This is a genomic window from Burkholderia sp. BCC1985 (assembly GCF_905339915.1).
GTDB lineage: Bacteria > Pseudomonadota > Gammaproteobacteria > Burkholderiales > Burkholderiaceae > Burkholderia.
This window is the reverse complement of sequence record NZ_CAJPGY010000016.1, coordinates 112,786-168,663: the sequence shown is the minus strand read 5'-3', so window position 1 is coordinate 168,663 and position 55,878 is coordinate 112,786. Positions and strand designations below refer to the sequence as shown.

Below are 55,878 nucleotides of genomic sequence, written 5' to 3'. Positions count from 1 at the left end.
TATGAGTAACGCACCCATGTCCGAATTCGAGCGGGCGAGAGTCGCGCTCGGCTATGTTCCGCCCGACGACCGCGACACGTGGCGTCAGGTGGGAATGGCGCTCAAGGCCGAGTTTGGCGAGGAGGGCTTCGCCCTCTGGAACGAATGGAGCCAAGGCGCGCAGAACTACAACGGCAAGGACGCGCGGGATGTGTGGAAGTCGTTCAAGGGCGGCAAGATCACCATCAACACGCTGTTTCACCTCGCCAAGCTTGGCGGCTTCGATCCGCGCGCGCATCGGGCGAAGCCGGTCGATCCAGCGGAGCGCGAGCGGCAGAAGGCCGAGCGCGCGGCCCGCGAAGCGGCCGAGCTGGCCGAACTGAACGAGAAGCAGCAAGCCGCATCGGTGCTCGCTGAGTCGATCTGGTCGGCGGCCGAGCCCGCGTCGGCCGATCACCCGTACCTCGTTCGCAAGCGCATCCCGGTCGACGCGCTGCGCGTCTATCGCGGCGGCTTGTGCATCGGCACGGCCGCATGCGACGGCGCCCTCGTCATCCCGGCCCGTGACGCGGACGGCAAGCTGTGGACGCTGGAGTTCGTCCTGACGGACGGCCAGAAACGCTATCTGCCGAACGGCCGCAAGGCGGGCTGCTTCTCGTTGATCGGCGGCCCGCTATCTTCCGCGCCGTCCACGCTGCTGATTGGCGAGGGTTACGCCACGTGCGCGACGCTCGCGGCCGCGACGGGCTATCCGGCCGCCGTCGCGTTCGACGCCGGCAACCTGCACGCGGTTGCGACAGCCCTGCGCGGCCAGTATCCGGACGCTCGCATCGTCGTGTGCGCCGACGACGACCACACGACGAAGGGCAATCCGGGCGTGACGAAGGCCCGCGCGGCGGCCGAGGCCGTCGCCGGCATCGTCGCGGTGCCCGACTTCGGTCCGAATCGCCCGGCGAACGGGACCGACTTCAACGACCTGGCTGCGCACGTCGGCCCGGATGCGGTGGCCGCCGCCGTGCGTGCTGCGCTCACGCCGGCCGGCTCGGCTGACGTCGGCAAGGGCAAGGCCGCTCCAGCCGCCGCGAAGCCCGCCAAGCGCCCGAAAACGGCCCGCGCGCAGGACGGCAAATCGCGGTTCGTGGTCGACGACAAGGGCGTGTGGTTTCACGGCTTCAACAATCAAGGCGATCCGCTGCCGCCGCATTGGGTCAGCACGCGTATCGACGTGATTGCGGAGACCCGGAACGAGATGAACAGCGAGTGGGGCTACCTGCTCGAATTCACGGATCGCGACGGCATCCTGAAACGATGGGCGGTGCCGGCCGGCTTGTTTGCCGGTGACGGCACGGAGCTGCGCCGCATGCTGCTCGATATGGGCGTGAAGCTCGGCGTCACGCAGATCGCCCGCACGCAGATCGCCAACTATGTGCAGATGGCGCAACCGGACGAGCGCGTGCGCTGCGTGCCGCGCGTCGGCTGGCATCACGGTGCGTTCGTGCTGCCCGATCGCGTCATCGGCACTGGCAAAGAGGCGCTGATCTATCAGGCCGATACGCCAATCCAGAGTCAGTTTAAGGAGCGCGGGACGCTGGACGACTGGCAACGCGAGGTCGCGGCCTACTGCGTCGGCAACAGCCGGCTACTGTTCTGCGTCGCTACCGCCTTCGCTGGTCCGCTGCTGCACTTCTCCGGGCTCCAGTCGGGCGGGTTTCACCTGCTCGGCACGACGTCCAAGGGCAAGTCGACGGGCGGCGTCATCGCCGCGTCCGTGTTTGGCTCGCCGGACTACGTGCGGAGCTGGAAGGCGACCGACAACGCGCTCGAAGCCGTCGCCACGCAGCATAGCGACGCGCTGCTGATCCTCGACGAAATCGGGCAGGTCGAGCCGCGTTTGGTTGGCGATGTGATCTACATGCTTGCAAACGAGTCGGGCAAGGCCCGTGCGTCGCGTAGCGGCTCGGCCAAGCCGGTACTCACGTGGCGGCTGCTGTTCCTGTCGAACGGCGAAAAGAGCGTGTCCGCGCTGATGGCCGAGGGCAACAAGCCGATGAAAGGCGGTATCGAGGTGCGCTTGCCTGCGATCCCGGCGGAAGTTGGCGAAATGGGCGTCGTGGAGAATCTTCACGGCTTCCCGACGCCGGCCGCGTTGATCGAGCATCTAGAGCGGCACGCCGGCATGCACTACGGCACGGCCGGCCCCGCGTTCATCGAGTGGGCGTCGTCGCAGGCCGGCGAGCTGGCGGAGCATCTGCGCATGCGCGTCGACGAGCTGGTCGGGCAATGGGTGCCGGACGGTTCGCATTCGCAGGTCGCGCGCGTCGCTAAGCGGTTCTGCCTCGTTGCGGTGGCTGGCGAGCTGGCGACGGCGCACGGGCTGACCGGCTGGCCGCAGGGCGAAGCGGTCGAGGCCGCGCGTCGCTGCTTCGAGGGCTGGCTCGAACTGCGCGGTGGCACCGGCAACTCGGACGAGGCGGAAGCCGTGCGGCAGGTTCAGCATTTCCTCGCGGCACACGGCGACAACCGTTTCGTGTGGATGAACCGGGCGCAGGACGACCATCGTCCGAACGTACCGCATCGAGCGGGTTTCAAGCAGCACGTGAAGCGCGACGAGCGCCGCACGCCCATCGCCTCCGATCGCGAGTATTACGCTGAGTTCGGCGGCAAGATGAGCGCCGACGATGCCGAAAGCGTCGAGACGGAGTACCTGATCGAAGCGGCCGTGTTCCGCAAGGACGTGTGCGCCGGCTTCGACCATAAGATCGTCGCCAAGGCACTGATGAAGCGGGGCGTGCTGATGCCGCGTAGCGACGGCTACCCGTACCGGCAGGAGTACATTCCCGGTCACGGCAAGTTCATGGTCTACCGTGTGCTGCCGTCGATCTTCACACTCGAACTGTGAAAGACGCCGCCGCCGTCCGGTAGGGCGGTGGCGGGCATTCCTTTGCGCGGCATTTTTGGCCCGTGCGTCAAAGTCACTTTGGGCGATTCGTGCCAGACGGAACCGGGCCGGCGTTGGCCGCGAATCTTGCCGTAGCCGTAACAATCCGGGCTCGTTTATCTCCAGTATCTCCAGCGCTCTCCAAATCGTTTGGAGACATGCAAAGCCTTACCCCATAAGCCTTTGCGGCCGATTCAGGCCATTATCTCCAAATCTCCAACTCGTTTTGCACTGAGCGGACAGGTGTCGACCGACTGTATCGACCGCGAAGCTTGACGGGGCTTGGCCCTCCGGGATTCGAGAGGCGTCGAAACCGTGTTTTCGAGGGGGGTGTTCGCGATGCACGCCGATCGGGCATTGTTACGTTGGCCGCAAGTGTCGGGGGGAGCAAGGGACCCTGTAGCGGGGTCAATATGCGGGGGCTCACACCCGCGTCTTTTCTCTACTGACGACGGAAACAAGGGGGGCACATAATAATAAAGGGCCAAATCATTCGCTCGCCCGATGCGTAGATTGTTTCCGTATTACTGGTGGGGGACGCTCGGAAGGGGGGCATAGCCGTGCAAGGAAGGTCTCGACGAAACGCCGCCTGTCCGCTGGCCGGGCGGATTGAGCTTGGCACAATGTCCCGCGACGCTGAGCACCTGCGGCGTAACAGAGGATCATCGGGAGCTTCGGGGATGCGATGAAGCCGTTCGCACTTGGCCGTAGGCGGTCTTTGGACAGGCGCAAACATATCGTTGACAATCCCGACGTCTACATCGGCGGTATGCCCCTTAAACTTCTTCTCAAACCATGCACGCCACCTCACACAACATCGCAAGCCTGTTTCTCGCCTTCGCAGTTCTGGCCGTTGCAATACTTCGATGGATTCGCTGGCGCGACGCGAAGACTCAGGGGCTGAGTCCAGCGCAGTTTGCAGTAGCGAACGGGGCTACATCGCAGAAACTGCGATCGACGGGGAAGCAGATGCGCTGGATTGCTTGGCTATTGATCGCCTTTCCCTTTGTGCTTGGCGTACTGATGGCAGCTCACCATAAAGGTACCGGCAGTTTGTTGGCAGCTGAGATAGGTGCCTTTGTGTTCAGCTTTGGGATTCTTGGACTGGTCTTTTTGTGGGTCGCAAGGAAAAACGATGAGCTTGCCCGCCAGATAGAAATGCTTCCGTGAGAGCCGGTGTTTGAAGCGGGGGTGTTGGTACGCTAACGGGCTGACGCTATACGGATGACCTCTGCCCCCGCCTTGAGGTGGTCGAGGTGATCACCCCATACCTGCATCATTCGCCTGCGCTCCGGCAGATATTCGGCGTGGACGTAGGCGGCTGTCACCTGATTGCGTTCGGCGTGTGCCATCTGGCGCTCTACAACGTCCCGCCCGAAGCCGAGTTCACGCAGAGCTGTCGCCGCCAGCCCGCGAAACCCGTGCCCCGTCATCCGCGACTTGTAGCCCATGCGATAGAGCGCATAGAGCATCGTGTTGTTTGAAATGTGGCTCCGGCCTTGCACGCTGTAGAACACGAATCGATGCTGGCCGTTGAGCGCGCGGAGCTGGGCGAGTACGTCAAGTGCCTGCCGCGATAGAGGCACGATGTGCGGGTCGCGCATCTTCATGCGTTCCGGTGGCACGCGCCATTCTGCGGCGGCCTCGTCAAACTCCGACCACTCCGCACGGATCATTTCCGTTGTCCGCACGAAGGTCAGTGCCATCAGGCGGAGCGCGAGCCGCGTGACTAGGTCGCCTTGGTAAGCGTCGATGTCGCGCATGAGCTGCGGAATCTCCGTCGCCTTGACTCGGGCCATGTGCTGCACGCCCGGCCCCTTCTTCAAGACCGTCTGCGCGTCGATGTCGGCCGCCGGATTCCTGGGGCATCGCCCGGTCATGATCCCGTACTGGAAGACCGCGCGAGAGCGCTGGAGGATCCGCTTCGCCGTCTCGCGCACGCCGCGTGCCTCGACCTCGCGAACAATGCTGAGCATCTGCGGCGAATCGATCTCCGCGATCGGGCGAGGGCCGATCTTCGGGAACACGTCGACCTCAAGCGAATTCAGCACCTTCTCCGCGTAGCCGTCGCTCCAGCCCGGACGCTGAGAGTCGAACCACTCGCGGGCTACCGCTTCGAACGAGTTGGCCGCCGCGATCTCGGCGGCCCGTCTGGCTTCCTTCTTCGCCTCGCCCGGATCGATGCCGGCCACGATCTGCTCGCGGGCCTCGTCGCGCTTCTTCCGTGCCGTCGCGAGCGTGACGGCCGGATAAACGCCGAGGGCGAGCGTTTTCTGCTTGCCAAGGAAGCGGTAGGACAAGCGCCAGTACTTCGCGCCGTTCGGTTGGACGAGCAAGAACATCCCGTTGCCGTCCGAGAGTTTGTATGGTGCCGCGCTGGCCTTCGCGTTCCGCACCTGTATGTCAGTGAGAGGCATTGTTGGTATCTGTGTTGTTGGTATCCGCTGATACCAACAAAAATACCAACACTTTCTCCGGCTGTCACTGAGCAACCTTGGGTAACGATGGGCGCGAGAAGGCCGCCAGACGGGCTTGAGCGGGGAGTTTCTTGTGAATCTTGGGGGAGGTTTGGGGCTTGGCTGGTCCCCCCGACAGGAATCGAACCTGTATCTAGCGCTTAGGAGGCGCTTGTTCTATCCATTGAACTACGGGGAGAGCCATGTCCGCGATTTCGCGTGCGGAAGACGCGACCGGGACGGCGATGTGGACAGCGCGCAGAGTATAGCAAACGCGACGCGCATCGGCGGACGGAATGCGTGCCGATACGTGCCGCGCGCGCCCGGTCGTGTCCGAAAAAGCCGAATCAGAAATCGACGACGACGAAATCTTCCTTGCCCACGTCGCACAGCGGGCAGCGCCAGTCGGCGGGAATGTCGGCGAAACGGGTGCCGGCGGGGATGCCCTCGTCGGGCAGGCCTTCCGCTTCGTTGTAGACCCACCCGCAAATCAGGCAGACCCAGCTCTGGTATTCGGTTACTTCGCTCATGTGGCGCTCGGGATGATGAAAGTCGGTGACGCCGTCCGCGGCGTGGCCGGCGGACGAAAGGCGCAATGGTACCGGAATTTCGCCGAACGCCTCCGCAACGTCGTTTTAAACGTACGCATCGCGAACAACGGCCGTCATCGCGCGGGCCGGGCACGCAGTGTATGCTTCGTGAGCCTTTCAAATCTGAAGGAGAAAAACGATGCTCAACAAGAAGAAATGGATCGCGGGTGTGGTTTGTGTCGCGGCGCTGGCCGCGTCGACGCTCGCGCGTGCCGAGGCGCGCGTGTACTTCGCCGAGCCGAAGGATGGTGCGACGGTGTCGAGCCCCGTGCACGTGAAGTTCGGCCTTGAAGGGATGGAACTCAAGCCGGCCGGCGACATGACGCCGGACACGGGCCATCATCACCTGCTGGTCGATGGCAAGCCGGTGCCGAAGGGCGACGTGATCCCTGCCACCGACCATTCGCTGCACTTCGGCAAGGGCCAGACCGAAACCGACCTGAAGCTGCCGCCCGGCCAGCACACGCTGACGCTGCAGCTCGGCGAAGGCGCGCACCGTTCGTACGGTCCCGAGCTGAGCTCGACGATCACGGTCAACGTGAAGTAATCGCGCGTTCCGCCTGCGGGCGCCCGGCCGGGAAACGGCGGCCGGATGCCCGCCGCCGGCCCCCCGTGACGTCGAAGCACGCGATGCCGGCCCCGTCCGCCGAGCGCGCGCCGTCATGCCACCGCAGCAAAAACGCAGCGCTGACGCAACGCTTAAGCAGCACAAAATGATTCGCCCTCCGGCCTAGTCCATCCGGCCATCCCGGCGCAGGCGTCCGCCACCGGTACAATGGGCGCTTCCGATTTCTCTCTTCGCCGTCTCCCCATGTCGCTTTATTCCATTACCGGCGCGCAACTCGCGTTCGGTCACGTCGCGTTGCTCGATCACGCGGACTTCTCGCTGGAGGCCGGCGAGCGCGTCGGCCTGATCGGTCGCAACGGCGCGGGCAAGTCGTCGCTGCTGAAGATCGTCGCCGGGCTCGCGAAGCCCGATGACGGGCTGATTACGCGCCAGCAGGAGCTCGTGACCGTCTATGTGCCGCAGGAGCCCGAATTCGAACCCGGCGCGACCGTGTTCGACGCCGTGGCATCGGGGCTCACGCACACGCGCGAAGTGCTCGAAGAATACGATTCGATCGCGCATCGCCTCGCGGAAACACCGGAAGGCGCCGAACACGACGCGCTGCTCGCGCGGATGAACGCGCTGCAGTCGTCGCTCGATGCGCACGACGCATGGAACTGGCGCACGCGCGTATCGATGACGCTCGCGCAGATCGGCCTGACCGACGGCGACGCGCAGGTCGACGCATTGTCGGGCGGGATGCAGAAGCGCGTCGCGCTGGCGCGCGCGCTGGTGCTGCAGCCCGACGTGCTGCTGCTCGACGAACCGACCAACCACCTCGACTTCGACGGCATCCGCTGGCTGGAAGAACTGCTGGTCGCGCAGCGTGCGGGCCTGTTGTTCATCACGCACGATCGCGCGTTCCTCGACCGCGTCGCGACCCGCATCGTCGAGCTCGATCGCGGCCGGCTGCTGTCGTATCCGGGCAATTTCTCCGCGTACCAGACGCGCAAGGCGCAGCAGCTCGAAGTCGAGCGCGTGGAAAACGAGAAGTTCGACAAGCTGCTCGCGCAGGAAGAAGTGTGGATCCGCAAGGGCGTCGAGGCGCGCCGCACGCGCAGCGTCGGCCGCATCGCGCGGCTGGTGCAGATGCGCAACGAGCGCGCGGAGCGCCGCAATTCGCAGGGCAACGTGAAGCTCGACGTCGCGCAGGGCGAGAAGTCGGGCAAGATCGTCGCAGAACTGACGGACGTGACGAAGCGCTACGGCGATCGCACGGTCGTCGACACCTTCTCGACGACCGTGATGCGCGGCGACAAGATCGGCTTCGTCGGCCCGAACGGCGCCGGCAAGACCACGCTGCTCAAGCTGATCCTCGGCGAACTGAAGCCCGACGCGGGCACGGTCCGGACCGGCACGAACCTGCAGGTCGCGTATTTCGACCAGATGCGCGCGCAGCTCGACCAGGAAAAGAGCCTGGCCGACACCATCAGCCCCGGTAGCGAATGGGTCGAGATCGGCGGCGTGCGCAAGCACGTAATGAGCTATCTCGGCGACTTCCTGTTCGCGCCGGAGCGTGCGCGCTCGCCGGTGAAGTCGCTGTCGGGCGGCGAGCGCAACCGGTTGCTGCTCGCGCGCCTGTTCGCGCGTCCGGCCAACGTGCTGGTGCTCGACGAACCGACCAACGACCTCGACATCCCGACGCTCGAACTGCTCGAAGAGCTGCTGGCCGACTACGACGGCACGGTGCTGCTCGTCAGCCACGATCGCGCGTTCCTCGACAACGTCGTGACATCGGTGATCGCGGCCGAAGGCGACGGCAAGTGGCGCGAATACGTCGGCGGGTTCACCGACTGGCAGATCCAGAGCGAGCGTTCGCAGCAGCTCGCGCAGCAGGAAGCGGCGAAGCGCGCGGTGAAGGAAGCGGCGCCGGTCAAGGAAGACGCGGCGAAAGGCGCGGCCGGCCGCAACGCGCAGCGCACGGTGAAGCTGTCGTTCAACGAGCAGCGCGAACTCGATGCGCTGCCCGAGAAGATCGCGGCGCTCGAGGAAGAACAGAAGACGATCAACGCGCAACTCGAAGATGGCTCGATCTTCGCGAAGGATCCGCAGGAAGGCACGCGCCTGACCGAGCGGTTCGCGGCGATCGACGACGAGCTCCTCGCCGCGCTCGAGCGGTGGGAGACGCTCGAGGCAAAGCGCAAGCCGGTCTGACGCACCGCGCGTGGCGGCCTGGCGCGTCGGAGCGCCGGCCGGGCGGCCGGCAGCGCCGTGCGACGATCTTGCGACGGCGCGCCACGCGGAACCAGTAAAATACCGCGCGTCCCGGGTCGCTCGGCGCACGCCGCGCGCCCGCTTTCGGAGCAGTCCAAGCACACCGTTGTTTCGATTCGCTTTTTTACGGAACTCAACGTTTTGTCCACGACGTTATCCACACGAGGTGTGGACAACGTCCCGATGAATGACGAAATTCAGCGCCTATGTCAACGAAGAAGCCCAGCGCGGCCTATAGCGAAGCATCGATCAAGGTGCTCAAGGGCCTCGAGCCGGTCAAGCAGCGGCCCGGCATGTACACCCGTACCGAAAATCCGCTGCACATCATCCAGGAAGTCATCGACAACGCGTCCGATGAGGCGCTCGGCGGCTACGGCAAGCAGATCACGGTCACGCTGCACGCCGACCAGTCGGTGTCGGTCGAGGACGACGGCCGCGGCATCCCGTTCGGGATGCATCCCGAAGAGGGCGTGCCGGTCGTCGAGATCGTGTTCACGCGCCTGCACGCAGGCGGCAAGTTCGACAAGGCTGCCGGCGGCGCGTACACGTTCTCGGGCGGCCTGCACGGTGTCGGCGTGTCGGTGACGAACGCGCTCGCGACGCGTCTCGACGTGACGGTCTGGCGCGACGGCAAGATCGCCGAACTCGGCTTCGCCGACGGCGACGTCGTGAAGCCGCTCGCGACGCAAGGCGCGGGCCGCGGCGAGAAGAAATCCGGCACGCGCGTGCAGGTGTGGCCGAATCCGAAGTATTTCGATTCGCCGAACCTGCCGCTCGGCGAGCTGCAGCGTCTGCTGCGCTCGAAGGCCGTGCTGCTGCCGGGCGTCGAGGTCGTGCTCGTCAACGAGAAGACCGGCGAGCGCCAGGCATGGAAATACGAGGACGGCCTGCGCGGCTATCTGCTCGACGAGATGAACGGCAGCGAGCTGCTGATCCCGCTGTTCGAAGGCGAGCGTTTCGCCGATGCGCGTTCGACCGACGACACCTTCGCCGAGGGCGAGGGCGCGTCGTGGGTCGTCGCATGGAGCGAGGAAGGTTCGCTCGTGCGCGAGTCGTACGTGAACCTGATTCCGACGCCGGCCGGCGGCACGCACGAGTCGGGCCTGCGCGACGGCCTCTACCAGGCGGTGAAGAGCTTCGTCGAACTGCACAACCTGCAGCCGAAGGGCGTGAAGCTGCTCGCGGAAGACGTGTTCGCGCGCGTGTCGTTCGTGCTGTCCGCGAAGGTGCTCGATCCGCAGTTCCAGGGGCAGATCAAGGAACGCCTGAACAGCCGCGACGCGGTGAAGCTCGTGTCGTCGTTCTCGCGTCCGGCGCTCGAACTGTGGCTGAACCAGCACGTCGAGCACGGCAAGAAGCTCGCCGAACTCGTGATCAAGCAGGCCCAGGCGCGCACGCGCGCGGGCCAGAAGGTCGAGAAGCGCAAGAGCTCGGGCGTCGCGGTGCTGCCGGGCAAGCTGACCGATTGCGAGACCGAAGACATCGCGCGTAACGAACTGTTCCTCGTCGAGGGCGACTCAGCGGGCGGTTCGGCGAAGATGGGCCGCGACAAGGAGTACCAGGCGATCCTGCCGCTGCGCGGCAAGGTGCTGAATACGTGGGAAACCGAGCGCGATCGCCTGTTCGCGAACAACGAGGTGCACGACATCTCGGTCGCGATCGGCGTCGATCCGCACAGCCCGGACGACACCGTCGACCTGTCGAACCTGCGCTACGGCAAGATCTGCATCCTGTCGGACGCGGACGTCGACGGCTCGCACATCCAGGTGCTGCTGCTCACGCTGTTCTTCAAGCATTTCCCGCAGCTGATCGAGCGCGGTCACGTGCACGTCGCGCGGCCGCCGCTGTTCCGCGTCGATGCGCCCGCGCGCGGCAAGAAGCCCGCGCAGAAGCTCTATGCGCTCGACGACGGCGAACTCGAGGCAACGCTCGACAAGCTGCGCAAGGACGGCGTGCGCGAAACGCAGTGGAGCATCAGCCGCTTCAAGGGTCTCGGCGAAATGAGCGCGGAGCAGCTGTGGGACACGACGATGAATCCCGACACGCGCCGCCTGATGCCGGTGAAGCTCGGCGAACTCGACTACGAGGCGACGGTTGCGCGCATGACGATGCTGATGGGCAAGGGCGAGGCAGCCGCGCGACGCGGCTGGCTCGAGGAAAAGGGCAACGACGTCGAAGCGGACATCTAAACCCGCGCGGCCGGGCATGACGCCCGGCCCGGCCTCACGCCACTTACGAATACGGAATACAGATGGACGACAATACTTCCGATCTCTTCGCCGGGTCCGACGCACCGGAAGCCGATGCGCTGACGCTCGGCAACTACGCGGAGCAGGCGTACCTCAGCTACGCGGTCAGCGTCGTGAAGAGCCGCGCGCTGCCCGACGTGTGCGACGGCCAGAAGCCGGTGCAGCGCCGGATCCTGTTCGCGATGAACGAAATGGGCCTCGGCCCCGACGCGAAGCCGGTGAAGTCGGCGCGCGTGGTCGGCGACGTGCTCGGTAAATATCACCCGCACGGCGACCAGTCGGCGTACGACGCGCTCGTGCGTCTCGCGCAGGATTTCTCGCTGCGCTATCCGCTGATCGACGGACAGGGCAACTTCGGCTCGCGCGACGGCGACGGCGCGGCGGCGATGCGCTACACCGAAGCGCGGCTCACGCCGATCTCGAAGCTGCTGCTCGACGAGATCGACCAGGGCACGGTCGACTTCATGCCGAACTACGACGGCTCGTTCGAGGAGCCGAAGACGCTGCCGAGCCGCATGCCGTTCGTGCTGCTGAACGGCGCGTCGGGCATCGCGGTCGGCCTGGCCACCGAAATCCCGTCGCACAACCTGCGTGAAGTCGCGGCGGCGGCGGTCGCGTTGATCCGCAATCCGAAGCTTTCGCACGCGGAGCTGATGAACCTGATTCCCGGCCCGGATTTCCCGGGCGGCGGCCAGATCATCTCGAGCGACACCGAGATCGCGGCGGCCTATGAAACCGGCCGCGGCAGCCTGAAGGTGCGCGCGCGCTGGAAGATCGAGGATCTCGCGCGCGGCCAGTGGCAACTCGTCGTCACCGAGCTGCCGCCGAACACGTCGGGCCAGAAGGTGCTCGAGGAAATCGAGGAACTGACCAACCCGAAGCTCAAGCTCGGCAAGAAGACGCTCACGCCCGAGCAGCTCAACACCAAGAAGGCGATGCTCGACCTGCTCGACGCGGTGCGCGACGAGTCGGGCAAGGAAGCGGCGGTGCGGCTCGTGTTCGAGCCGAAGTCGCGCACGATCGACCAGACGGAATTCGTGAACACGCTGCTCGCGTACACGAGCCTCGAATCGAACGCGACGCTGAACCTCGTGATGATCGGCGCCGACGGCCGGCCGGGCCAGAAGGGGCTGCTGACGATCCTCGACGAGTGGGTGAAGTTCCGCCAGCTGACGATGACGCGCCGCTGCCGCCATCGTCTCGCGAAGGTCGACGACCGCATCCACATCCTCGAAGGGCGGATGATCGTCTTCCTGAACATCGACGAGGTGATCCGCATCATCCGCGAGTCGGACGAGCCGAAGGCCGCGCTGATGAGCGCGTTCGGCCTCTCCGACCGCCAGGCGGAAGACATCCTCGAAATCCGCCTGCGTCAGCTCGCGCGGCTGGAGAAGATCAAGATCGAGAAGGAGCTCGAGGCGCTGCGCGACGAGAAGGCGAAGCTCGAGGAACTGCTCGCGAACGAAAGCGCGATGAAGCGGCTGATGATCAAGGAGATCGAGGCCGACGCGAAGCAGTACGGCGACGATCGCCGCACGCTGATCCAGCAGGAAAAGCGCGCGACGTTCGAGGCGAAGGTCGTCGACGAGCCGGTGACGGTCGTCGTGTCGCAGAAGGGCTGGGTGCGTGCGCTGAAGGGCCACGGGCTCGACCCGGCCGGCTTCACGTTCAAGGCCGGCGATCACCTGTATGCGGCGTTCCAGTGCCGCACGCCCGATCGCCTGATCGCATGGGGCAGCAGCGGCCGCGTGTACTCGGTCGACGTGTCGGTGCTGCCGGGCGGGCGCGGCGACGGCGTGCCGGTCACGTCGCTGATCGAGCTCGAATCGGGCTCGCATCTGATGCACTACTACGCGGCGCCGGCCGATCAGCAACTGCTGCTCGCGTCGAGCAACGGCTTCGGCTTCCTCGCGAAGGTCGGCGACATGGTGAGCCGCGTGAAGGCCGGCAAGTCGTTCATGACGATCGATGCAGGCGCGGTGCCGCTCGCGCCGATGCCGGTACTGCCGAACGCGACGCAGGTCGCGTGTCTGTCGAGCGGCGGCCGTCTGCTGGTGTTCGGGATGGACGAGATGAAGACGCTGTCGGGCGGCGGCCGCGGCGTGATCCTGATGGCGCTCGACGACAAGGAAACGCTCGTGCAGGCGCTCGCGATCGACCCGGCCGGTGTCGTGCTGATCGGCACCGGGCGCGGCGGCAAGGCGCAGGACGAAACGCTGTCGTACGCGGGGCTTGCGCCGCACGTCGGCAAGCGCGCACGCAAGGGCCGCGCGCCGGAAACGAAGCTCAAGGTCGTCAACGAGCTGCGTCCGCTGCTCGGCTGACGCCGCATCCGGGTGCCGGTTCGACCGGCAACGAAGGCCGCACCTCCGCTTCGGCGGGCGTGCGGCCTGTTTCTTTTGGGGCGACGCATGCAGGAAAGCGAGCGTGGCGCCGTCACGCGGAACTTGCAAATATTGTGAAATACCGCCAGGGGTCTGAACCGACCGGCGGTCCGCCGGTCGAACGTCGCTCGAGACCGCGCGTGACGCGGCTGTTCGTTGCACTCAACTCATAACAGGATTGCCGCCATGTCCCACGCCGTTGCCGTCGCGCTGTTTCTTCATCTGCTGGCCGTCGCCGTGTGGGTGGGCGGGATGGTCTTCGCGCACTTCTGCCTGCGCCCGGCGCTGTCCGACCTGACGCCACAGCTGCGGCTGCCGCTGATCGAGGGCGTGTTCGGCCGCTTCTTCAACTGGGTGTCGGGCTCGGTGATCGTGATCCTGCTGTCCGGCGGTTTCCTGCTCACGGCCTTCGGCGGCGCGCACGCGACGTGGACGCTGCATGCGATGGCGGGGCTCGGCGTCGTGATGATGCTGATCTTCGGCCATATCCGCTTCGCGCTGTTCCCGCGCATCCGCCGCGCGGTGCAGGCGCAGAACTGGCCGGACGGTGCGCGCGCGGTGAACACGGTGCGCCTGCTGGTCGTCGTCAACCTCGTGCTCGGCGTCGTGACGATCGGCGCGGCCGTGCTGTCGCGCGGCTTCTGATCGCCTCGCCGGCCTCTGATTGCGCGGCGCCGTTCGGCGCTCGCCGCCGGCGCGGTGCCGCGCGCCGCTACGCGGCCAGCATCGCGTCGAGCAGCCACGCGCCGGCCGGGCCGAGCGGCCGGTTGCGCGACCACACGGCATCGACCCGCACGCGGCGCGGCCAGCCGCGCGCGCGCAGCTCGCACAGCCGATCGCGCGCGAAGTGCTCGACCATCCAGCGCGGCAGCTCGGCCCAGCCGAACCCCAGCACCGCCATCTCCAGCAGCATCAGGTAGCTCGGCGCGAGCCAGCGCTGCGTGCCGACGACGATCCGGTCGGCGGCGCCGCGATCCTCCGGTTTCACATACGTATTGAGGCGCAGCTCGCGCGCGTCGCGCAGCGCCGCATGCGGCACGTCGGCGTCGCCATAGGCCGCCAGCGCGTGCGTGCGCCCGACGAACAGGCCGATCTCCGATTCTTCCGCCACCGTCGCCGCGCCGATATCCGGCGGATAGACCGCGCGCGCGGCCATCAGCCCGAGCTGTGCGCGGCCCTGCTGGATCAGGTCGAGTACGTCCTCGTGCTCGGCAATCTGGCATTCGAGCTCGAGCGCCGGAAAGCGCCGCTCGAGCGCCATCAAGGTTTCCTCGTAACGCTTCGACTGGTACGTGTCGGACACGACGAGCGTCAGCCGCGCTTCCTCACCCTGCGCGAGCCGCGCGGCGGTGCGGTCGATTGCCGCGCCGGCCTCCAGCGCGCGCTGCACCTGCGGGAGCAGCGCGCGGCCGGCATCGGTCAGCGTCGGCGCGCGCGTCGAGCGGTCGAACAGCTGCACGCCGAGATCGATCTCGAGGTTCGCGATCGCTTCGGACACCGTCGACTGGCGCTTGCCGAGCTTGCGTGCGGCGGCCGTGAACGAGCCGAGCAGCGCGGCTTCGGCGAAGGCGAGCAGGGCTTCGGGGGCATGGCGCATGCGGCGGGCCTCACGGCTTTATATCGGTAAAACCGATGATATCAAACTGGATTCACGCGGTTTCGCCGATCAAAATGGCCGGCATGGATTGTACGAACGCATCGGAGGGAACCATGAAACAGATCAACAAAACAGTGACGGAACGTCTCGTTCATGCGCTGACGTTCGAGCTGGTCGCGATCGCGCTTTGCGCGCCGATCGGTGCGTGGCTGCTCGACATGCCGGTGTCGCACGTCGGCGTGCTGACGGTGATGGTGTCGCTGATCGCGATGGCCTGGAACATGACGTTCAACACGCTGTTCGACCGCTTCGAGCGGCGGGCGGGCCTCACGCGCACGCTCGGCATGCGGATCGCGCATGCGGTCATGTTCGAGCTCGGCCTCGTCGCGATGGTGGTGCCGGTCGCCGCGTGGTGGCTGAACGTGAGCCTCGTCGAGGCGCTGCTGCTCGACCTCGGCATCGTGCTGTTCTTCCTGCCTTACACGTTCTGCTTCAACCTCGCGTACGACGCGCTGCGCGCACGCTGGGCCGCACGCCGCGTCGCGGTACCGGCGGGCTGAGCGGCAAGCGTCCGGCGGCGGGGGCGGCGACCGGGGCCGGCCGTCAGTGCGCGACGGCCCACAGCCACACGCCGCATGCGATCGCGACCGCACCGTAGACGGCATACACGGGCACCTTGAAGCGCGTGAAGCACAGCGTCGCGAAGGCGCCCGTGAGCCAATAGACGGGATCGGCCGGTTCGCGATGCAGGATCTTCACGACGGCGACGACGAGAAAGCCCGTCGTCGCCGCGCGCAGCAGGCGCATCCCGTGCTCGAAGCGCGAATGGCGCTTGAGCCGGAACAGATGGTTCTGCGCGAACACGACGAGACATCCCGACGGAATGAACAGCGCGGCGGTCGCGAGCAGCGCACCGCTCCAGCCGTCGGTCAGGTAGCCGAGAAACGGCACGACGTTCAGCAGCGGGCCGGGCGCCACCGGCGAAAGCGCGAACGCGAGCGTGAAGTCGCGATCGGAGATGCCGGTGGCCGGCGACACGAACAGCGTCTTGAGCACGGGCAGCGCGGAGAATCCGCCGCCGAACAGCGTCATGCCGGCGCCGGCGAGCCGCGGCCACAGCAGCGTCTCCTGGTAGTCGCCGGGCAGCGGCAGTGCGAATACCGCGACGAGTACGGCCAGCAGCACGAGCAGGTTGCGGTCGCGTTTCGACAGCGTGACGTCGACCGTGGCGTGTTGCGGCGGCCCGGTGAGCCAGCCTGCTGCAAACGCAGCAAAAAGAATCCCGACGAAAGCGGCCGGACTATGCGCGAAAGCGAGCAGAATCGTCGACAGCGCGGCGATCACCTGTTCGAGCCGCGTGCGCGCGAGCGCGCGCCACTGCTTGACCCACGTGACGCCGATCAGCGCGGCAAGCACCATCCCGAAGTGATTGATCAGCACCGGCGCGGCCAGCGAGCGCACGACCGGCGTGCGGTAGAAGATCGCAAACAGCGTCATCAGCACGGAGAACGGAAGGACGCTCGCGATGCCGGCGACCCACGCGCCCGCGCGGCCGTGCAGCGTCTGGCCGACCTGCACGGCGACATTACAGCCGACGGGGCCTGGCACGAGCCATGCAAGGGCGACGAGATCGGCGAATACGTGCGGCTCGATGCGCTGCCACCGCTCGACGTAGTGGCGTTCGAGCTGCGCCATCATCGAAAGCCCACCCCACGACAGCGCGGAAATGCCGGCGACGACCTTGAACAAGGCCCACAGGGATGCCTGTGCCTGTTCGACACGTTCGGCCGCTTCGACTTCGACGGTGGTCATGATGGTGTTGCGGTTGGCGCCGGGCCTGGTCTCGCGCATAGGGACGTGCCGGCGGCCCGCCGACACGATGGCCCTCCCGATTGTCCGCCGCGAGTCATGACACTGCCATGCGCGAAAACGCTAGTAAATGAACTAAACAACCGCATCGGAAGCCGAAATGATCGATGTGCCGCGCAACATGGGCCGTGCGGGTTGCAGGTTGCGGGTTCAGGCGCCGGTGCTGCCGGTCGCGCGGTGCGCGAGGACGTTCGGCCGGTTGCCGCGCACGCCGAAGCGTGCGATCAGCGCGGGGATCGCGTCGGCCGGCACGGGGCGCGAGAACAGGAAGCCCTGCGCCTCGATCTCGCCGAGCGCGGACAGCCATGCGATCTGCTCCTCGGTTTCGGTGCCTTCGACGACGACCGTCAGGCCGAGCGAGCGCGCGAGATGCACGATCGACGACACCATCACGCACACGCTGCGATCGTTCGGGATCGCCTGCACGAACGAGCGGTCGACCTTCAACGTATCGACGGAGAAGCGGTGCAGGTACGACAGCGACGAGTAGCCGGTGCCGAAGTCGTCGAGCGCGATCCGGATGCCGAGCTTCTTCAACGCGACGATCTTCTCGGACACGAGCTCCGGATATTCCATCATCGCGGTCTCGGTGATCTCGAGCTCGAGCCGGTTCGCGTCGATGCCGGTGTCCTGCAGCGCCTGCGAAATCGTCTCGATCAGGTCGCCGCGCCAGAACTGTACCGGCGAGATGTTGACCGCGAGCGTCAGCGTGTCGTGGCCGTCGTCGCGCCAGCGCGCGATCTGCTCGCACGCGGTGCGGATCACGAAGTCGCCGATCGGCACGATCAGGCCCGTCGATTCGGCGATCGAAATGAATTCGTTCGCGGAGATGACCCCGTGCTCGGGGTGATCCCAGCGCGCGAGCGCCTCGAAGCCGGTGATCGTGCGGTGCGTCAGGTCGATCTTCGGTTGGTACGCGAGGAACAGCTGCCCCTCGGCGAGCGCGACGCGCAGTTGCTGTTCCCAGCGCATCAGGTGATCCGCGCGATGCGACAGGTGCGGCGCGTAGAACTGGTAGCAGTTCTTGCCCGCATCCTTCGCGCTGTACATCGCGAGGTCGGCCTTCTTCAGCAGGTCGATTTCGCTTTCGTTCGCGACGGTGTGCAGCGCGATGCCGATGCTCGCATGCAGCACGAACGAACTGCCGCGCACGTCGAACGGCTCGCCGAACATCCGGATGATCGCTTCCGCGAGCCGCACCGCGCGCCGTTCGACGTCGTCGCCCTTCATCACGACGACGAACTCGTCGCCGCCGATCCGTGCGAGCGAGCCTTCGTCGCCGACGGCATCCGACAGGCGCGACGCGGTCATCTGCAGCACGATGTCGCCGGCGTTGTGGCCGAGCGTGTCGTTGACGGTCTTGAAGTTGTCGAGGTCGATGAACAGCAGGCCGAGCCGCGACAGGCTGGCCGGCATCGACACGTCGTTGCGCAGCCCGCGCAGGGTCGCGTAACGGTTCGCAAGGCCGGTGAGCAGGTCGTATTCGGCGAGCTGGGTCATCTCGCGCTCGCGGCCGAGCAGCTTGCCGATCAGCCCCGTCGCGACGCCGAAGAACGCGAGCATCGCGAGCGTGATGAAGCTCGTCATCAGCAGGTAGACGTTGCGCGTATGGTAGTAGTCCGCGTATTCCTCGGTCTGCGACAGCCCGACCATCACCGCGAGCGGGTAGCCGTCGAGGTGGCGGTACGACACGATGCGCGTGACGCCGTCGATCGGGTCGATGATCGTGCCCGTGACGCGCTCGGCGATCGGATAGACGCCCGATGCGGAGAACGCCCCCGGTGCGTTGTTGAGCGAGCCGGTGCGCCGCGCGAGCACGGCACCCGTATCCGACACGACGGAGATCACGCCTTCCTTGCCGATCGCCGCGTTGTTGTAGAAGTCGTTCGTGAAGTAGCTCGGGTCTTCCGACACCACGACGATGCCGGCGAAGCTGCCGTCCGGGTTGTTCAGGCGTCGCGTCATCTGCAGCGTCCAGTGGCTCGACACGCGGCCGAGCACGGGCTTGCTGATGTACAGGCGATCGTCGTTGTGCGCGAGGTGGACCTTGAAGTGCTCGCGGTCGGACAGGTTGATCGGCTTCGGGTGGAGTTCGGCCGTGTTCGCGAACAGGATGCCCTTCGCGTTGACGAGCGAAACCTGGATCAGCGTGTCGCTCGGCACGACGCCTTTTTCGACGGTGCTCGCGAGGTTGAAGCGCGCGGGCGATTTCTCGAATTCGAACTTGACGAAGCGGGTGATCTGGTCGACCTGGTGGATCGCCTTGACCGTGTGCTGTTCGAGCGCGGACGACAGGATCGCCGCGGAAGCCGCCGCTTCCTTGTACGCGCTGTCCTTTTCGACCGACAGCCGCGCGATGATCACGGCCCACAGCAGCGCGAGCGCGAGCATCCCGAGCAGCGGGATCGCGAACAGCGCGCGCCGGCGCGACTTGCGTGGCGCGCGTAGCGGCCGGTTCGGCGGCGGGTGGTTTGACCGGGCGGAGCTCATCGAAGAGGGCGGCGTCCTGCTCGCGTGCGCCATCCCGCGTCGGGATGGCCGGCTATGGTTGGGGTCGCACCGGCGTCTGTTCGTACGCGGGATGCGCAACCATGGACAGACCCGCCGAAGCGACGGATTAGGCCCGATATTACTGGCTGGAACGTTTTTGCGATAGCCGGGGGAATCGTAGGGCGCCGGCCGGGCCGGCGCCATCGCACATCGCGAAATGTTACACGGGGGACCGGAAGGTGCCGTCGACGACCGTGACGACGTGGCCGCCGATCCACGTGGTGCCGTCTTCGGCATAGCTGACGAAGATGCGGCCGTCGCGGCCGATCGCCGTGCCCTGGCGGGCCGTATACGACTGGCCGGGGCGGCGTTCCTGCCGCGTCAGCAGCCCGGCCAGCGCGGCGTTTGCGCTGCCGGTGACCGGGTCCTCGCCGAAGCCGAAGTCGCCGCCCGTCATCAGGCAGCGGATTTCGAAGGTCGCGGGACCGCCTTCGGCATGCGGCGCGTAGACCGCGAGGCCGTCCGTGCCGTAGCGGCGCGTGAGCGCCTCCAGCGCGGCCGGATCGGGCGCCAGGCCGATGCACGCGTCGGCCGACTTCAGCCGCACGACCAGCCACGGCGCGCCGTTGTCGATCGCGCACGGCTCGGCTTCCAGGTCGATCGCGTCGCTGCGCAACGCGGCCACCAGTGCCGGGTAGTCCGAACGGTCGAGCGGCGTGAACCGTGCCGGCGGCGCGGCAAATGCCCAGCCATCGGCCTGTTCGCGCAGTTCGACCAGGCCGACCCCGCATTGCTGGACCAGCCGGCCCGGCGTGCGCGGCCGCGCGCCGCTTTCCAGGAACGCATGTGCGGTGCCGAGCGTCGGGTGGCCGGCGAACGGCAGCTCGCCCGCCGTCGTGAAGATCCGCACGCGATAGTCGGCGTCCGGATCGGTCGGCGTGCAGACGAACGTGGTTTCCGACAGGTTCGTCCAGCGGGCGATCGCGAGCATGGCGTCGTCGCCGAGCGAGTCGGCGTCGAACACCACGGCAAGCGGGTTGCCCTTGAACGGCACCGACGTGAACACGTCGACCTGCTTGAAGCGGACGAGACGACCGGTCACCTCGATGCCCCCGTTACGCGACTTCGGCGATCAGTTCGATCTCGACGCACGCGCCGAGCGGAATCTGCGCGACGCCGAACGCCGAACGCGCGTGCTTGCCGGCGTCGCCGAACACCTCGGCGATCAGTTCCGACGCACCGTTCGTCACGACGTGCTGTTCGGTGAAGTCGAGCGTCGAGTTGACGAGGCTCATCAGCTTCACGATGCGCGTGACCTTGTTCAGGTCGCCCGTGTGCGCGTGCAGCGTCGCGAGCAGGTCGATCGCGATCGCGCGCGCAGCCGCCTTGCCGTCTTCCGTCTGCAGGTCGGCGCCGAGCTTGCCGGCCCAGACCTTGCCGTCCTTCTTCGCGATGTGGCCCGACAGGTAGACCGTGTTGCCGCTTTGCGCGCTCATCACGTAGGCGGCGGCCGGTGCGCCGGCGGTCGGGAGCTCGATGCCGAGCGACTTCAGCTTGTCGTAGACGTTAGCCATGGATTCGATTCCTCGTGGATCGTAGAGAGTCGTGACAGGGAAAAAGCGGATCAGAGACGCTCGCGCAGCAGCTTGCCGAGGCGCGCGACGCCTTCCTCGATCTTCTCCGGCGGCACCGTCACGAACGACAGGCGCAGCGTGTTCTGCTGCGGGTCGTTCGCGAAGAACGGCGCGCCCGGCACGAAGGCGACGTGGTTGGCGACCGCGGCCTCGAGCAGCTTCATGCTGTCGATCTGCGCGGGCAGGTTCACCCAGATGAACATGCCGCCGTCCGGGCGGTTCCACGTGACGCCTTCCGGCATGTGGCGAGCGAGCGACGCGAGCATCGCCTCGCATTGCGCGCCGTACAGCTGGCGGATCGTCGGGATGTGCTCGTCGAGGAAGCCGTCCTTGATCACTTCGTGTGCGATGCGCTGCGTGAGCGTCGGCGTGTGCAGGTCGGTGGCCTGCTTGGCCTGCACGAGCTTGAAGTGGAGTTCCTCGGGGGCAATGATGTAGCCGATCCGCAGGCCCGGCGCGAGCACCTTCGAGAACGTGCCGAGGTGCACGACGTGATCCGGCGCCATCGACAGCATCGTCGGCAGCGGCTCGCCCTGGTAGTTCAGTGCGCCGTACGGGTCGTCTTCCAGCACCGGGAACGGGCTCGACTGCGCGAACGCGGCGAGCGCGCGGCGGCGCTCGACGGGCAGGCGGCGGCCGGTCGGGTTCTGGAAGTTCGGCTGCGCGTACAGGAGGCGTGCGCCTTGCGTGAGTTCGGGCGTGAGGCCTTCGGGCAGCAGGCCCTGCTCGTCGGTCGGCACCTGCACGTAGCGCGGCTCGTACAGCGAGAACGACTGCAGCGCGCCGAGGTAGGTCGGGGTTTCGACGAGGATCGGGCTGTCCGGATCGATCAGCGCCTTGCCGAGCAGGTCGAGCGCCTGCTGCGAGCCGGTCGTGATCAGCACCTGCGACACGCGCACGCTGTAGCGCTCGGCGATCCATTCGCGCAGCGGCAGGTAGCCTTCGGTCGCGCTGTACTGGAGTGCGGCGGCGGGCGCATCGCGCAGCACGCGGTCGGCCGCGGCGCGCATGCGCTCGGCCGGGAACGTCGCGGGAGCGGGCAGGCCGCCTGCGAACGAGATGACCTCGGGGCGTTCCGTGACCTTCAGGATCTCGCGGATCGCAGAGCTCGTCAGCTTGCGGGCGCGTTCGGAAAGCTGCCAGTGCGGCGGATGCAGGTCGCTCGGATTCATAGTCTCCTCGTTCGGATATCGTGGTCAGTCAAGAAAGGTCGGTCAGGCAGATTGCGTCGACGCAGCCGGGTGGGCGTGCGGGAGCGCGATCGGGCCGTCGCGGCCGGGTGGGCAAAACCGTTCAGGCAAAACGGACATTATGGCGCACCTCATCAACCGGCGCGAGCGGGACGCGGGGCCGTGGCCACCGCCGAGCGCCGGCCGAGCATCACGGTCGCGATCACGGCGGCCGCGAACAGCCACGTCGACGGCGTCACCGTTTCGCCGAACAGCAGCGCGGAAAAGGCGATCGTGAAGAAGATCTGCAGCAGTTGCACCTGGCCGACGCGCGCGATGCCGCCCATGGCGAGCCCCGCGTACCACGCGAAAAAGCCGATGAATTGCGAAAAGAGGGTCACGTAGCCGAACGCGAGCCACGTGCGCAGCGCGAGCGGGGCAGGGTGCGCGGCGTGCTGCGTCCATGCAAGCCAGCCGACCGGCAGCACGAGGAACGGCGCGGACACGACGAGCGCCCAGCAGATCACCTGCCAGCCGCCGATCTGGCGCGCGAGGCGCGCGCCTTCCGCATAACCGAGCGCGCCGATGCCGACCGCGACGAGCATCAGCGCGTCGCCGGCCTGCACCGTCCCGCCGCCGTCGCGCAGCGCGAACGCGATCACCAGCGCGCTGCCGGCCAGCGCACTGGCCCAGAACGCCTTCGACGGCCGTTCATGCGACAGCCACGCCGCGTACAGCGCGACGAACAGCGGCTGCAGGCCGTTGACGACCGCGCCGTGCGACGCCGGCACGGTCTTCATCGCCCACGCGGAGAACACCGGATACGCGATGATCACGCCGGCCGACACGACCGCGAGGCTTTTCAGCTGCGCGCGGGTCGGCAGCCGCTCGCGGCGCCACCACAGCAGCAGGCCGGCCGGCACCGACGCGGCGAGCGCGCGGCCGAGCCCGTTCAGCAGCGGGTTGAGTTCGGAGACGACGATACGCGTCATCGGCAGCGTGAGGCTGAAGATCATCACGCCGATGAGGCCGAGCAGCATGCCCCGGGTTTCGCGCGAATTCATGGACTGGGTGTCTCCGTATTGCAGGGTTCGGGTAATCGAAAGGGCGCCAGGGCGGTCAGCGCAGCGTGCGTGCGCCCTGCGGCGTGTCGAATTCGGCGACGAGCGCCGGCGGGCCGTCGCCGGTGTCGAGGTCGAGCAGATGGCCGGCGCCGAGCCAGTCGAGCTGCTCGCGGACGGCGTCCGCACGCGGGTGGACGCCCTTGAGCGCCTTCAGCGCGACGCCGTTGTCCGGCAGCGATTCGGCCGGATGGCGCGGGCTGTCCCACTGGATCAGCGACGGCACGAGGCCGTCGCCGGCGCCTTGCCATGCGGGGAACGCGCCGTCGTCGGGCACCGTGAGGCCCCAGCTCAGGTCGCCGCGCCGCATCGCGACGACCGGTGCGATGCGCGTCGGGTACTGGTTTTGCCACAGCGCGAGCCGGCGCGGGCGGTCGACGCGCGCGACCCAGTGCGCGAGGAACGGGCCCTGCGCGAGCCGTGCGTGCATCGCCGGATCGTCGAGCGCGAAGAGCCGCGCGCGCGGCGGCGTGGCGTCGTCGCCTGTCACGGGCGCGTCGGGATCGATCGCGATCACTTCGAGGTACAGCCCGCCCCACGCGCCGAACAGCGCGTTGTGGGTGCGCATCAGCGGATGGCGGCCGCCGCCGGCCGGTTCGATGCCGAGCGCGTCGGCGACGTGGCGCACGCCTTCGTCGAGCGTACGCGCGGCGATCACGAGATGGTCGAGGGTCAGGGAGCGGGCTGGCATCAACGTCGGTCGGGAAGCGAAAGTGTCATGGTGGGCGGGCGACGCGCGGGACGGTTGGGCGGCCGGCCGGTGCCCGGCCGCGAATGCAGGCCGGACGGGGCTGCGCCGCATACGGCAGGGCCGGAACGGCGGCCGCACGATCGCCATTCCGGTCAACTGTAATCGTCGGCACCGGCACAGTAACGGTACAATCGGCGCGATAGCCTTCGGTACAGTTGGAGCCGCCGCCCATGTCCACCGTCCCACTCGCCCAGATTCCCGCGCCGCACGATACGGCCACGCTCACGCTCGTCGACCAGCTCGTCCAGTGGGCGCGGCGCCGCATCGACGAACGCGTGTTCCGGCCCGGCATGCGGATGCCGTCGATCCGCAAGCTCGCGCTCGACAAGAGCGTGTCGCGCTTCACCGTGGTGGAAGCGTACGAACGGCTCGTCGCGCAGGGCTACCTCGACTCGCGGCGCGGCTCGGGTTTTTACGTGCGCGAGCGCACGGCCACCGGCCCGCTGCCGGCCGACAACGTGGTGCGCGTGGCCGAGGCCGCGCCGGTGCACAACACGATCGACGTGGTCTGGCTGCTGCGCAACATGCTGCATACCGCCAGCCCGGAAAAAGGGCCGGGTCTCGGCTACCTGCCGGGCCGCTGGCTCGACGGCGAGCTGATCACCGGTGCGCTGCGCGCGCTCGGGCGCCAGTCCGGCGCGCAGATGCTCGGTTTCGGCACTGCGCAGGGTTTCCTGCCGCTGCGCCAGCAGCTGCAGACGCGGCTCGCGGAAGTCGAGATCGGCGCGAAGCCCGAGCAGCTCGTGCTGGTGTCGGGCATCACGCAGGCGATCGACCTGATCTCGCGGATCTACGTGCGTCCCGGCGATGCGGTGATCGTCGGCGATCCCGCGTGGTTCCAGATGTTCGGCCGCTTCGCGTCGCAGGGCGCGCAACTGGTCGGGATGCCCTATACGCCCGACGGCCCCGATCTCGACGCGCTGGAAACGCTCGTGCAGATGTGGCGGCCGAAGATGCTCGTGATCAATTCGGTGCTGCAGAACCCGACCGGCACGTCGCTGTCGGCCGCGCAGGCGTTCCGGATCCTGAAGCTCGCGGAGGCGTACGATTTCCTCGTCGTCGAGGACGACGTGTACGGCGACCTGTGCCCGCCGAGCTATTCGGCCACGCGGCTCGCGAGCCTCGACCAGTTGAAGCGCGTGATCTACCTGGGCAGCTATTCGAAGACGCTCGCGGCGAATTTGCGGGTCGGCTATGTCGCCTGCGCGCCGGAGATCGCGAAGGCGGTCACCGACCAGAAGATGCTGGTCGGGATGACGACGCCGGAGCTCAACGAGCGCGTGTTGTACAAGATACTGACCGAAGGGCACTACCGGCGCCACGTCGAGCGGCTGCGCGCGCGGCTCGACGGCGTGCGCGACAAGACCGCGCGGATGCTCGAGCGTACCGGGCTGCGGCTCTTCACGATGCCGGCGGCCGGGATGTTCCTGTGGGCCGACACGGGCGTCGATTCGGATGCGCTCGCGGCCGCCGCGCACGAGGAAGGCTTCCTGCTGACGCCGGGGAGCCTGTTCTCGCCGCAGCAGTCGTCGTCGACATGGACGCGCTTCAATGTCGCGAACTGCGGCGATCCGGCGCTGCCGGGGTTTCTCGCGCGCTATATCGAATCGGCGGCGCGGCGCGCGTCGTGACGGCGGGCGGCACGCCGCCCTTGAAATCCGCTCGCCCGTCCCCAGATACCCGCGCAAACCGCCTGCGCCAGGCGGTCGTCCTTGACGGGCCCGCCGGCATCGCGCGCCGGCGCACCCGCGCTACACCATTCAAGTTCAAGTAAGAGGAAACAGCATCCATGGCACACGAAACGATGAGCTTTCAGGCAGAGGTCAAGCAACTCCTCCACCTGATGATTCATTCGCTCTACAGCAACAAGGAAATCTTCCTGCGCGAACTGGTGTCGAACGCGTCCGACGCGGCCGACAAGCTGCGTTTCGAAGGGCTCGCGGACAACGCGCTGTACGAGAACGATCCGAACCTGCGCATCCGCATCGGCTTCGACAAGGCGGCACGCACGATCACGATCGAGGACAACGGCATCGGCATGAGCCGCGACGAGGCGATCGCGAACCTCGGCACGATCGCGCGTTCGGGCACCAAGGAATTCTTCACGAAGCTGTCCGGCGACCAGCAGAAGGATGCGGCGCTGATCGGCCAGTTCGGCGTCGGCTTCTACTCGGGCTTCATCGTCGCGGACAAGATCACCGTCGAGACGCGCCGTGCGGGCCTGCCCGCGAACGAAGCCGTGCGCTGGGAAAGCGCGGGCGAGGGCGATTTCACGATCGACGCGATCGAGCGCGCGCAGCGCGGCACGAAGATCACGCTGCACCTGCGCGAAGGCGAGGACGAGCTGCTGTCGTCGCACCGCCTGAAGTCGATCATCCAGAAGTATTCCGATCACATCGCGCTGCCGATCCTGATGCAGAAGGAAGAGTGGGATCAGGAAAAGGGCGAGATGGTCCTGAAGGACGAGGACGAGACGGTCAACCAGGCGAGCGCGCTGTGGACGCGCTCGAAGAGCGACGTCACCGACGAACAGTACACGCAGTTCTACCAGCACATCGCGCACGACCACCAGGATCCGCTCACGTGGACCCACAACCGCGTCGAGGGCCGCAGCGAATACACGCAGCTGCTGTTCGTGCCGGCGCACGCGCCGTTCGACCTGTGGAACCGCGACTACCGCGGCGGCCTGAAGCTGTACGTGAAGCGCGTGTTCATCATGGACGACGCCGAGCAGCTGCTGCCGCAATACCTGCGCTTCGTGAAGGGCGTCGTCGATTCGGCCGACCTGCCGCTCAACGTATCGCGTGAAATCCTGCAGGAAAGCCGTGACGTGAAGGCGATCCGCGAAGGCGTGACCAAGCGCGCGCTGTCGATGCTCGAGGAGCTCGCGAACGCGGAAGAGGATGCCGGCAAGGAGAAGTACAAGACGTTCTGGAGCGCGTTCGGCCAGGTGCTGAAGGAAGGCCTTGGCGAGGATCACGCGAACCGCGAGCGCATCGCGAAGCTGCTGCGCTTCGCGTCGACGCACGGCGACACCGACGCGCAGGACGTGTCGCTTGCCGACTACGTGTCGCGCATGAAGCCCGAGCAGAGCAAGATCTACTACGTGACCGCCGATACGTGGCAGGCCGCGAAGAACAGCCCGCACCTGGAGGTGTTCCGCAAGAAGGGTGTCGAGGTGCTGCTGCTGACCGATCGCGTCGACGAATGGATGCTGTCGTTCCTGCACGAATTCGACGGCAAGCCGCTCGCGAGCGTGGCGCGCGGCGATCTCGACCTCGGCGAGCTGAACGACGCGGAAAAGAAGGCGCAGGAGCAGGCGGGCGAGGCAATCAAGCCGGTCGTCGAGAAGATGAAGGAAGCGCTCGGCGACAAGGTGAAGGAAGTGCGCGTCACGTTCCGCCTGACCGATTCGCCGTCGTGCCTCGTCGCCGACGACAACGACATGAGCGGCTATCTGCAGCGGATGCTGAAGGCGGCCGGCCAGAACGCGCCGGCGATGCAGCCGATCCTCGAGATCAATCCGGAGCATGCGCTGGTGAAGCAGCTGAACGCCGATAGCGCCAACTTCGGCGACTGGTGCCATCTGCTGTTCGACCAGGCGTTGCTGGCCGAAGGCGGGATGCTCGACGATCCGGCGAGCTTCGTGAAGCGGACCAACGCGCTGCTGCTGTCGCGCAGCGCGTGAACGCGCGGATGCGATTCGACGGCGCACGGGCGGGCTGGCGCGACACGCCCCGGCCCGGCTGCACGCTCGACCAGCGCGACTGGCTCACGCGCGGCGGTTCGCTGACCGCGCATCTCGCGCGGCTCGGCAGCGTGAGCGTGCGCGTGACGCGCGAGGCCGTCGACTGTCCGTGGTTCGACGAGCCGGACGCGCTCGACAGTGCGCCGCGCGCGCCGATGTGGGTGCGCGAGGTGATCCTGTCGGTCGACGGCACGCCGTACGTCGCCGCGCACAGCATCGCGCCGCTCGCGGCCAGCAAGGGCGTGTGGCAGGCGATGCGGCGGCTGCGCACGCGGCCGCTCGCGGAGCTGCTGTACAGCGATCCGCAGGTCGAGCGCTCCGCGCTCGTCAGCCGGCGCGTGATCGCCGGTCATCCGCTGTATGCGCTCGCGAGCCATGCGCTCGGCGCGGGCGTGCGCGCGCCGCATGCGTTCGCCGCGCGGCGCTCGGTGTTCCAGCGGCGCGGCAAGCCGCTGATGGTCACCGAATGCATGCTGCCCGCGCTGTGGCGCCATCTCGATGCGCACGGCGACGGGCCGCGCTCCGTCGGACCGCGCGGAGCAGCGTGATGCTGCAAGGCTTTCCGCCGGTCGTCGGGCCGCATACGCATACGATGATTCTCGGCAGCTTTCCGGGCGAGGCGTCGCTCGATGCCGCGCAGTACTACGCGCATCCGCGCAACCAGTTCTGGCGGTTGCTCGGTGCGGTGCTCGGCGAACCCGGTCTGCACGAACTCGTGTATGACGCGCGGCTCGAACGCGTGCTTGCGCACGGCATCGGCATCTGGGACGTGCTCGATGCATGCCATCGCAAAGGCAGTCTCGATTCGGCGATCCGGAATGCGAAGCCGAACGACTTTGCTTCGTTGCGCGAGCATGCGCCGTTGCTGAAGACAGTCTGCTTCAACGGCAAGACCGCAGGGCGGTTTGCCGATGTGATCGGCGCGGCGGGTTATGAAACGCTCGTGTTGCCTTCGTCGAGTCCGGCGAATGCGACGTTGTCGTTCGAACAGAAACTGGTGCTCTGGCGCGCACTTCGCACCTGAGGTGTGCCGGATTCCGGGTATCCGGTGAAGCGGTATCAGGTGGGCGGCGGCAGGTGCCTGGCGCCCCCGGCCGCGGCAATGCGACCTTGTGCTGCGACGAGTTGGTCGTCGGTGGTCGCCACCAGCCACAGACGTGCGTGCTCCTCGATCCGGCGGTTGTGGTCCTTCAACGGACCCATCGCGGCAGCGGCCTTCCAGACCACCGGGCCGATTCGGCTACTCCTGCCCGACGGCGCGCCTACCAGCAGGCAGTAAGGTCCAAGCGGAAGCGATACGAACGGAAGTGCCGGACTGGCGCTCACGCGCCAGTCGATGAACGGTGTGTCGCTGATCAGCAGCGGCGTGGGCAAGCCGTAGAGCACACTGAAATCGTACAGCGCCAGCTGCTCTCGCATGGCGACGTAAATTCGACGGATGTCGTCGACAACCGCCGCGCGGATCTCGTCGTCGAACATGGGTTCCTGCGCGTAGCGGGCAAATGCCTGTCGAGCCTCCCGTTGATACGCGCTGAACAGGCCGATCTCCACGCAGTCCTGCACCGCGCGCTGAACCTCCGCTACAGAACCGGCTTCCCCTGGCGTGCCTAGTTGCGCAGCCCGCAAAAAGCGGGCAAGTCCTTCCTCGTGGATCGCAGGACCCTCCGCGGATGCGTCGTCGTCAGGGTTCTTGCCCAGCGGCACGTAGATATATTTCTCGGCAGCGAAATGCGATTTCTTGCCTGCATCGAACTTGATTTCACCGTCGACGCAGTCGAGATAGCGCGTCCCGATTCGGCCGTGCTCCCAAACCCAATTCTTCAGGAACGGACGGAGTGGATGCAGTCTGTCGTGATCGGCCATCGCAACCTCCAGGTTTCCGTGTATGAGCCATTCCGGCAACTCGCCGCACCCTCCGCGCCGTCGCAGGGGCCCGCACTACAACGCGAGCGTGCCCAGCTCCTCATAAGTACGATGCAGCCAGACCTTGACGCGCTGCCGCTCCAGCAAGCCGAGCCCCGTGGCGGCGCGGTCGGGATGATTGACCGCCGCCCAGAAGCTCGCGCTTTGACGATCGATCTTCTGCATCGTCGTGTCGGGCAGGCGGCGCAGCGTAATCACGCTGGCGCCGAGGGCCTCGGCCCGCTCGCGTTCGCCGGACGCCTCCAGAATCTCGAAGCGATCGCCGCGGACTTCATTCAGTACCAGCACCAGCCTGATGCGTCCACCGAATTCGTCGAGCCAATGCCGCAGCAGATCGACCGAATCGCGTCCGGTGTCCATCACGTGCCACCACGTCAACGTGAGGCCGTGTTCTTCGGCAAAATCCAGCACGTCCGAATCGTCGAGCCATCTTGCGAGCGACTGCCGCGTCTGGGCCGCGAGGTCGACCAGTATGCGCCGCTGCGGATCTTCGAGCGCCGATTCCATGACCGGATCGAGGCTGTCATGCTGGTCGAGCACGGCAGGCGCGGCAAAATCGGCATAGAACCGCAGTAGCGCGCCGTGCGATCGGTCGGTATCGAAGCCCATGAAGGGCACGCTCCGATCGATGAAATACTGGGCCAGCACACGGGCGGCGAGCGATTTGCCGACGCCGCCTTTTTCCCCGCCGATGAAGTGGATGTGACTCATGATGACGAAATCCCGTGTGATGGAGCAGGTATGGCCGGAACGGATGTTGGCAGGCTTCGATGACGTTACGGCGTAACAGGTCACGTCGAAAGAAAATGCAGGTGCGACAGCAGCATGCTGTCTGTTCGACGCCGATGTCAAACTGAACAAAATGGCAGCGCGAGCATGCGCCTTCGCTGAAGCGTGAACCTAGAAGCGCTCGACGCGCACCTCGACCGAGTCCTTGGGCACGGTCAGCCGCGTGCGGTCGAGCAGGGCATCCGCGGGCGCGGTGGCGTCCGGGTTCAACGGCCTCACTTTGTTGAACACCACGGAAAAACGCTCCGGCGTGACGGTGGCTGACGCATAGCCCTGTGCGTCGTGGTCGGCGTGGCGCAGATCGGGGTTGTTCGTCGTCAGGAAGGTGTCGAGTTTGGCCGGGGTGGAGGCCAGCGATGCAAACGGCGTGCCGCTCCATGCGGCTTTCAGGTAGGAATAGAAGGACGCGCTGCTGATGCCTGCGCAGACGAAGTCGACGGCCACGGGCGTGCCTTTTGCAGGGTCGGGGTCGTCCCGCACGACGCCGCACTGAAACGCATGCAGGTCCCCGCTGATCGCGACGACGTTGCGGATTCCCTGCTCGTTCAGGTATGAGAGCAGCTCGCGTTTGTGCGCCGGATAGCCGTCCCATGCGTCGCAATCGATCACGAGGCGTGCCGCCGGTGTCTGCGGCGCGCCGGGCATCACGGCCCACAGGCGATTCAACATCACCTCGTTGCCCCACACCTTCCAGGTCGCGGGCGAACCCTTCATCGTGGCCTTCCACCATTGCGTCTGCTCCGGGCCGAGCATCGACGGCGCGCGACCAAGCTGCGCGGTAGCCTGCGCCTCCAGGCGCTGCAGCACACCCTGGTTGACGAAGTAGCGCGAGCCGGCTGCGTCGTCGCCGTTGACCGGGTCGTGCCCGCGTGCACGCGCGACAGACGCCTCGCTGACGACATGGTCGTCGCGATACAGCCGCTCGTCCGTCATCACGAGATGCATCAGCGTGCCGAAGCGAAATTCGCGATAGATACGAATGTTGGTGTACGACGGATTGTCCGGTTCGAAGCGCACGTCGCTCCAGTCCACCGGCATGTACTCCGCCCACGCGCGACTGGCGTTGCGGCGGCGCTGCGTCTCCTGCCTTTCCTCGTTGGTGTAGACCTGGTGATCCTGCCAGCAGTCGTCGGAAAACTCGTGGTCGTCCCATATCGCGATCATCGGCAGGCGCTGGTGCAGCGTCTGCAAGCGCGGGTCGGTACGATAGGTGCGATAGAGCGTCCGATAGTCTTCGAGCGTATCGGCATACACGCGGCCATCGGCGAGCGGCTTTCCGTCAGGCAGGCGCAGCGGCGGGTGCGCCGCCTCGACGGCGCCGGGTTTCGAGGTCCCAACCGTCTCATAGATGTAATCGCCCACATGCACGACGAAATCGAGATCGCTTTCGGCTGCCAGCAGGCTCATGGCTTGCCAGTGATTGATGCTCCAGTCCTGGCAGGTGAGCCATGCGAAGCGAACGCGGTGGTTGGCCTCGTCGGCATCGGGAGCCGTGCGCGCGACGCCGGTGGCACTCACGTCGCCGCCGGCGACGAACCGGTAGTGGTACGTGAGATTCGGTGCGAGCTGCGTTACCTTCGCGCGCACGGTGAAGTCATAGGTGGCGCGTGCTCCCAACGGTACGCTGGCGACGAGCGTCGAGAAATCCGGCCGCGTCGATACTTCGAGTCGTAACGGGATCGTGTGCGCGACGCCTTTCGCGCGGTGCCGCGCGTTCTCGGCGACGGGCACGCAGCGCGTCCAGAACACGACGGAGCGATCGCGCGGATCACCGCTGGCGACGCCTTGCGGGAACCGATACCGGCCCTTGCGCGCGGTGCCGGCAGATCGGGCCGACAGCGGAGCGACGAGCGTACCGGTGGCTGCCGCAACCGTGAAAAAGGTCGACGACTTGAGGAAATGGCGGCGATCCATCGATCCTCCCGATCGACATACCAAGGATGCCAGGAGAGGAGCGTCGCGACGCAGCAGTACGCGATCGCGTCGCTCGCCCTGCAATCCGGAACATCGGCACGACGTTGCCGTCAGGCGGCGAATACGACTTCGATATGCCCTTCGACTTCGGACTGACGGTCAGGCCCGACGACGATCTGCACGTCGCGTCCGAGCTTCGCCAGACATTCCAGCATCTTCGTTTCGCTCACGCCGCGAAACTGCCCGCGCAGCATGTTCGACAGCTTCGGCTGCGTCATGCCGAGCAGCCGGGCCGCCTGCTGCTGCGTCCATTTGCGCGCCTTGATGATCTCCGCGATCTTGGCGGCGAGTTGAGCCTTCACGCGCATTTCGTCGGCATCGCGCATGCCCAGATCAGCGTAGACGTTCCCGCTGCCCGGTTCGATTTCGATCATCGTCTTGCTCCTTGTGCGTGTGCTTCGGCTGCTTTCAGGCGTGCGTGGACGAGATCGCCGTCCGGCTTCGGCGTCGCGATGCCGCACGATGATTTTTTCTGGAAGCAGTGCAGCACGTAGACGCTGCTCCCGAGCTTCACCGTGTGGACGGCGCGGTACGTGCCGTTGTCTTCCGATTCCACGATCTCGAGCACGCCGGCCGATCCGAACCCTCGCAACGGTTTCGCCTGCTCGTGCTTGCGTCCGGTCTGCGCCAGATACAGCGCATAACCGAACGTGTCCTGCACGGCTTCGGGCATCGCTTTGAGGTCCTTGCGCGCCGAGCCGAGCCAATACAGCGGTTTGATGTACGGATCCATCGATGAATTTATCCCTATTTGGGTATATTTTCAAGGTGCGCGCAGGAACCCGGTGCGACCGTTCGCATGCGGTGTGAGGGCGGGGCAGGCTGGAGGTGAACGCCGACGGGCGATGCCGGCTCGGCACCGCGGTGCGTGTTGACGAAGGCGAGCGCGCGCGTGATCTTCCGGCCGATGGCCGTTCCTTCACATCGTTGCGTCGCGGGGAGACCGGGGCAATTCAGCCGTTCGACAGAGGGCGATCGCTTTGGGTCGATGACGGCGGGAAGCGGGTTGTTCGTTGCCGAAGAACGGCGATCGTACGTGCGTGCGTGTCGCGCCGGACGATCAATCGTCCTTGCCCCATCGCCACCCGGGCTTCTCGCCCTTGAGCCAGCAAACGGCAGTCAGCAGCGCGACCAGTACCACGATGCAGGCACCGTATGCGATCGGCGATTGGTGCGGCGGCACCAGCCACGCGCTCGCGATGATCCCGATCGCGAACAGCAGCAGCACGACCCAACCTTGCCATGCGACAGGCAAACCCCATCCCCAGCCGTAGCGCTTCGCGGGAAACCAGATCTTCTTGCCGTTCGAGGTCATGCGTCCTCCTTCGATCAATGAACGCGGCGTAGCGCCAACGGCGCGGTGAAGTCGTGCATCACCAGGCGTTCGGTACGGTTCCCGCTGCCACCAATGCTATCCTCTCGTCCGCTCATCCAGCGTCACCCAGCGAGATTCAATCATGACCCGACTGATCAAGCGCGCGTCCGCCGAGGCGCGCGCGTTCAAAAAACGCAAGCCGTCCGCCTACAACGGCTCCGAACAGCTCCAGCCGCCGCGCGTGAAGCGCCGCCCGGAGATCGACGAACACGACGACGTGCCCGTCCTCGACGCACCGCGCAAGCCGCGCTTCGCGCCCGTCACGTTCTCGGAAGAGCGCGGCGTGCGCTTCCTGCACTTCGGTACCGAATGGGTGCAGGGCGCGATGCGGATTTCGAAGCCGCTCGCCATCGAGCTCGAATACGCGCAGCAGATGATGGCGTGGCTGCTGTTCCTCGAAACGCCCGAGCGGATCGTCCAGCTCGGGCTCGGCACCGGCGCGCTGACGAAGTTCTCGCACCGCTTCCTGCCGCACGCGAAGGTCGAGGCCGTCGAATTGAACCCGGCCGTGATCGTCGCCGCACGCACGATGTTCGCGCTGCCGCCCGACGACGCACGCCTCGTCGTGCACGAAGCCGACGCGTGGGACTTCGTCAACGATCCGGCCAACCGCGGCACGACGGGCGCACTGCAGATCGACCTGTACGACGCGACCGCACGCGGCCCGGTGCTCGACAGCGTCGCGTTCTACCGCGCGGTGCGCGGCTGCCTCGCCGACGCGGGCATCGCGACGATCAACCTGTTCGGCGACCATCCGAGCTTCGTGCGCAACATGAAGCACCTGAACGCGGCGTTCGACCATCGCGTGATCGCGCTGCCGGAAGTGCACGACGGCAACCGGATCGCGATCGCGTTCTCGGGCCCCGCGCTCGACGTGTCGTTCGCGCAGCTGGAAGCGCGCGCGAAACTGATCGAGGACACGCTGAAGCTGCCCGCGCGCAAGTGGGTGAAAGCTTTGAAAGAAACGATCGGCGCACGCGAATCCTCGTTCGCGATCTGACGCTCATGCGCCGGCCGCATGCCGGTGCAACCGCATGACTGGGGGCGGATCACCTCGGGTTCGCCCCCGCTTGACCGCGCGTTCGCGGCTCCTATACTGGCGCGAAGCCAGGGGAGCCGCAGCTTACCCGTTTTGCCGCTCCTCTCGCCGCCGCACCCGCTTGACAAGATCGATAACCGGGAAAGATGAGGAGACGTCATGGCTCACGATGCCGACGCCAATCGGGCCGCCAAGCGCTGGCTCTGGCTGCTGGTACTGCCGCTGATCGCGATGGTGTGGGTACCGTCGTACAGCAAGATCGAACCGCAATGGTTCGGATTTCCGTTCTTCTACTGGTACCAGCTCCTTTGGGTCTTCATTAGCGCGGTGATCACCGCGTTCGTCTATTTCAAGACCAAGAACGCGTGGAAGGCGAGCGGCCCGCAGGGAGGTGCGCGATGAATCTCGGCGCGACCTTCGTTTTCGTGCTCCTGTTCATCGGTGTCACGATCATCGGTTTCCTGGCCGCCAACTGGCGGCGCGGCGATCTCGCCCATCTCGACGAATGGGGCCTCGGCGGCCGCCGCTTCGGCACGATCGTCACGTGGTTCCTGCTCGGCGGCGACCTCTACACGGCCTATACGTTCGTCGCGGTGCCCGCGCTCGTGTTCGGCGCCGGCGCGATGGGCTTCTTCGCGCTGCCGTACACGATCCTGATCTACCCGTTCGCGTTCGTCGTGTTCCCGAAGCTGTGGAGCATCGCGAAGCGTCACGGCTACGTGACGGCCGCCGACTTCGTGAACGCACGCTACGGCAGCCGGATGCTCGCGCTCGCGATCGCGGTGACGGGCATCCTCGCGACGATGCCGTACATCGCGCTGCAGCTCGTCGGCATCGAAGTCGTGATCGGCGCGCTCGGCTTCGACACGACGGGCTTCGTCGGCGACCTGCCGCTGATCATCGCGTTCGCGATCCTCGCCGCGTACACGTACACGTCGGGGCTGCGCGCGCCCGCGATGATCGCGATCGTGAAGGACATCCTGATCTACATCACGATCGCCGCGGCGGTCATCGTGATCCCGGCGAAGCTCGGCGGCTTCGGCCACATCTTCGCGAGCGTGCCGCCCGCGAAGCTGCTGCTGAAGGCACCCGACGCGGCGAGCCTGAACGGCTACAGCGCGTACGTGACGCTCGCGATCGGCTCGGCGCTCGCGCTGTTCCTGTATCCGCACTCGGTCACGGCGATCCTGTCGTCGTCGTCCGGCAACTCGATCCGCCGCAACATGGCGATGCTGCCCGCGTACTCGTTCGTGCTCGGCTTGCTCGCGCTGCTCGGCTACATGGCGCTTGCGGCGGGCGTGAAGGACATGCCGCAGTACGCGCCGTACTTCAAGGCGTTCGGCCCGAACTTCGCGGTGCCCGCGCTGTTCCTCGAGTATTTCCCGTCGTGGTTCGTCGGCGTCGCGTTCGCGGCGATCGGCATCGGCGCGCTGGTGCCGGCGGCGATCATGTCGATCGCGGCCGCGAACCTCTATACGCGCAACATCCACCGCGAGTTCATCAACCGCGACATGACGCACGACCAGGAGACGCACGTCGCGAAGCTCACGTCGCTGATCGTGAAGGTCGGCGCGGTCGCGTTCATCCTCGGGCTGCCGCTCACCTATGCGATCCAGCTGCAGCTGCTCGGCGGGATCTGGATCATCCAGACGCTGCCCGCGATCGTGCTCGGCCTGTACACGCGGCTGCTCGACCATCGCGGCCTGCTGGCCGGCTGGGCGGCAGGCATCGTGTGCGGCACGTGGATGGCGGTGTCGCTGAAGCTCGCGAGCTCGATCTTCACGATCCACCTGTTCGGCCTCGCGATTCCCGGCTACGCGGCCGTGTGGTCGCTGGTCGTGAACCTGGTGGTGGCGGTGGCGGTGAGCGTGCTGGTGCGCGCGATGGGCATGGCGCATGCGGAGGATCGCACGCGGCCGGAGGATTATCTCGACGTCGTCGAGGGTTGATGCGGGCGGCGCGGCCGCGTGTCGCGGGCCGCGCATCGCGCAGCGGCAACGACGCCCGTCACTGCGAAGTGGCGGGCGTTTTCGCGGGTGTCAGCCCTGCGCGCGTTTCACGAGATCCTCGCGTTGCGACAGGTCTTCGACGTTGACCATCCAGTGCACGCCGAAACGGTCCTTCGCCATCCCGAAGCCGAGCGCCCAGAACGTCTTGCCGAACGGCATCGTCACTTCGCCGCCGTCGGCGAGCGCATTGAACAGCTTCTGGCCTTCCTCGACCGTCGCCGGGTTCAGCGACAGCGAATAGCCGGCGTGCGTGCCGCCCGGCTGGCTGCAGTCGCCGTCCGAGCACATGATCATCGAGTCGCCGATCGTGAAGCTCGCATGCATCACCTTGTCGGCCATCTCGGGCGTGATCGCGTGTTCGGGATTCGGCGGCGCATCCTTGAAGCGCATCTTGAACATCGTCTTCGCGCCGAGCGCCTTTTCGTAGAACTGAAGGGCCTCTTCCGCGCGGCCGTAGAACGTCAGATACGGTTGGACTTGCATCGTTGTCTCCTGTTGACCGAGCCGGCGCGTCGGTGCCGGCGCGGGTACTTCCAAGATTGACCGGGAAGAGCACGCCGGGATGCGGCCGGCGCACTCGTGACGTGGATTGTAGTGCGCGCGTCTGACGATGGAATGAAAAATAAAAACGGCCGCGAACACGCGGTTCGCGGCCGTTCGTCACGCTGCTGACGGCTGTTGTCAGGGTTGCTGACAGTTCAACTGACGGGCCGTCACGTCACGTGCGGCGTGGTTCAGCGCAGCCCGTCGATCAGCTTTTCGAGCTTCACCGCATCGGCGGCGAACACGCGGATGCCTTCGGACAGCTTTTCGGTCGCCATCGCTTCGTCGTTCAGCTGGAAGCGGAACGACGCCTCGTCGATCGCGACGCGCTCGGTCGGCTTGTCCTGCAGCGCGTCCGGCGACAGCTTGCGCGCCACCGTTTCGGTGCTGTCGTGCAGCTTCTGCAGCAAATCGGGGCTGATCGTCAGCAGGTCGCAGCCCGCGAGCTCGGTGATCTGGCTCGTCGTGCGGAAGCTCGCGCCCATCACTTCGGTGTTGTAGCCGAACGTCTTGTAGTAGGTGTAGATGCGGCGCACCGACTGCACGCCCGGATCGTTCGCACCGCCGTTCTTCGCTTCATCCCAGTCGGCGCCGGCCTGCTTCTTGTACCAGTCGTAGATGCGGCCGACGAACGGCGAGATCAGTTGCGCGCCGGCTTCCGCGCACGCGGCGGCCTGCACGAGCGAGAAAAGCAGGGTCATGTTGCACTTGATCCCTTCCTTCTGCAGCACCTCGGCCGCGCGAATGCCTTCCCACGTCGACGCGAGCTTGATCAGGATGCGCTCGCGGCCGACGCCGGCGGCTTCGTACAGTGCGATGAGTTCGCGACCCTTGTCGATCGAGCGCTGCGTGTCGAACGACAGGCGCGCATCGACCTCGGTCGACACGCGGCCCGGAATCAGCTTCAGGATCTCGGTGCCGAATGCGATCAGCAGGCGGTCGATGATGAAATCGGTGCTTTCGTTGCGATGATCGCGGACGGTTTTCTCGAGGATCGGCTTGTATGCGTCCTTCTGGACGGCCTTCAGGATCAGCGACGGGTTCGTGGTCGCATCCTGCGGCTTGTATTGCGCAAGCTGCTGGAAATCGCCCGTGTCGGCGACGACGGTCGTGTACTGCTTCAGCTGGTCGAGTGCGGTAGTCATGGCGATTCGGAAGAAGGGCGCGGCGCGCCGGGTTCTCACGGGCCGCGCGAGCGCGGCGGCGAAGCGAGGCGGCGCCGGGCGCCGCCTTCGATCCATCATTTTAGGCCCGATTCGTGTCGGGCACGTTTTGGCGGGTCCGGCGCCTGCCGTGGCGGGCGTCGCGCCGCATCACGCGGGGCGCCGCGCGTTCAGGATCACCTGCGTGACGATCCCCGCGACGAGGCCCCAGAACGCCGAGCCGATCGACAACAGCGTCAGACCCGACGCGGTGACCATGAACGTGACGAGCGCGGCTTCGCGCTGCTTCACGTCCTGCATCGCGTTCGCGAGCCCGCTCATGATCGAGCCGAACAGCGCGAGCGCGGCGACCGACACGACGAGCGCCTTCGGCAGTGCCGCGAACAGCGCGGCGATCGTCGCGCCGAAGATCCCGGCGATCAGGTAGAACGTGCCGCACCACACGGCGGCCGTGTAGCGTTTCGCGTGATCCTCGTGCGCTTCGGGGCCCGTGCAGATCGCCGCGGTGATCGCCGCGAGGTTCACGCCGTGCGAGCCGAACGGCGCGAGCAGCAGCGACGCGAGGCCGGTGGACGCGATCAGCGGCGACGACGGGGTCGAATAGCCGTCCGCGCGCAGCACCGCGATGCCCGGCACGTTCTGCGACGCCATCGCGACGACGAACAGCGGAATGCCGATGCTGACGATCGACGCGATCGAGAACGCGGGCATCGTGAACACGGGTTGCGCGAGCGCGATGTGGAAGCGGCTGAAGTCGAGCAGGCCGAGGCCGCCGGCCACCACGGTGCCGACGAGCAGCGTCGTGACGATCGCGTAGCGCGGCGCGAGCCGCTTGACGATCAGGTAGGTGAAGAACATCGCGAGCACGAGCGCGGTCTGGAACTGCGCGGCGCGGAAGATCTCGATGCCGATCTCGAACAGGATGCCCGCGAGCAGGGCGGCGGCGATGCCGGCCGGAATGCGCCGCATCAGCGTGTCGAACAGCCCGCTCAGGCCGACCGCGGTCAGCAGCAGTGCGCACACGACGAACGCGCCGATGGCTTCGGGATACGGTACGCCGGGCAGCGACGCGATCAGCAGCGCGGCGCCGGGCGTCGACCACGCGACCACGACGGGCGCGCGAAAGCGCAGCGACAGGCCGATCGTCGTCAGCGCCATGCCGATCGACAGCGCCCAGATCCACGACGAGATCTGCGCGTCGGTCAGGTGCGCGGCGCGGCCGGCCTGGAACATCAGCACGAGCGAGCTCGTGTAGCCCGTCATCATCGCGACGAAGCCGGCGACGAGCGCCGAGACGGACGTATCGGTGAAAAAGCGGCGGCCGCCGGCGCGGCCAGCGCTCGCGGTGGGCGAAGGGTTCATGCTATCTCCGGGGGAGGCCGCCTGGACGCGGCCTTCGTGTCTGCAGGGTGGGTTCGTTACTTGCTGAGTGCGCGCATCGCGGTTTCGAGGCCCGCGAGCGTGAGCGGGTACATGCGCTGACCGAGCACGTCGCGAATGATCGAGACCGATTGCCGGTATTCCCATAGCCGCTCGGGCTCCGGGTTCAGCCATGCATGGTGGGGGAACTGGTCGGCGAGGCGGCGCAGCCAGACGGCGCCGGCTTCCGGATTGTTGTATTCGACCGAGCCGCCGGGCTGCAGCACCTCGTACGGGCTCATCGTCGCGTCGCCGACGAAGATCAGCTTGTAGTCGGGCGTGAACTTGTGCAGCACGTCCCACGTCGCGGTGCGCTCCGCGTGACGGCGGCGGTTGTTCTTCCACAGGTGGTCGTACACGCAGTTGTGGAAGTAGTAGAACTCCAGGTGCTTGAACTCGGCCTTCGCGGCCGAGAACAGCTCCTCGGTGCGCTTGATGTGGTCGTCCATCGAGCCGCCGACGTCGAGCAGCATCAGCACCTTCACGTTGTTGTGGCGCTCGGGCACCATCCGCAGGTCGAGCCAGCCCGCGTTCGCGGCCGTGCTGCGGATCGTGCCGGGCAGGTCGAGCTCCTCGGCCGCGCCTTCGCGCGCGAAGCGGCGCAGGCGCCGCAGCGCGACCTTGATGTTGCGCGTGCCGATCTCGACGGAATCGTCGTAGTCGCGATAGGCGCGCGCTTCCCACACCTTGACCGCGGTGCGGTTGCCGTTCGACGGGCCGCCGATGCGCATGCCTTCTGGGTTGTAGCCGCCGTGCCCGAACGGCGACGTGCCGCCGGTGCCGATCCACTTGTTGCCGCCTTCGTGGCGTTCCTTCTGCTCGTCGAGCAGTTCCTTCAGGCGCTCCATCAGCTTGTCGAGGCCGCCCATCGCTTCGATCTGCGCCTTTTCCTCCGGCGACAGCTCGCGCTGGAGGCGTTTCTCGAGCCAGTCGAGCGGAACGTCGAACGCGTCGGAAGGCAGGGCGGACACGCCGTGGAAATACGCGCCGAACGCCTGGTCGAACTTGTCGAAGTACTGCTCGTCCTTGACGAGCGTCATCCGCGCGAGGAAGTAGAACGCGTCGATCGACGGCGAGATCAGCCCGGCCTTCAGCGATTCGAGCAGCGTCAGGTATTCCTTCACCGAGACGGGCAGCTTGGCTGCGCGCAGCGCGTAGAAGAAATTGAGCAGCATGGCCGGGCCTTCGCGGGTGGGTTACCGGTTGTGCCGGTTCATGTAGACGAGCCGCTCGAGCAGGCTCAGATCCTGCTCGTTCTTCAGCAGCGCGCCCGCGAGCGGCGGCACGATCTGCTTCGCGTCGACGCCGCGCAGCGCGTCGGCCGGGATGTTCTCGGCGAGCAGCAGCTTCAGCCAGTCGAGCAGTTCGGACGTCGACGGCTTCTTCTTCAATCCCGACACGGCGCGCAGCTCGAAGAAGCTCTCGAGCGCCGCGCGCAGCAGTTCCTCGCGGATGTCCGGGAAGTGGACCGCGACGATCTGCTGCATCGTCGACGGATCGGGAAACTGGATGTAGTGGAAGAAGCAGCGGCGCAGGAATGCGTCGGGCAACTCCTTCTCGTTGTTCGACGTGATGATCACGAGCGGGCGGTGCTTCGCGCGCACGGTCTCGCGCGTCTCGTACACGTGGAATTCCATCCGGTCGAGTTCGCGCAGCAGGTCGTTCGGGAATTCGATGTCGGCCTTGTCGATCTCGTCGATCAGCAGCACGCTCGGGCGCTCGGCGTCGAACGCCTGCCACAGCACGCCCTTCACGATGTAGTTCGCGATGTCCTTCACGCGCGCGTCGCCGAGCTGCGAGTCGCGCAGCCGCGACACCGCGTCGTATTCGTACAGGCCCTGCTGCGCCTTCGTCGTCGACTTGATGTGCCACTGCAACAGCGGCATGTCGAGCGCGGCTGCCACTTCCTCGGCGAGCATGGTCTTGCCGGTGCCGGGCTCGCCCTTGATCAGCAGCGGGCGCTGCAGCGTCAGCGCGGCATTGACCGCGAGCTTCAGGTCGTCGGTGGCGACGTAGTGCGAGGATCCTTCGAAACGCATGGCGGCGCTCTTTCCTGGTCGCAAAAAAACCCAGTATAAGTCAGAAGGGCTGTCCGGTTGGGCCGGGGCCGCGTATCGTTGCGGGGCTGCGGCGGGGCGGACCGGGGCGCCGTATGGACGCATTCCCCGCCGACGCGGTACAATCTGGCCGTTTTTTTTGGCCTGCGTGGCGACCGACAAGCAAAACGGCGCGGGCCGTTGCCGCTTCGGCGCCAGTTTCCCCTCAAGCTAGGTTACAAGAGCTATGAACAAATTCGTCGGCAAACACGTCGTTGTCGCAGCGCTCGTGGCGCTCGCGGGCAGCGCGCAGGCGGCCGGTGTGGTCGGCAACCCGAAGGACGGGGCAAGCAAGGCCGCCATGTGTATCGGTTGCCACGGCATCCAGGATTACCGCGCGGCGTATCCGGAGGTCTACCGGGTGCCCGTCCTCGGCGGCCAGAACCAGCAATACCTCGAGAACGCGCTGAAGGCCTACCGCAAGAAAGATCGTCACTTCCCGTCGATGAACGCGATCGCCGGTTCGCTGACGGACCAGGACATCGCGGATCTGGCGGCTTACTACGCCGTCCAGAAGGCCGACACGAAGGACAATCCCTACAAGTAAAGCGCGCGCCGCCGATCTGACCGGCGGGACAGGAGCATTCATGAACAACGCATTCAAGACGGCGGCGGTTGCACTGGCGGCCGGCCTCGCGATCGGTACCGCGCATGCGGCGGACACCACGAAGGGCAAGGAGCTGGTCGAGTCGCACAACTGCGCGGCCTGCCACGGCGCGCAGCTGAACAAGCCGATCAACGCAGAATATCCGCGCCTCGCGGGCCAGCACGCCGACTACCTCGTGTGGGCGATGCGCCAGTACCAGATGGGGCTGACGAACCCGCTGCTCGGTCGCAACAACGCGATCATGCAGGCGCAGGTGCAGAACCTGTCGGTCAGCGACATGAAGGACATCGCGGCCTACATCGAGTCGCTGAAAGAGACGGATCTCGTCTTCAAGAAGTAAGCGCGCCGGACCTTGCCGGTCCGTGCAGCCGGAATACCCCGCCGCGGCGGGGTATTTTTTTGTCCGCGGCGCTCAGTCGCGCGACGCGCGGCGCAGGATGCGCTGCAGGTACGCGTCCGTATCGGGCGGCGTGCCGGTGCGCTGCGCTTCCCAGATCGTCTCGCCGAGGCACTCCATGATCATGTGCTGCGCCTCGTGGGTCGAGTCGAGCTTTGCGGCCAGCTTGTCGTGCGCGGCGCGAATGCCGGGCGGCTGGTCGATCGACAGCTGCTCGCTGATCGCGAGGTGCATCGACAGATGCAGGAACGGGTTCGTGCGGCCTTCCTCGGGCGTGTAGTTGCGCGCGGCGGCGCCGTCGGCGTCCGCGAGGTCGTCGTGGTATTCCGGATGCTCGACGATCCAGTCGGCTGCCATCGCTTCCAGCGGCGTCAGGATCTCGCCGGCGCGCTGCTTGCGCCAGGTCTCGGTGAAAAAGCGACGGACTTCGTCGCGACTCGGATTGAACATGGTGGGGAAACGTCGTGATTCGGGCGGCGTCATGCCGCGTCGCGCATTGTACGCCGGGTCGGCGTGCGGCGCTGGCGGCGGGTGGGGCCGGCGGGGCGCTTGCCGCGCGCAGCGGGCGCATCAGGCACATCGGGCACATCGGGCACATCAGGCACATCAGGCACATCGGGCTCATCAGGCACATCAGGCACATCGGGCGCGGTGCCGGTCGGTGCGGGCCGGCGCGCAACGGGTAAGCGCGGGCTAGGCTGCCGGCCGCCGCGCCGCTACACTCCGACGATTCCCGTCGTCGCGCTCGCACCGCTCCATCATGTCCGCCACCGTCCGCTCATCGTCCGCCGCGCTACAGGGCGCGCTCTATGTCGCGCTGTCCGCCGCCGCGTTCGGCGCGATGGCGATCTTCGGCCGCTATGCGTATGCGGCCGGCGTCGACGTGCTCGGGCTGCTGATCGTGCGCTTCGCGATCGGCGGTGCGATCCTTGCCGCGATCGCGCGGCACCGCCGCGTCGCATGGCCGCGCGGCCGCACGCTCGCGCCGCTCGTGGCGATGGGGGCGCTCGGCTACGTCGGGCAGTCGTTCTGCTATTTCAGTGCGCTCCAGCATGCGCAGGCGAGCCTCGTCGCCTTGCTGCTGTACCTGTATCCGGCCTTTGTCACGCTGCTGGCCGCATGGTGGCTCGGCGAGCGCCTCACGCGCGCGAAGGCGGTCGCGCTCGTGCTCTGCGTCGCGGGCTCCGCGCTGATGGTCGGCGGCGGCCACGGCGAGCCGCTCGGCATCGCGCTCGCGCTGGCCGCCGCGGTGATCTATTCGCTGTACATCGTCGGCGGCACGAAGGCGACGCGCGGCGTCGATCCGCTCGCGACGACCGCCATCATCTGCCTGTCGGCGACCGCGACGCTCGTCGCGATCGCGATCGTGCGGACCGCGGCGTTCGGCGCGCCGCCGCGCTGGCCGGCGACGGCTGCCGGCTGGGCGTCGATGCTCGCGATCGCCTTGGTGTCGACGGTCGCCGCGATGCTCGCGTTCTTCGCCGGGCTCGAGCGGCTGGGGGCTGCGCGCACGTCGATGCTGTCGACGCTCGAGCCGGTCGTGACGGTCGCGCTCGCGGCGCTGCTGTTCGGCGAGGCGCTGTCGCCGTTGCAGTGGATCGGCGGCGTCGCGATCCTCGCGGCCGTGCTCGCGCTCGTGCGCGCGGGCGGCGCGGCGGCCGACGACGCGACGGCGACGTCCAACGCATAGCAGGGCAGGGACAAGCCGCGGGCGCCGCAATGGCGTCCGCTGGTCGTGCCGCGCGCTGCCCTCGGCACGAGCGGCCGCGTGCAGTGCGTCAGCCGCGGCTGACGCTCACTCGTTCGGCGGCGGCGTTTTCGGCCGGAATTCGCACAGCGGCTCGATCACGCAGTGCCAGCATTCGGGCTTGCGCGCCTTGCACACATAGCGTCCGTGCAGGATCAGCCAGTGATGCGCGTCCTGCAGGAATTCCTTCGGCGTGAACTTCTCGAGCGCGGCCTCCACGGCCCGCACGTCCTTGCCCGGCGCGAGCCCCGTGCGGTTCGCGACGCGGAAGATGTGCGTGTCGACCGCGATCGTCGGCTGGCCGAACGCGGTGTTCAGCACGACGTTTGCGGTCTTGCGGCCGACGCCCGGCAGGCTCTCGAGCGCTTCGCGATCGGCCGGCACCTCGCCGTCGTAGCGCTCGAGCAGGATGTTGCACGTCGCGATCACGTTCTTCGCCTTGGTGCGGTACAGGCCGATCGTCTTGATGTAGTCGGCGACGCCTTCTTCACCGAGCGCGACGATTTGTCGCGGGGTGTTCGCGACCGGGAACATCTTGCGCATCGCCTTGTTGACCGACACGTCGGTCGCCTGCGCGGACAGCATCACCGCGATCAGCAACTCGAACGGCGTCGTGTATTCGAGCTCGGTGGTCGGATGCGGATTGAGGCTTTGCAGCGTTTCGTAGATCGCGCGTCGTTTCGTGGCGTTCATGGACGGTTCTTGTCGGGCGGCGCGGACGGGCCGTTCCGGTCGTCGTGGTTCGGATCGTCGCGGGTGTCGCCGGCGGCCTCGGCGTCGCGCTGCGCCTGCTGTTCGGCGAGCCGCTTGCGGCGGGCTTCGGCCGCGTCGATCTGCGCCTGCACGGCCGCGCTCACCCCTTCGGTGTTCTTCGGCCCGGCGCCTTGCCCGGACAGTTCTTCCTTCTTCTTGCGTGCGCGTTCGAGCGCGGCGGCGATGATCGCGCGCTTCTTCGCGTCGGCGTCGTCGGCCGGGGCAGCGCCCGGTGCGCCCGGCTGTTCCGCGGCCGGCGCAGCCTTGGCCGCGCTGGCGCTGGCGCTGGCGCCGGCGCTGGCCGCGCGGCGGGCGGCGGCGCGCGCCTCGGCGGCCTCGCGTTCGCGACGCTGGCGTGCGAGCCGGCGGTCGTGGCGCTCGCGCGCGGCGTCCGCCTGTTCCTGCGACCACGCGTCCCAGCCGGTGCGCTCGTCGGTCACGGGGACCATCGCGATGCAGTCGACCGGGCAGGGCGGTACGCACAGGTCGCAGCCCGTGCACAGCGATTCGACGATCGTGTGCATCTGTTTCGGTGCGCCGATGATCGCGTCGACCGGGCACGCCTGCATGCACAGCGTGCAGCCGATGCACAGGCTTTCGTCGATGAACGCGACGGCGCGCGGATGCTCGGCGCCGTTGACGGGATTCAGCGGGATCACGGGCTTGCCGAGCAGGCGCGCGAGGCGTGCGATGCCTTCGGCGCCGCCGGGCGGGCACTGGTTGTAGTTCGCGTCGCCGGCGGCGATCGCTTCGGCGTACGGACGGCAGCCGTTATAGCCGCACTTCGTGCATTGCGTCTGGGGAAGCAGATCTTCGATGCGATCCGCGAGGGTCTTGGAATCGGTCACGGTGACAACGGGCGCAGCAGCGCCGAATGGCTCTCGGCCACGTCTGGCGCGGCCGGAAAGGTTTGCCAAACCTTGATTATCGCCGATTTCCCGCATTGCGCTGGACGCTGTCTGTGCGCATAATCGAACCGCTTTTTTGCAGGGGCTCAGCAGGAGGGCGGCCGCATGCGGCGCGCTCGTTCCAGGGCAGCCGGCGCCGAGGCGGTGGGGGTGCCGGTCCGGATCAGGATCACGCGGCTCACATAGCAAAACGCCACCATGAATCAGCCAAAAATCAAAAGAGATCCTGAAGGTACACGCCGCCGCATCCTGATGGCGGCAGCCGAAGAGTTCGCGGGTGGAGGGCTGTTCGGCGCACGCGTCGACCAGATCGCGCGCCGGGCCGAGACCAACGAGCGCATGCTCTATTACTACTTCGGCAGCAAGGAGCAGCTGTTTACGGCCGTGCTCGAACACGCGTTCTCCGCGCTGACCGAGGCCGAGCGCGTGCTCGATCTGGATGGCGTCGCGCCCGTCGAGGCCGTCACGCGGCTCGCGCATTTCGTGTGGGACTACTACCGCGATCATCCCGAGCTGCTGCGGCTCATCAACAACGAGAACCTGCACGAAGCGCGCTACCTGCACAAGTCGACGCGGATCCGCGAGATGATGTCGCCGATCGTCGCGAAGCTCGGCAACGTGCTGATGCGCGGCCAGAAGGCCGGGCTGTTCCGCAGCGACGTCGATCCGCTGCGCTTCTACGTGACGCTGTCGGGGCTCGGCTATTACATCGTGTCGAACCGCTTCACGCTCGCCGCGACGCTCGGCCGCGACTTCAGCGAAGCCGACGAGCGCGCGGAGATGGTCAGGATGAACACCGAGTTGCTGCTCGCGTATCTGCTGCGGCGCTGAGTCGACGAACCGTCGAACCGACGCGCCGATGAACCGACGCGTCGATGAATCGATGAGTCGCCGCGACCGCGACCGCCGGATAAAAAAAACGCCGCCGTGCGCAAGCAACGGCGGCGTTTTTGCGTCGGGACGCGGTGCGTCAGGCGGCCTTGCGCGCCCGCGCGGGCTTGGCGCGCGTGCTGCCTGCGCGTTTCGCGGCAGGGGCGGCCTTCGCGACGGCCGTCCTGGCGGGTGCGACCGTCACGGCCGGCGCTTTCGGGCGCGTGCGTTTCGCGGCGGTGGCGCGCGCCGTCGTTTCAGGCTGCGGCGTGGCGGCCGGCACGGCGCCGATCGTGGTCGCGTCCTGTGCATCGGGAGGCAACTTCGTCGTGCCGTTCTTCGGTTCCGGCGCATGCTCGCGGATGAAGTCGCGCAACTGCGGATAGATGATCGTGCGCCAGCGGCGGCCCGAGAAGATCCCGTAGTGACCGCACTTCTCGGCGGTCAGGCTGCGGCGGTCGTCCTGCGGGATGCCCGTGCACAGCTCGTGCGCGACGTGCGTCTGGCCGCTGCCCGAGATGTCGTCGAGTTCACCCTCGATCGTCATCAGCGCGGTGTGCTTGATGTCCTGCGGACGCACGCGCTCGCCTTCGACATCCCACGTGCCTTCCGCGAGCCGGAATTCCTGGAACACGACGCGGATCGTCTCGAGGTAGTACTCGGCCGCCATGTCGAGCACCGCGTTGTACTCGTCGTAGAAGCGGCGGTGCGCCTCGGCGTCGTCCTCGTCGCCGCGCAGCAGGCTCTGGTAGAAGTCCCAGTGCGATTGCGCGTGACGTTCCGGGTTCATCGCGACGAAGCCCGTGTGCTGCAGGAAGCCCGGATACACGTGGCGGCCTTCGCCCGGATAGTTCGCGGGCACCGTGTGGATCACGTTGTTCTCGAACCACGCGGTCGAGTGCTGCGTAGCCAGCGAGTTCACCGACGTCGGGCTGCGGCGCGCGTCGATCGGGCCGCCCATCATCGTCATCGTGAGCGGCGTTTCCTCGCCGCGGCTCGCCATCAGCGAGATCGCCGCGAGCACCGGCACGGTCGGCTGGCACACGGAGATCACGTGCAGGTTGCGCGCGCCGATGTGGCGGATGAATTCCTGGATGTACGCGATGTAGTCGTGCAGGTGGAACGGGCCGACCTCGACCGGCACCATCCGCGCATCGATCCAGTCGGTGATGTACACCTTGTGATCCTGCAGCAGCGTGCGCACGGTGTCGCGCAGCAGCGTCGAGTGGTGGCCCGACAGCGGCGCGCAGACCAGCACGACCGGCTCGTCCTTCAGCTGCGTGACGGCATCGGCGTCGTCCGAATAGCGCTTGAAACGCAGCAGCCGGCAGAACGGCTTCTCGATGATCGTCTGCTCGACGATCGGGATGTTGTGGCCGTCCTTGACGATCTGGTGAATGTTGAATTCGGGCTTCTCGTAATCCTTGCCGAGCCGGTACATCAGTTCGTACGCGGCGGCCATCCGCGGCGCGCCGGGCATCAGCGAGAACGGGCTGGACGGATTGGCGAACGACTTGGAGGCGGCCTGGGCCCAGGCCGTGAGCGGGCTCAGCATCGCCCGCTGGAATTCGTGCAGTTGGTAAAGCATGCAGACTACTCCCGCTTGGGGGACGGTGCGCAGGGGCGTGTGGCGTCGCGGCGTGCCGTGTGGGTCAGCGACCGGCCATGTTGCAGTGCGGCCGGACAATCGAGTCGATCATATCGGACAACGATCAATGTTGCAATGCAACATTTTTCCGATTTTTCATCAAACGTTTGCGAATTGACGATCTCTGAAGAAGCCGCTCCACCCCCGGTCAGCGCCCCGTCGCCACGGCCGGCGCCGGCTGGCCGGCCGCGCGCGCCATCGCCTCTTCGTGGTGCATCAGGTTCATCGCGGTATGCACGAGCGCCACGTGCGAGAACGCCTGCGGGAAATTGCCGACGAGCCGGCCATCGACCGGATCGTATTCCTCGGCGAGCAGCCCGAGGTCGTTCGACAGCGCGAGCAGCCGGCTGAACAGCCGATGCGCGTCGTCGATCCGGCCGAGCAGCGCGTAGTTGTCGACCAGCCAGAAGCTGCACGCGAGGAACGTGCCTTCGCCCGGCGGCAGGCCGTCGTCGTACTCGGTCGTGCGGTAGCGCATCACGAGGCCGTCGTGCAGCAATTCCCGCTCGATCGCGTCGACCGTGCCGACGATGCGCGGGTCTTCCGGCGGCAGGAAGCCGAGCAGCGGCAGCAGCAGCACGCTCGCGTCGAGCTCGTCGCTGCCGTAGCTCTGGGCAAACGCCTGTTTGCCTTCATGCCATGCGTTGTCGCACACGTCCGCGTGGATCCGGTCGCGCAGCGCGCGCCAGCGGTCGAGCGACGCGGGCAGCCGGAACATCTCCGCCGACTTGATCGCGCGGTCGAACGCGACCCACGCCATCACCTTCGAGAACGTGAAGTGGCGGCGGCCGCCGCGCGTCTCCCAGATGCCCTCGTCGGGTTCCCGCCAGATCTTCTCGAGATGGTCGAGCAGCGAGCACTGGACGGACCACACCGTGTCGTCGGCCTGCAGGCCGCCCACGCGCGCGAGGTGCAGCGCGGCCATCACTTCGCCGAACACGTCGAGCTGGAGCTGGTTCGCGGCGCCGTTGCCGACGCGCACCGGTTTCGAGTCCTGGTAGCCGGGCAGCCAGTCGAGCTCCATTTCCGGCAGCCGGCGCTCGCCCGCGATCCCGTACATGATCTGGATCTGCTCGGGCGAGCCGGCCATCACGCGGCCGAGCCACGTGCGCCACGCGCGCGCCTCGTCGTAATAGCCGCCGCGCATCAGCGCGAGCAGCGTGATCGTCGCGTCGCGCAGCCAGCAGTAGCGGTAGTCCCAGTTGCGGTTGCCGCCGATCTTCTCGGGCAGCGACGTGGTCGGCGCCGCGACGATGCCGCCGGTCGGCTCGTACGCGAGCGCCTTCAGCGTGATCAGCGAACGGCGCACGGCGGCCGCGTAGCGGCCCTGCACCTGGCAGCGGCCCGACCATTCGAGCCAGTAGTTCTCGGTGCGCGCGAGCATCGACAGCGGATCGCGCGCGGGCGGCAGCCGCAGGTGCGACGCCGCATAGCTGAGCGAAAACGGCACACGTTCGTCGGCGCGCACCGTGAATTCCGCGAGCGTATGGAGGTTCTTGCCGGTGAGCGGCACCGGCGTGCGCAGCACGACGGTATCGGGGCCGGCGATCGCCTTCATGCCGTCCTCGCGCGTCAGCTGCGTGACCCACGGGATCGAGAAACCGTAGTCGAAGCGCAACACCAGTTCCATGCGCATCTTCATCGTGCCGTGGCGGCCGACGACGATCCGCACCAGTTCGGACCAGCCGTTGCCGGGCGGCATGAAGTCGATCACGGTGACCGCGCCGTCGGCGCTTTCGTAGTCGGTTTCGAGGATCAGCGTGTCGCCGCGATAGCGGCGCGTCGTGTGCGTGATCGCGGCGTCGGCGGCCGGCGCGAGCAGCCAGCGGCCGTGCTCGGGCGTGCCGACCAGCGCCGCGAAACAGGCGCCCGAATCGAAGCGGGGCCAGCACAGCCAGTCGACGGAGCCGTCTTTCGAGATCAGCGCGGCGGTATGGCCGTCGCCGACGAGGGCGTAGTCTTCGATCAGGGCGGGCATGGGCAAGCGGTCCTTGGATATTCGAGTTCACGATGCAGGGCTGCGGCGCCCGGGCTTCACGCGCCGGCGTCGCGCCCCGTATACTCGCCCGGGCGGCGGAGCGCATGAACGGCCGGCGTTTCGTCCTATCTCAACACTTGAAGCGACTCGATGCAAGGAGGATTCAATGCCCAACCGTTTACGCGAGCGTGACGCGCGCGCTTCGACACGAGGGTTCCCGCTTAGGTTCGCTCACTGGATGAAAGGTTTCGCGCTCGTGCTTTCCTTGTCCGCGACCCACGCCTTCGCACAACAATCGCCGGCACCGGCCGACGGCGTCTACAACCTGCTCGTCGGCACCTATACGGGGCACGGCAGCGACGGGATCTACGTGTACCGCTTCGATACGAAAACGGGCAGCATCGCGCCCGTGTCGTCGGCGAAGACCGTGAATCCGTCCTACCTGTTGCCGAGCCGCGACGGTCGCACCGTCTACGCGGTCAACGAACTGCCCGGCGACAACTGGCCGGCCACGCAGCGCGGCGGCATCAGCACGTTCGGCTTCGATCCGAAGACGGGGGCGCTCACGTTCATCGACCGCGTGTCGTCGGAAGGGAACGATCCTTGCTATCTCGCGCTGTCACCGGACGGCAAGTACCTCGTCACGGCCAACTACTCAGTCGCGGCCGATCCGGGCGGCAGCTTCGCCGTGTTCCCGATCCGCGACGGCGGTGCGGCCGGCCCGGCCGTGCTGACGGTGCATCACGAGGGCACGGGGCCCGTGAAGGGGCGCCAGGACGGCGCGCACGTGCACTCGACGGTGTTCTCGCCCGACGGCCGCTACCTGTTCGTGCAGGACCTCGGCGCGGACAAGCTCTACGGCTACCGCTACACGGTGGACGGCAGCCGCGGGCTGATCAGCCCGACCGACACGCGCTACACGCCGGTGAAGGCCGGCTCCGGCCCGCGTCACATGGTATTCAGCGCCGACGGCCGGTTCGCGTACGTGACGAGCGAACTCAACGCGTCGGTCGAGGTATTCGGCTACCGCGACGGCAAGCTGACGCCGGTCGAGACGCTGCCGATGACGGTGCCGGGTTTCAAGGGCAAGGTCGGCGGCGGCGCGCTCCACCTGTCGCCGGACGGCCGCTTCCTGTACGCGAGCAATCGCGGCGACGTGAACGAAATCGTGATCTACGCGGTGAACCAGGCCGACGGCCGGCTGAAGACCGTCGGGCGCCAGTCGAGCCTCGGCAGGACGCCGCGTGAATTCCTGATCGATCCGACCGGCAAGTGGCTGATCGTCGGCAACCAGGACAGCGACACGTTCTACGTGTTCAGCCGCGACGTCCAGACGGGGCAGCTCGGCGCGAATCCGCAGAAGGTGGCGGTCGGCAGCCCGGTCGACTTCAAGCTGGTGCCGGCGGCGCTGTAAATCGCCGTCCATGAAAAAAGGGCGCTGCCGAGGCAGCGCCCTTGTTCGTCCGGGCGGCCGCTTGCGCGGGGCGCCCGGATCGATCGTCGGCGGCCGTGCGGCCGCCATGCTCAGTCGGCCGCCGCCGGCACGAGCACCTCGCGGCTGCCGTTGATGCCCATCGGCGACACCAGTCCGGCCGCCTCCATCTGCTCGACGAGGCGCGCGGCGCGGTTGTAGCCGATGCGCAACTGGCGCTGCACCGACGAGATCGACGCGCGCCGCGTGCGCACGACGAACGCGACCGCTTCGTCGTACAGCGGATCGGCCTCCGCATCCGGCGCTTCGCCGAACAGGTCCTGCGTCGCGCCGTCGGCAGCCGGGCCGTCCAGAATCCCTTCCTCGTACTGCGGCTCGCCGAACTGCTTCAGGTATTCGACGATCCGGTGCACTTCCTCGTCCGCGACGAACGCGCCGTGCACGCGCTGCGGGTAGCCCGTGCCCGGCGGCAGGAACAGCATGTCGCCCTGGCCGAGCAGCGATTCGGCGCCCATCTGGTCGAGGATCGTGCGCGAGTCGATCTTCGACGACACCTGGAACGCGACGCGCGTCGGGATGTTCGCCTTGATGAGGCCGGTGATCACGTCGACGGACGGGCGCTGGGTCGCGAGGATCAGGTGGATGCCGGCCGCGCGCGCCTTTTGCGCGAGACGGGCGATCAGCTCCTCGATTTTCTTGCCGGCGACCATCATCAGGTCGGCCAGCTCGTCGATCACGACGACGATCAGCGGCAGCTTCGACAGCGGCTCGGGATCGTCGGGCGTCAGCGAGAACGGGTTGCCGATCTTCTTTTCCTTCGCCTCCGCGTCGCGGATCTTCTGGTTGAAGCCCGCGAGATTGCGCACGCCGACGGCCGACATCAGCCGGTAGCGTTTCTCCATTTCGCCGACGCACCAGTTCAGTGCGTTCGCCGCGAGCTTCATGTCGGTGACGACCGGCGCGAGCAGGTGCGGGATGCCTTCGTAGACCGACAGCTCGAGCATCTTCGGATCGATCATGATCAGCCGCACGTCCTCGGGCGTCGCCTTGTACAGCAGCGACAGGATCATCGCGTTGATCGCGACCGACTTGCCCGAACCCGTCGTGCCGGCGACCAGCATGTGCGGCGCCTTCGCGAGATCGGTGACGACCGGGTGGCCGGTGATGTCCTTGCCCATCGCGATCGTCAGCTGCGACGCCGAATGCTGGTACTGGCGCGACTCGAGGATTTCCGACAGGCGGATCATCTGGCGTTTCGCGTTCGGCAGCTCGAGGCCCATGCAGGTCTTGCCGGGAATCGTCTCGACGACTCGGATCGACGTGAGGCCGAGGCCGCGCGACAGGTCCTTCATCAGGCCGACGATCTGGCTGCCGCGCACGCCGAGCGCGGGTTCGATCTCGAAGCGCGTGATCACCGGGCCGGCCGATGCGCCGACCACCGTCACCGGCACCTTGAACTCCTGCAGGCGCTGCTCGATGACCTGGGCCGTCTGCGCGAGGTGTTCCTCGGTGATCGTTTCGACGTCGTCGGACGCGGGCTCGAGCAGGTCGAGCGTCGGCAGCTCCACGTTGAACGACGCGGGTGCGTGGAATTCGAACGCGTTCGGGCGCGGCTGGCGCGCGGGCGCGGCCGATGCGTCGGCGGCCGGGGCGCCCGATTCCGCCGGTGCCGGCGGCACGGTGGCCGCGGGAGGCGTTGCGGTCGGAAGCGGCACGGTCGTGGCGGCCGGGATCGTGATGCCGGTTGTCGCGGGCGTCGTGCCGATGTCGGACATGGACCAACTCGCCGGCGCAGCGGCGGGAGCCGGCGGGGTGGTGAACGACGGGGCCTGCGGCAGCGGTGCGGACGCGATGGATTGCGCCGGTGTTGCCGTGTCGACGGAGCCGCCCGGCGCGGAGTAGGTCGGCAATGCCGAGACCGACGGGGGCGCGGAAGTCGGCGACGCGGCCGGTGCCGTCGTGGCCGGGGCAGCGGCGAAGGATGCCGTCGCGCCATTTGTCGCGGCAGGCCTGGCGCCGAACACGGCGGGCGCGGCAACGGCGACCGTGTTCGTCGGTGCGAGTGCGCCGGAAGACGGTGTCGGGGCGATGGCGGCGGCGGCGGCGGCGGCAGGCGCGGCGCCGGTTGTCGTCTGCGTCGCTCCAGTCGTCGCGGCCGGCACACCCAATGCCGAACCGCCAGGCATGCGGGTGGTCGATGCTGCCGAAGGCGTCGCCGATGCGGTCGACGTTGCGGCCAATGCGCTGCCCGACGAGGCGAAAGACGCGGCGGCAGGCGACACCGGCGTGCGTTGCGCAGGTTGCGATCCGGTTGCGCTGAAGGACGTGCCGGTCGATGCGGGCGCCGTGGCGGCTGCCACGGTCGGCGCGGATGCGAAAGGCTGCGCGGTGGCCGGGCCGGAAGCGCCCGCCGCAGACGTCAGGGCGGAAGCCGCAGCGGCTGCGTTTGGCGCGGCCGCAAAAGGTTGTGCCGTTGTCAGGTCGGAGACGCCAGTCACGGGCATGGGGGCGGATGTCGCCGCTGCCGCGGTCGGAGCGGGTGCGGACGCCTGCGCGGCGGACGGGGCGGCGGCACTTGTCGAAGGCGTTCGGGCAGGCGTCGTCGGTGAGGGCGCCGGCGTGATCGTGCTCGATGCCGGATCCGTGGCGTCGATCGTCGACGCCGCGGCAGCCGGCGCGTGAATGCCGGAACCGTACGCAGTACCCGTGACACTCACCGGCGTGGACGGTGCAATGGGAGCAGCAGGCGCAACAGACGATTCCGATGCGGCCGGTCGCGACAGCGAACCGGCGCCCGGGTTTGTCATGCCGGTAAACGCAGGCGCTGCCGCGACAGGTGTGCTGTTCGGCGTGTTCGCGGGCACCGGCGCGGCAGAACCGGATGCGCTGCCGACGGGCGACGACGCGTCAGCTGCCGAGGTCGTCTGCGCACCAGCGAAGGGCTCAGCGGACAAAGGCTTCGACCATGATGCGGAGGAGGGCGCGGCGTCGACGGACGCAGGTTCCATGACCGCGGTGGCCGGTGCCGCCGGTGCCGGTGGCGTGGCGCGTTGCATGCCTGCAGGCAACGGAGCGGTTTCGCCACTGTGCTTTGCTGCCGCGTGCCAGACCGTTCCCGTCACGGCGCCGGCCGGTGCCGTGTTCGACGCGGCCGAGGCTGCCGTCGTCGCTGCGGCGACGGGCACTGCATCGGCACGCGGCTGCGTCGGCGTTGCCGCGATCGACGAAGCGGAGAGGGGAGGCGGCGTGACCGGCTGGACCGGCTTCACGACATCCTGCGTCGCGTGCGCGTGTTCTTTCGCGACGACCGATACGGCGGTATCGGCAAGCGCCGTAGCTTGCGATTGGACCTGGCCGGCAATTCCGGCGGCCGTTGCCGCATCCTTCGCATCGACGGTGCGGCCCGTGGCGC

General features: G+C 67.1%; 47 protein-coding genes and 1 tRNA gene (1 of these 48 only partly in view). 20 read left to right on the top strand and 28 right to left on the bottom strand.

Going from position 1 to position 55,878, the window contains the following annotated elements:
* The first annotated feature begins 16 nt into the window (after positions 1 to 16).
* Both U4Z31_RS18720 and U4Z31_RS18715 read left to right on the top strand, forming a co-directional pair.
* Positions 17 to 2,878, top strand: a complete 2,862-nt coding sequence (locus U4Z31_RS18720) for a DUF927 domain-containing protein (RefSeq protein ID WP_321811031.1) — start codon at positions 17 to 19, stop codon at positions 2,876 to 2,878.
* Positions 2,879 to 3,886: 1,008 nt separating this feature from the next.
* Positions 3,887 to 4,087 (top strand): hypothetical protein, encoded by a 201-nt coding sequence (locus tag U4Z31_RS18715; protein ID WP_321811030.1) that lies wholly within the window; start codon positions 3,887 to 3,889, stop codon positions 4,085 to 4,087.
* Between the two features lie 32 nt (positions 4,088 to 4,119).
* Here U4Z31_RS18715 and U4Z31_RS18710 read toward each other — a convergent pair whose 3' ends face one another.
* The 3 genes from U4Z31_RS18710 to U4Z31_RS18700 form a co-directional block, all read right to left on the bottom strand.
* On the bottom strand, positions 4,120 to 5,334 hold the full coding sequence (locus U4Z31_RS18710; protein ID WP_321811029.1) for a tyrosine-type recombinase/integrase: 1,215 nt from the start codon (positions 5,332 to 5,334) through the stop codon (positions 4,120 to 4,122).
* Between the two features lie 163 nt (positions 5,335 to 5,497).
* A tRNA-Arg gene (locus tag U4Z31_RS18705) sits at positions 5,498 to 5,572 on the bottom strand.
* Between the two features lie 148 nt (positions 5,573 to 5,720).
* Positions 5,721 to 5,903, bottom strand: coding sequence for a rubredoxin (locus U4Z31_RS18700; RefSeq protein WP_006478164.1), 183 nt, complete (start codon positions 5,901 to 5,903; stop codon positions 5,721 to 5,723).
* A 199-nt stretch (positions 5,904 to 6,102) separates the two neighbouring features.
* Here U4Z31_RS18700 and U4Z31_RS18695 point away from each other — a divergent pair, with 199 nt between their 5' ends.
* The 5 genes from U4Z31_RS18695 to U4Z31_RS18675 all read left to right on the top strand — a co-directional run bounded on the left by U4Z31_RS18695 (position 6,103) and on the right by U4Z31_RS18675 (position 14,062).
* The gene (locus tag U4Z31_RS18695) at positions 6,103 to 6,510 is read left to right on the top strand and encodes a DUF4399 domain-containing protein (RefSeq protein ID WP_124487169.1); all 408 of its coding nucleotides are present in this window, start codon (positions 6,103 to 6,105) and stop codon (positions 6,508 to 6,510) included.
* Positions 6,511 to 6,738: 228 nt separating this feature from the next.
* Positions 6,739 to 8,724, top strand: coding sequence for an ATP-binding cassette domain-containing protein (locus U4Z31_RS18690; RefSeq protein WP_185500430.1), 1,986 nt, complete (start codon positions 6,739 to 6,741; stop codon positions 8,722 to 8,724).
* A gap of 266 nt (positions 8,725 to 8,990) precedes the next feature.
* Positions 8,991 to 10,973: a DNA topoisomerase IV subunit B gene (locus U4Z31_RS18685; RefSeq protein ID WP_124487170.1), complete on the top strand. Its 1,983-nt coding sequence runs from the start codon at positions 8,991 to 8,993 to the stop codon at positions 10,971 to 10,973.
* A gap of 62 nt (positions 10,974 to 11,035) precedes the next feature.
* Positions 11,036 to 13,357, top strand: coding sequence for a DNA topoisomerase IV subunit A (gene parC / locus U4Z31_RS18680; protein WP_044846423.1), 2,322 nt, complete (start codon positions 11,036 to 11,038; stop codon positions 13,355 to 13,357).
* 246 nt (positions 13,358 to 13,603) lie between these two features.
* Positions 13,604 to 14,062, top strand: coding sequence for a CopD family protein (locus tag U4Z31_RS18675; RefSeq protein WP_044846424.1), 459 nt, complete (start codon positions 13,604 to 13,606; stop codon positions 14,060 to 14,062).
* Between the two features lie 67 nt (positions 14,063 to 14,129).
* On the opposite strand, the gene U4Z31_RS18670 is transcribed toward U4Z31_RS18675, so the two are convergent.
* Positions 14,130 to 15,014 carry a LysR family transcriptional regulator gene (locus U4Z31_RS18670; protein WP_124521587.1) on the bottom strand — a complete coding sequence of 295 codons (885 nt, stop codon included), beginning with the start codon at positions 15,012 to 15,014 and terminating at the stop codon, positions 14,130 to 14,132.
* Positions 15,015 to 15,127: 113 nt separating this feature from the next.
* On the opposite strand from U4Z31_RS18670, the gene U4Z31_RS18665 reads away from it, so the two are divergent.
* Complete coding sequence (locus U4Z31_RS18665) at positions 15,128 to 15,574, top strand: multidrug/biocide efflux PACE transporter (protein ID WP_124487172.1); 447 nt, start codon at positions 15,128 to 15,130, stop codon at positions 15,572 to 15,574.
* A 43-nt stretch (positions 15,575 to 15,617) separates the two neighbouring features.
* Here the strand turns inward: U4Z31_RS18665 and U4Z31_RS18660 are convergent, their stop codons facing one another.
* From U4Z31_RS18660 to U4Z31_RS18630, 7 genes are all read right to left on the bottom strand, one after another.
* Positions 15,618 to 16,826 (bottom strand): chromate transporter, encoded by a 1,209-nt coding sequence (locus tag U4Z31_RS18660; RefSeq protein ID WP_321802091.1) that lies wholly within the window; start codon positions 16,824 to 16,826, stop codon positions 15,618 to 15,620.
* Positions 16,827 to 17,033: 207 nt separating this feature from the next.
* The gene (locus tag U4Z31_RS18655) at positions 17,034 to 19,373 is read right to left on the bottom strand and encodes an EAL domain-containing protein (RefSeq protein ID WP_321802092.1); all 2,340 of its coding nucleotides are present in this window, start codon (positions 19,371 to 19,373) and stop codon (positions 17,034 to 17,036) included.
* A 220-nt stretch (positions 19,374 to 19,593) separates the two neighbouring features.
* Entirely contained in the window at positions 19,594 to 20,475 is an 882-nt protein-coding gene (locus U4Z31_RS18650) for a PhzF family phenazine biosynthesis protein (protein WP_321811028.1), read from the bottom strand.
* Between the two features lie 13 nt (positions 20,476 to 20,488).
* Positions 20,489 to 20,947: a RidA family protein gene (locus tag U4Z31_RS18645; RefSeq protein WP_034190720.1), complete on the bottom strand. Its 459-nt coding sequence runs from the start codon at positions 20,945 to 20,947 to the stop codon at positions 20,489 to 20,491.
* A gap of 50 nt (positions 20,948 to 20,997) precedes the next feature.
* Complete coding sequence (locus tag U4Z31_RS18640; protein WP_257772921.1) at positions 20,998 to 22,179, bottom strand: PLP-dependent aminotransferase family protein; 1,182 nt, start codon at positions 22,177 to 22,179, stop codon at positions 20,998 to 21,000.
* Between the two features lie 152 nt (positions 22,180 to 22,331).
* Positions 22,332 to 23,240, bottom strand: a complete 909-nt coding sequence (locus U4Z31_RS18635; protein ID WP_321811027.1) for a DMT family transporter — start codon at positions 23,238 to 23,240, stop codon at positions 22,332 to 22,334.
* A 55-nt stretch (positions 23,241 to 23,295) separates the two neighbouring features.
* Positions 23,296 to 23,988: a VOC family protein gene (locus tag U4Z31_RS18630; protein WP_321811026.1), complete on the bottom strand. Its 693-nt coding sequence runs from the start codon at positions 23,986 to 23,988 to the stop codon at positions 23,296 to 23,298.
* A gap of 230 nt (positions 23,989 to 24,218) precedes the next feature.
* Between U4Z31_RS18630 and U4Z31_RS18625 the strand changes: the two genes are divergently transcribed.
* The 4 genes from U4Z31_RS18625 (at position 24,219) to U4Z31_RS18610 (ending at position 28,820) form a co-directional block, all read left to right on the top strand.
* Positions 24,219 to 25,679 (top strand): PLP-dependent aminotransferase family protein, encoded by a 1,461-nt coding sequence (locus U4Z31_RS18625; protein WP_124487178.1) that lies wholly within the window; start codon positions 24,219 to 24,221, stop codon positions 25,677 to 25,679.
* Positions 25,680 to 25,837: 158 nt separating this feature from the next.
* Positions 25,838 to 27,736: a molecular chaperone HtpG gene (gene htpG / locus U4Z31_RS18620; RefSeq protein ID WP_321811025.1), complete on the top strand. Its 1,899-nt coding sequence runs from the start codon at positions 25,838 to 25,840 to the stop codon at positions 27,734 to 27,736.
* An 8-nt stretch (positions 27,737 to 27,744) separates the two neighbouring features.
* On the top strand, positions 27,745 to 28,344 hold the full coding sequence (locus tag U4Z31_RS18615; protein ID WP_044846453.1) for a chorismate--pyruvate lyase family protein: 600 nt from the start codon (positions 27,745 to 27,747) through the stop codon (positions 28,342 to 28,344).
* Positions 28,344 to 28,820: a DNA-deoxyinosine glycosylase gene (locus U4Z31_RS18610; RefSeq protein ID WP_321811024.1), complete on the top strand. Its 477-nt coding sequence runs from the start codon at positions 28,344 to 28,346 to the stop codon at positions 28,818 to 28,820. Before U4Z31_RS18615 ends, U4Z31_RS18610 begins: the two co-directional genes overlap by 1 nt.
* A gap of 35 nt (positions 28,821 to 28,855) precedes the next feature.
* Here the strand turns inward: U4Z31_RS18610 and U4Z31_RS18605 are convergent, their stop codons facing one another.
* The 6 genes from U4Z31_RS18605 to U4Z31_RS18580 all read right to left on the bottom strand — a co-directional run bounded on the left by U4Z31_RS18605 (position 28,856) and on the right by U4Z31_RS18580 (position 33,797).
* Positions 28,856 to 29,659 (bottom strand): hypothetical protein, encoded by an 804-nt coding sequence (locus tag U4Z31_RS18605; protein WP_321811023.1) that lies wholly within the window; start codon positions 29,657 to 29,659, stop codon positions 28,856 to 28,858.
* A 75-nt stretch (positions 29,660 to 29,734) separates the two neighbouring features.
* The gene (locus U4Z31_RS18600; RefSeq protein ID WP_039319584.1) at positions 29,735 to 30,430 is read right to left on the bottom strand and encodes a mobilization protein; all 696 of its coding nucleotides are present in this window, start codon (positions 30,428 to 30,430) and stop codon (positions 29,735 to 29,737) included.
* 189 nt (positions 30,431 to 30,619) lie between these two features.
* Positions 30,620 to 32,422 (bottom strand): alkaline phosphatase D family protein, encoded by a 1,803-nt coding sequence (locus tag U4Z31_RS18595; RefSeq protein WP_321811049.1) that lies wholly within the window; start codon positions 32,420 to 32,422, stop codon positions 30,620 to 30,622.
* A gap of 110 nt (positions 32,423 to 32,532) precedes the next feature.
* On the bottom strand, positions 32,533 to 32,856 hold the full coding sequence (locus U4Z31_RS18590) for a helix-turn-helix domain-containing protein (RefSeq protein WP_039319579.1): 324 nt from the start codon (positions 32,854 to 32,856) through the stop codon (positions 32,533 to 32,535).
* Positions 32,853 to 33,215 (bottom strand): type II toxin-antitoxin system RelE/ParE family toxin, encoded by a 363-nt coding sequence (locus U4Z31_RS18585; protein ID WP_321811022.1) that lies wholly within the window; start codon positions 33,213 to 33,215, stop codon positions 32,853 to 32,855. The genes U4Z31_RS18590 and U4Z31_RS18585 overlap by 4 nt, the downstream gene beginning before the upstream one ends.
* Before the next feature lie 327 nt (positions 33,216 to 33,542).
* Positions 33,543 to 33,797: a hypothetical protein gene (locus tag U4Z31_RS18580; protein WP_321811021.1), complete on the bottom strand. Its 255-nt coding sequence runs from the start codon at positions 33,795 to 33,797 to the stop codon at positions 33,543 to 33,545.
* A gap of 142 nt (positions 33,798 to 33,939) precedes the next feature.
* On the opposite strand from U4Z31_RS18580, the gene U4Z31_RS18575 reads away from it, so the two are divergent.
* The 3 genes from U4Z31_RS18575 to mctP all read left to right on the top strand — a co-directional run bounded on the left by U4Z31_RS18575 (position 33,940) and on the right by mctP (position 36,845).
* On the top strand, positions 33,940 to 34,857 hold the full coding sequence (locus U4Z31_RS18575) for a spermidine synthase (protein WP_124487185.1): 918 nt from the start codon (positions 33,940 to 33,942) through the stop codon (positions 34,855 to 34,857).
* Positions 34,858 to 35,055: 198 nt separating this feature from the next.
* On the top strand, positions 35,056 to 35,298 hold the full coding sequence (locus U4Z31_RS18570) for a DUF3311 domain-containing protein (protein WP_011657556.1): 243 nt from the start codon (positions 35,056 to 35,058) through the stop codon (positions 35,296 to 35,298).
* Positions 35,295 to 36,845, top strand: a complete 1,551-nt coding sequence (mctP, locus tag U4Z31_RS18565; RefSeq protein WP_044846438.1) for a monocarboxylate uptake permease MctP — start codon at positions 35,295 to 35,297, stop codon at positions 36,843 to 36,845. Before U4Z31_RS18570 ends, mctP begins: the two co-directional genes overlap by 4 nt.
* Before the next feature lie 90 nt (positions 36,846 to 36,935).
* Here the strand turns inward: mctP and U4Z31_RS18560 are convergent, their stop codons facing one another.
* The 5 genes from U4Z31_RS18560 to U4Z31_RS18540 form a co-directional block, all read right to left on the bottom strand.
* Positions 36,936 to 37,388: a VOC family protein gene (locus U4Z31_RS18560; protein ID WP_321811020.1), complete on the bottom strand. Its 453-nt coding sequence runs from the start codon at positions 37,386 to 37,388 to the stop codon at positions 36,936 to 36,938.
* 251 nt (positions 37,389 to 37,639) lie between these two features.
* The gene (gene tal, locus U4Z31_RS18555) at positions 37,640 to 38,593 is read right to left on the bottom strand and encodes a transaldolase (RefSeq protein WP_044846440.1); all 954 of its coding nucleotides are present in this window, start codon (positions 38,591 to 38,593) and stop codon (positions 37,640 to 37,642) included.
* A gap of 168 nt (positions 38,594 to 38,761) precedes the next feature.
* Complete coding sequence (locus U4Z31_RS18550; RefSeq protein ID WP_321811019.1) at positions 38,762 to 39,973, bottom strand: benzoate/H(+) symporter BenE family transporter; 1,212 nt, start codon at positions 39,971 to 39,973, stop codon at positions 38,762 to 38,764.
* Between the two features lie 56 nt (positions 39,974 to 40,029).
* Complete coding sequence (locus tag U4Z31_RS18545) at positions 40,030 to 41,205, bottom strand: vWA domain-containing protein (protein WP_044846442.1); 1,176 nt, start codon at positions 41,203 to 41,205, stop codon at positions 40,030 to 40,032.
* Between the two features lie 21 nt (positions 41,206 to 41,226).
* Positions 41,227 to 42,069, bottom strand: a complete 843-nt coding sequence (locus tag U4Z31_RS18540) for an AAA family ATPase (protein ID WP_044846443.1) — start codon at positions 42,067 to 42,069, stop codon at positions 41,227 to 41,229.
* A gap of 244 nt (positions 42,070 to 42,313) precedes the next feature.
* Between U4Z31_RS18540 and U4Z31_RS18535 the strand changes: the two genes are divergently transcribed.
* Together U4Z31_RS18535 and U4Z31_RS18530 are read left to right on the top strand one after the other, a co-directional pair.
* On the top strand, positions 42,314 to 42,673 hold the full coding sequence (locus U4Z31_RS18535; protein ID WP_011352793.1) for a c-type cytochrome: 360 nt from the start codon (positions 42,314 to 42,316) through the stop codon (positions 42,671 to 42,673).
* 40 nt (positions 42,674 to 42,713) lie between these two features.
* The gene (locus tag U4Z31_RS18530) at positions 42,714 to 43,073 is read left to right on the top strand and encodes a c-type cytochrome (protein ID WP_011885615.1); all 360 of its coding nucleotides are present in this window, start codon (positions 42,714 to 42,716) and stop codon (positions 43,071 to 43,073) included.
* Between the two features lie 72 nt (positions 43,074 to 43,145).
* Here the strand turns inward: U4Z31_RS18530 and U4Z31_RS18525 are convergent, their stop codons facing one another.
* Positions 43,146 to 43,613, bottom strand: coding sequence for a DUF1841 family protein (locus tag U4Z31_RS18525; protein ID WP_374692714.1), 468 nt, complete (start codon positions 43,611 to 43,613; stop codon positions 43,146 to 43,148).
* A 277-nt stretch (positions 43,614 to 43,890) separates the two neighbouring features.
* On the opposite strand from U4Z31_RS18525, the gene U4Z31_RS18520 reads away from it, so the two are divergent.
* On the top strand, positions 43,891 to 44,820 hold the full coding sequence (locus tag U4Z31_RS18520) for a DMT family transporter (RefSeq protein WP_321811018.1): 930 nt from the start codon (positions 43,891 to 43,893) through the stop codon (positions 44,818 to 44,820).
* 105 nt (positions 44,821 to 44,925) lie between these two features.
* Here the strand turns inward: U4Z31_RS18520 and nth are convergent, their stop codons facing one another.
* On the bottom strand, positions 44,926 to 45,570 hold the full coding sequence (nth, locus tag U4Z31_RS18515) for an endonuclease III (RefSeq protein ID WP_124487190.1): 645 nt from the start codon (positions 45,568 to 45,570) through the stop codon (positions 44,926 to 44,928).
* A complete protein-coding gene (gene rsxB, locus U4Z31_RS18510) occupies positions 45,567 to 46,574 on the bottom strand; it encodes an electron transport complex subunit RsxB (protein ID WP_321811017.1) in 1,008 nt (335 codons plus the stop codon). Before rsxB ends, nth begins: the two co-directional genes overlap by 4 nt.
* Before the next feature lie 162 nt (positions 46,575 to 46,736).
* Between rsxB and U4Z31_RS18505 the strand changes: the two genes are divergently transcribed.
* On the top strand, positions 46,737 to 47,369 hold the full coding sequence (locus tag U4Z31_RS18505; RefSeq protein ID WP_044849194.1) for a TetR family transcriptional regulator: 633 nt from the start codon (positions 46,737 to 46,739) through the stop codon (positions 47,367 to 47,369).
* A 139-nt stretch (positions 47,370 to 47,508) separates the two neighbouring features.
* On the opposite strand, the gene U4Z31_RS18500 is transcribed toward U4Z31_RS18505, so the two are convergent.
* Complete coding sequence (locus tag U4Z31_RS18500) at positions 47,509 to 48,996, bottom strand: polyhydroxyalkanoate depolymerase (protein WP_321811016.1); 1,488 nt, start codon at positions 48,994 to 48,996, stop codon at positions 47,509 to 47,511.
* 208 nt (positions 48,997 to 49,204) lie between these two features.
* Positions 49,205 to 51,034, bottom strand: a complete 1,830-nt coding sequence (locus U4Z31_RS18495) for a glycoside hydrolase family 15 protein (protein WP_321811015.1) — start codon at positions 51,032 to 51,034, stop codon at positions 49,205 to 49,207.
* Between the two features lie 166 nt (positions 51,035 to 51,200).
* Between U4Z31_RS18495 and U4Z31_RS18490 the strand changes: the two genes are divergently transcribed.
* Complete coding sequence (locus U4Z31_RS18490; protein ID WP_321811014.1) at positions 51,201 to 52,448, top strand: lactonase family protein; 1,248 nt, start codon at positions 51,201 to 51,203, stop codon at positions 52,446 to 52,448.
* 110 nt (positions 52,449 to 52,558) lie between these two features.
* Here U4Z31_RS18490 and U4Z31_RS18485 read toward each other — a convergent pair whose 3' ends face one another.
* Positions 52,559 to 55,878 carry the 3' portion of a DNA translocase FtsK gene (locus U4Z31_RS18485; RefSeq protein ID WP_321811013.1) on the bottom strand. It continues 1,741 nt past the right edge of the window, so 3,320 of the gene's 5,061 nt are visible here — the last part of the coding sequence; its start codon lies off the right edge, out of view — the gene reads right to left on this strand; its stop codon occupies positions 52,559 to 52,561.

What these genes read in the sequence shown, in the direction of transcription:
- U4Z31_RS18720 (WP_321811031.1), top strand. Translation starts at nt 17, where the DNA reads ATGTCCGAATTCGAGCGGGCGAGAGTCGCGCTCGGCTATGTTCCGCCC.
- U4Z31_RS18715 (WP_321811030.1), top strand. Translation starts at nt 3,887, where the DNA reads ATGCGCTGGATTGCTTGGCTATTGATCGCCTTTCCCTTTGTGCTTGGC.
- U4Z31_RS18710 (WP_321811029.1), bottom strand. Translation starts at nt 5,334, where the DNA reads ATGCCTCTCACTGACATACAGGTGCGGAACGCGAAGGCCAGCGCGGCA.
- U4Z31_RS18700 (WP_006478164.1), bottom strand. Translation starts at nt 5,903, where the DNA reads ATGAGCGAAGTAACCGAATACCAGAGCTGGGTCTGCCTGATTTGCGGG.
- U4Z31_RS18695 (WP_124487169.1), top strand. Translation starts at nt 6,103, where the DNA reads ATGCTCAACAAGAAGAAATGGATCGCGGGTGTGGTTTGTGTCGCGGCG.
- U4Z31_RS18690 (WP_185500430.1), top strand. Translation starts at nt 6,739, where the DNA reads ATGGGCGCTTCCGATTTCTCTCTTCGCCGTCTCCCCATGTCGCTTTAT.
- U4Z31_RS18685 (WP_124487170.1), top strand. Translation starts at nt 8,991, where the DNA reads ATGTCAACGAAGAAGCCCAGCGCGGCCTATAGCGAAGCATCGATCAAG.
- parC (WP_044846423.1), top strand. Translation starts at nt 11,036, where the DNA reads ATGGACGACAATACTTCCGATCTCTTCGCCGGGTCCGACGCACCGGAA.
- U4Z31_RS18675 (WP_044846424.1), top strand. Translation starts at nt 13,604, where the DNA reads ATGTCCCACGCCGTTGCCGTCGCGCTGTTTCTTCATCTGCTGGCCGTC.
- U4Z31_RS18670 (WP_124521587.1), bottom strand. Translation starts at nt 15,014, where the DNA reads ATGCGCCATGCCCCCGAAGCCCTGCTCGCCTTCGCCGAAGCCGCGCTG.
- U4Z31_RS18665 (WP_124487172.1), top strand. Translation starts at nt 15,128, where the DNA reads ATGAAACAGATCAACAAAACAGTGACGGAACGTCTCGTTCATGCGCTG.
- U4Z31_RS18660 (WP_321802091.1), bottom strand. Translation starts at nt 16,826, where the DNA reads ATGACCACCGTCGAAGTCGAAGCGGCCGAACGTGTCGAACAGGCACAG.
- U4Z31_RS18655 (WP_321802092.1), bottom strand. Translation starts at nt 19,373, where the DNA reads ATGAGCTCCGCCCGGTCAAACCACCCGCCGCCGAACCGGCCGCTACGC.
- U4Z31_RS18645 (WP_034190720.1), bottom strand. Translation starts at nt 20,947, where the DNA reads ATGGCTAACGTCTACGACAAGCTGAAGTCGCTCGGCATCGAGCTCCCG.
- U4Z31_RS18640 (WP_257772921.1), bottom strand. Translation starts at nt 22,179, where the DNA reads ATGAATCCGAGCGACCTGCATCCGCCGCACTGGCAGCTTTCCGAACGC.
- U4Z31_RS18635 (WP_321811027.1), bottom strand. Translation starts at nt 23,240, where the DNA reads ATGAATTCGCGCGAAACCCGGGGCATGCTGCTCGGCCTCATCGGCGTG.
- U4Z31_RS18630 (WP_321811026.1), bottom strand. Translation starts at nt 23,988, where the DNA reads ATGCCAGCCCGCTCCCTGACCCTCGACCATCTCGTGATCGCCGCGCGT.
- U4Z31_RS18625 (WP_124487178.1), top strand. Translation starts at nt 24,219, where the DNA reads ATGTCCACCGTCCCACTCGCCCAGATTCCCGCGCCGCACGATACGGCC.
- htpG (WP_321811025.1), top strand. Translation starts at nt 25,838, where the DNA reads ATGGCACACGAAACGATGAGCTTTCAGGCAGAGGTCAAGCAACTCCTC.
- U4Z31_RS18615 (WP_044846453.1), top strand. Translation starts at nt 27,745, where the DNA reads ATGCGATTCGACGGCGCACGGGCGGGCTGGCGCGACACGCCCCGGCCC.
- U4Z31_RS18610 (WP_321811024.1), top strand. Translation starts at nt 28,344, where the DNA reads ATGCTGCAAGGCTTTCCGCCGGTCGTCGGGCCGCATACGCATACGATG.
- U4Z31_RS18605 (WP_321811023.1), bottom strand. Translation starts at nt 29,659, where the DNA reads ATGGCCGATCACGACAGACTGCATCCACTCCGTCCGTTCCTGAAGAAT.
- U4Z31_RS18600 (WP_039319584.1), bottom strand. Translation starts at nt 30,430, where the DNA reads ATGAGTCACATCCACTTCATCGGCGGGGAAAAAGGCGGCGTCGGCAAA.
- U4Z31_RS18595 (WP_321811049.1), bottom strand. Translation starts at nt 32,422, where the DNA reads ATGGATCGCCGCCATTTCCTCAAGTCGTCGACCTTTTTCACGGTTGCG.
- U4Z31_RS18590 (WP_039319579.1), bottom strand. Translation starts at nt 32,856, where the DNA reads ATGATCGAAATCGAACCGGGCAGCGGGAACGTCTACGCTGATCTGGGC.
- U4Z31_RS18585 (WP_321811022.1), bottom strand. Translation starts at nt 33,215, where the DNA reads ATGGATCCGTACATCAAACCGCTGTATTGGCTCGGCTCGGCGCGCAAG.
- U4Z31_RS18580 (WP_321811021.1), bottom strand. Translation starts at nt 33,797, where the DNA reads ATGACCTCGAACGGCAAGAAGATCTGGTTTCCCGCGAAGCGCTACGGC.
- U4Z31_RS18575 (WP_124487185.1), top strand. Translation starts at nt 33,940, where the DNA reads ATGACCCGACTGATCAAGCGCGCGTCCGCCGAGGCGCGCGCGTTCAAA.
- U4Z31_RS18570 (WP_011657556.1), top strand. Translation starts at nt 35,056, where the DNA reads ATGGCTCACGATGCCGACGCCAATCGGGCCGCCAAGCGCTGGCTCTGG.
- mctP (WP_044846438.1), top strand. Translation starts at nt 35,295, where the DNA reads ATGAATCTCGGCGCGACCTTCGTTTTCGTGCTCCTGTTCATCGGTGTC.
- U4Z31_RS18560 (WP_321811020.1), bottom strand. Translation starts at nt 37,388, where the DNA reads ATGCAAGTCCAACCGTATCTGACGTTCTACGGCCGCGCGGAAGAGGCC.
- tal (WP_044846440.1), bottom strand. Translation starts at nt 38,593, where the DNA reads ATGACTACCGCACTCGACCAGCTGAAGCAGTACACGACCGTCGTCGCC.
- U4Z31_RS18550 (WP_321811019.1), bottom strand. Translation starts at nt 39,973, where the DNA reads ATGAACCCTTCGCCCACCGCGAGCGCTGGCCGCGCCGGCGGCCGCCGC.
- U4Z31_RS18545 (WP_044846442.1), bottom strand. Translation starts at nt 41,205, where the DNA reads ATGCTGCTCAATTTCTTCTACGCGCTGCGCGCAGCCAAGCTGCCCGTC.
- U4Z31_RS18540 (WP_044846443.1), bottom strand. Translation starts at nt 42,069, where the DNA reads ATGCGTTTCGAAGGATCCTCGCACTACGTCGCCACCGACGACCTGAAG.
- U4Z31_RS18535 (WP_011352793.1), top strand. Translation starts at nt 42,314, where the DNA reads ATGAACAAATTCGTCGGCAAACACGTCGTTGTCGCAGCGCTCGTGGCG.
- U4Z31_RS18530 (WP_011885615.1), top strand. Translation starts at nt 42,714, where the DNA reads ATGAACAACGCATTCAAGACGGCGGCGGTTGCACTGGCGGCCGGCCTC.
- U4Z31_RS18525 (WP_374692714.1), bottom strand. Translation starts at nt 43,613, where the DNA reads ATGACGCCGCCCGAATCACGACGTTTCCCCACCATGTTCAATCCGAGT.
- U4Z31_RS18520 (WP_321811018.1), top strand. Translation starts at nt 43,891, where the DNA reads ATGTCCGCCACCGTCCGCTCATCGTCCGCCGCGCTACAGGGCGCGCTC.
- nth (WP_124487190.1), bottom strand. Translation starts at nt 45,570, where the DNA reads ATGAACGCCACGAAACGACGCGCGATCTACGAAACGCTGCAAAGCCTC.
- rsxB (WP_321811017.1), bottom strand. Translation starts at nt 46,574, where the DNA reads ATGCGGGAAATCGGCGATAATCAAGGTTTGGCAAACCTTTCCGGCCGC.
- U4Z31_RS18505 (WP_044849194.1), top strand. Translation starts at nt 46,737, where the DNA reads ATGAATCAGCCAAAAATCAAAAGAGATCCTGAAGGTACACGCCGCCGC.
- U4Z31_RS18500 (WP_321811016.1), bottom strand. Translation starts at nt 48,996, where the DNA reads ATGCTTTACCAACTGCACGAATTCCAGCGGGCGATGCTGAGCCCGCTC.
- U4Z31_RS18495 (WP_321811015.1), bottom strand. Translation starts at nt 51,034, where the DNA reads ATGCCCGCCCTGATCGAAGACTACGCCCTCGTCGGCGACGGCCATACC.
- U4Z31_RS18490 (WP_321811014.1), top strand. Translation starts at nt 51,201, where the DNA reads ATGCCCAACCGTTTACGCGAGCGTGACGCGCGCGCTTCGACACGAGGG.